Genomic DNA, 45,591 nt, shown 5'->3' on the forward strand with positions numbered 1-45,591 from the left:
CGCTGTTCCGCCTCTCGGTGGGGCTCATCGCCGACCACGACATCGAGCAGAACGCCGAGCTGCGCAAGCTGCTGAACACCATCGACACGCTCGTCATCGACGAGGTCTCGATGGTCAACGCCGACCTGATGGACGCCATCGACCGCTCGCTGCGCCAGGCCCGGCAGCGCAAGCACGAGCCGTTCGGCGGCGTGCAGGTCGTGCTGTTCGGCGACCCGTACCAGCTGCCGCCGGTGCCGGGCGACGCCGAAGAGCGCGAGTACTTCCGCGACAACTACCGCTCGATGTGGTTCTTCGACGCCAAGGTCTGGGCCGAGGCGAGTCTGCGCATCTACGAGCTGGCCTTCATCCACCGCCAGACCGAGGGCGACTTCAAAGAGATGCTCAACGCCGTGCGGCACGGTCGGGTCACGGCCGAGATCGCCGGTGCGCTGAACGGCGCCGGGGCCCGCCCCGTGCCGAGCGACGGCGGGGCCATCACCCTGGCCACGCGCAACGACACGGTCAACCGCATCAACAAGGTCGAGCTCGATCGCCTGTCGGGCAAGGTGATGACCGCCAAGGCCGAGGTCAGCGGCGAGTTCGGTGGGCGGGCCTACCCGGCCGACGAGGCCCTCGAGCTCAAGGTCGGGGCCCGGGTGATGTTCCTCCGCAACGACTCCGAGCAACGGTGGGTCAACGGCACCACGGGCGTCGTCACCCGGGTGCGCGACACCGTCTTCGTCGAGGTCGACGGCGAGGTGCACGAGGTGCAGCCCGTCGTGTGGGAGAAGCACAAGTACTCGTACTCGGCGACCACCAAGCAGCTCAAGAAAGACGTCGTGGCCGAGTTCACGCAGTTCCCGCTGCGTCTCGCCTGGGCCGTCACGATCCACAAGTCCCAGGGCAAGACCTACGACCGGGCCATCGTCGACCTCGGCTCGCGGGTGTTCAGCGCGGGGCAGACCTACGTCGCCCTCAGCCGCATCACCTCGCTCGAGGGGCTGTACCTCTCGCGCCCGCTGCGGCCGGCCGACATCATCGTCGACCTCGACGTGCGGCGCTTCATGAGCGAGGCGTCGCGCGTACCGGCCATCAAGGCAGCCGCCGACGCCGGCGTGGGCGACGGCACGGCGACCGCCGCCACGGGCTGACCGCCCGGTACGACCAGGCATCGGCCCGGTGGCTCGGCCTGTCGGCCCGATGGCTCGGCCCGTCGGCCCGTTGGCCCGTCGGCCTGTCCGCCCGTCCGCCCGTCGGCCCGTCGGCCCGTTGGCCTGTCGGCGATCGGCTAGGCCGCGGCCTTCGCGGCGGCGAGGTCGGTGAACAGCTCGGTGCTGAAACGGTACGCGGCGCAGACCTCGTCGAGCACGTGCTCGCGCTCGTCGGCCGACCAGGCCACGGCATCGAGCTGGCGACGGTAGGTCGTCTTGAACGACTTCGGCTCGGCGATCTCGGCGAAAAGGAAGAACCCGACGCCGTTCGTGTCGAACCCGAACCGGCGCTGCAGGATGCTGCGGATCAGGTGCCCGCCGGACAGGTCGCCGAGGCAGCGCGTGTAGTGGTGCGCGATGAAGCCGCCGGCCCAGGTCGACGCCTGCTCGATGCGGTCGACGTACGCACGGGTGGTCGGCAGCGGCGAGATGCGGGACCGCCAGCCGTCACCCAGCAGGAACGCCAGGTCGGCCTCGATGGCCGGCAACCGGGTCAGCCCCGGGGCGAGGAACGGAGCCACGACCGGGTCGCCCGACCACCGCACGGCGGCGTCCTCGAGGGCGGCGTAGACGAAGTAGTGCTGGGCGAGCAGCTGCACGTAGTCGTCCCGCGTGCCCCGGCCGATCAGCAGGTCGGTCATGAACGAGCAGCCGACGTCGGCGGGGACCCGCTCGGCCGTGCGCTCGCGCACCGCCTCGGAGAAGGGGATGACGACGGTCATGGTGCGCACCTCCTGGGTCACCTGGGTTAGGTGACCCTAACCCTAGCCAGGGAGGCGCGGTGCCGGTAGCCCCCGGGGCCGATCTCGGCAGACGTGCAGCCGGCCCGCAGCCCGTCGAGAGGTGCGGCGCACCGCGGCGCGGGTCAGCGGCGGCGGCGCTCGGCCCCCACGGCGGTGGCGAGCAGCAACAGGCCGCCGACCAGGTGCGTGATGTTGTCGCCGAGGTTGAACGCCAGGAAGTTGACGTCGGTGCCCTCGAGGAAGAAGCCGACGACGCCGAAGATGACGAAGATCAGGCCGATCCAGGTGTTGATGTAGCGGGCGCTGGCCCGCGAGGACGCCCCCGCGATGATCAGGGCAGCGCCGGCCAGCACCCAGACGACGACCAGCGCGGGGTTGAGGTTCCAGACGAACCAGAGCGAGGCGCCCTGCGTGGAGAAGAACGTGCCCATGTCCTCGACGAGGAACCCGATGGCGCCGAGCAGGAGGAACACCGTGCCGACGAACAGCCCGGCCCCGCGGTTGGGCGACTCGCGGATCGTCGGCTCGTAGGGGGCCGGGGTCGCGGTCGTCGTGGTGCCGTGGGTGCTGCTCATGGTGAAGGTGCCTCTCGTCAGGTGGGTCAGCGTCCAGTATGCCCGCCACCCGCGGCGGGCCGTCCGACCCGGACGGGCGGGGGGCTGGCAAGATCGACCCCATGACCCCGACGCCCCTCCGCCTGGTCGTGGCGATCAACCCCGGCGCCTCCGCCGGCGGCCGGAAGCACCTCGCCGACGGGGTGCTCGCCGGGCTCCGCGGTGCCGGCCACACGGTCGTGCCGCTCACCGAGTCGAGCTACGACGGCCTCGTGGCCGCCGCCCGTCGCGAGCTCGACCCGGACCACGGCGAACGACCCGACGCACTGATCGTCGTCGGCGGCGACGGCATGGTGAACCTCGGGGCCAACCTCGTCGCGGGCACCGACGTGCCGCTGGGACTGGTGCCGACGGGCACCGGCAACGACACGGCCCGGGCCTTCGGGCTGCCCCACGACGACGCCGAGGCCGCCACGCGCCTCCTGGTCCGGCTGCTCGAGGGCGAGCCCACCACGATCGACGCCGGACGCGTGCTGCAGGCCGACGGCCGGGCCACCTGGTTCGCGTGCATGGTCTCGGCCGGCTTCGACGCCGTCGTGAACGAGCGGGCCAACCGGCTGAGCTGGCCGAAGGGGCGCCGACGCTACGACGTCGCGCTCGCCATCGAGCTGGTGCGCCTGCCGCGCATCTCGTACCGCCTCGAGCTCGACGGGGTCGCCTCGACCGTCGAGGGCACCCTGATCTCGGTCGGCAACGGCCAGTCGCTCGGCGGCGGCATGAAGGTCACGCCCGACGCCGTGCTCGACGACGGACTGCTCGACGTGCTCGTGGTCGAGCGGCTGACGCGCTGGCAGTTCGTGCGGCTGTTCCCGAGCGTGTTCCGGGGAACCCACCTGAGCCACCCGAACGTGACGGTGCACCGCGTGCGTCGTGCGGTGATCGAGGCCGACGGGGTCGCCGCCTACGCCGACGGCGAGCGCGTCGGGCCGCTGCCCGTCACGGTCGAGGTCGTCCCCGGCGCCCTGCGCGTCTACGCCGCCATCGGTCGCTGACCGTCGGCACGAGCCGAGGAGGCGCGCTCGGCGGCGAGACGACCACACGCCCCGGGCGCCCACGGCCTCAGCCGCGGTGCAGCGTCTCGCGGGGGTACTCGCCGAACCGCTGCTGGTACGCGGCCGAGAACCGACCGAGGTGGGCGAAGGCCCAGTGCCGGGCCACGTCGGCGACGGTCGTGGCGTTCGGGGCGGCCGCCCGCAGCGCGTCGTGCACGCGCTCGAGGCGGATCTCGCGGAGGTAGGCCGTGGGCGTGGTGTCGAGGTGACGACTGAACGCCTGTTGCAGCCCCCGGGCGGTGAGCCCCGCCTCCCGGGCGATGTCCACGGCCGAGATCGGCAGGTGGGCGCTGGCGTGCATGTACTCCACGGCGAGGCGGAGGCTCGCGTTGCGCGGAGCCAGCAGCGCCGCGGGCATCTGGGTCGAGGTGTGGGCGAAGGTGTCGAGCAGGGCCACCGCGCCCATCCGGGCCATCTCGGTGCGCATCAGGTCGCTCGGTTCACGGGAGCCGAGGTAGGCGCGTCCGATCAGACGGACCGTGGCGTGCCAGGCCTGCACCGCGGCGGACGAGACGGGGGCGGCGTGGTCGAAGCGGAGCGTGCCGGGCATGATGCCGTGGCGCTCGGCCGCGACCTCGTCGACGACCGACTTCGAGAGGTGCAACAGGCTCTGGTTGACGTCCTCGGTCGTGAACTCGAACTCGCGCCCCTCGGGGAAGAGGATCGGTCGCCCGACGGCGCCGGCCACCTCGTCGCGACCGTTGTCGACGGTCGATCGTCCGTCGAGCAACCAGTGCACGACGTGCTCGTCTCCGGCGGCTGCCTGCCCGTCGACGCGGCCCATGAACATCGTGGACCGCAGGGTCATCGCGCCGTCGCCGACGATCGTGTGGCGGAACGCGAAGGGGGCCTCGGTCGGGGCGACGTGGAAGTCGCGACCGTTGTACCCGGCGCTCAGGATGTCGACGGCCTCGTCCAGGTCACGACCACGCGCGTCGAAGCGGATCTTGTCGTCCTGGGCAGCCATCTCAGCGAATTGTTGCACGCACTCCAAAGTTCGTACCAGTCGACCCGAGGGGGGTTGACAGCGACTGCCGCGCCGTCTAGTGAGCTCCCTTTCCTGCCGACACCCGCACCCGCACGCGCACTCGCACCCGCACTCGCACCCGCACCCGCCCCCGCACGCGGCGGCAACTCCTGACCGGTGCCGCGACGCACGCACCAGCATCCCTCGCTCCCGCGCGATCCGCTGCGGGAGGCAGGACTTCTCGACGAGGGGTCGACCCGGTCGCTCCCGTCGGCGACTTCAGCCTTGGCCAGGAGCCGCGGGGTCGAGGCGCACCTCAGACGTTCTCGGCACCCGGGGCAGGGGTGCCGGTCACCCGGGCGACGCGTCGGACCTTAGCCCGGGCTCGGGCGACGCATCCTCCCGAACGGCGTCGCCGAGCCGTCCTTCAACACCCGCGGACGACGGCTCGACCCGAGGCCCGCGTCGTCGACACGCTCGTGGACCATGACAACGATCGCCGAACTCGTCTCAGCGGCTGGAGGACTCCTCCACAAACACGACCTGGTCGCCCTGGGCGCCACCGACCGACACCTGACCGTCGCGGTCCGTTCACGCACGGTCAGCAGACCCCGGCGTGGGTGGTACTCCACCTGGGAGCGTGGAGATCCCCGATACGTCGCGGTCGCCGTGGGTGGTCGACTCACCGGCGCATCCGCGTTGCACCAGCTGGGAGCATGGACGTGGGCCCGTCCGCCGGTCACGGTGTCGGTACCCGTGACGGCCTCGCGGCTGCGACGGCGGCGTGGAGTCCGAGTCGTGTGGGACCCACTCGAACTCTCTGATCGGGGTTCGACCTGGGCCGTCGACCCTCGTGACGCCCTGGCTCGGGCAGTCGTCGAGACCCGATCGTTCGAGGATGCGGTCATCCTCGTCGACTGGGCCAGACGGGCCGGCATCGTCGACGGCGACGACGACGCAGCCGAGGTGCTGTCCCGGAGACGTGCCGACGCTGCCGGCCTCGTCGCGTGGAGCGATCCGGGCGCCGAGAGCATCCTCGAGAGCGCGGCGGGCACGAGGTTGCGACGGGCAGGGCATCACGTCACCCGCCAGGTGCCTGTTTCCGGCACCTCGAAGATCATCGACATGGTCGTCGACGGGGTCGTCGGCCTCGAGACCGATGGACGAGCGCACCACGAGACACGTTTCGACAAGGACCGACTCAAGGACGCCGACATCGCCCGCGACGGTCTGATCCCGTTCCGGGCGGGGACGGTGATGGTGAAAGACAGGTGGGGCGTGACGGTCAGCGCGATCAGGGCTCTGATACGGACGGCGGGCGGTCCGCGACCCGTCGCGGGTGTCGGGAACTCCTCACTGCCGCGAGTGCTCGGGCCGAGAGGACGCAGGGCGTGGCGGCTCGCTCGACCTCGGCGACACACGGGTCAGGAGTTGCCAGCTGCGGCAGGCTGACGAGACGAGACGAGGCGGGGCGAGGGGGCGAGGGGGCGAGGCGGCGACCGTGGGGATGGGACAGGTGGCCGCCGCACAGAGCTCGCGCCGGGACGGGGCTGGAGGGAACGGCGGCGCGACCGGGCAGGCTCGCGCCGGCGAGCGGACTCGCAGCGGGCGGGCCTACCGTCGGACGCATGACCCTCGACGACATCACACTGACCACGATCCGCGGCGAGTCCACCACGTTCGGCGCCTACGCCGACAAGGTCGTGATGGTCGTGAACGTGGCCTCACGCTGCGGCCTCGCCCCTCAGTACGAGAAGCTCGAGGCGCTGCAGAAGCAGTACGGCGAGCAGGGCTTCACGGTGCTGGGGTTCCCCAGCAACCAGTTCTTCCAGGAGCTCTCGAGCGGCGAGGCCATCGAGGAGTACTGCTCGGCGACCTGGGGCGTGACCTTCCCGATGATGGAGAAGGTCAAGGTCAACGGTCGCGGTGAGCACCCGCTCTACACCGAGCTCAAGAAGGCCACCGACGCCGACGGCAAGGCCGGCCGCGTCAAGTGGAACTTCGAGAAGTTCGTGATCACGCCCGGCGGCGCCGTGCACCGCTTCCGTCCGACGACCGAGCCCGACGCCCCCGAGGTCGTCGCGGTCATCGAGGAGGCGCTGGCCGGCTGACCGGGCGGCCGCGGTCGGTCAGCGGCCGGCCGCGTACCGGGCCTGGACGGCCGAGGCGGTCTGGGCCGAGTTGTTGTAGATCGTCGTGCCGTCGACCGAGCCGACGAAGAAGCCGTTCGTGGGAGCCGAGGGCAGGCCGCCGAGCGGGGCGTAGCCCACGCGCCAGTAACCGGCGGCCGTCTGCACGGTCTTGTTCGTGGTGTCGGTCACGACCGCGACACCGTCGACGTAGATGACCGTGCTCGTGCCCGAGAGGGTGGCGACCACGTGGTGCCAGGCGCCGTCGTTGTACGAGGCCGGGGTCGTCGTGGCCTTGGTCGTGCTCGAGGTGGGGCGCACGCCGAGGGCGATCTTGCCTGCCGTGGTCAGGTAGAGCGCACGGTCGGCGGTCGTGTTCGTGCCGGTCTGCGCGGCGGTGAACGCGGCCAGGGTCCCTCCGGCGGCGCTGGTCGTGCGGAACCAGGTCTCGATCGTGAACGCGCTCTGACCGGTGAGGTTGACCGCCGTCGTGACCTGGCCGGTGCCGTCGAGCTGCAGGTAGGGGCTCTGGTTGGTGGCGCACGAACCGGCGACGAACGTCGCCCCGCCGCTCAGGGTGCCCACACGGGCGAACGAGCTGCCGTCGGCCGTGGTCGTGCCCGACGTCTCGTTGTACGGGAAGCCGTACGAGGTCTGCGAGTTGTAGGTGTCCTGCAGGCAGTCGTAGTTCCCGGCACCGAAGCTCGACGTCGGGTTCGCCGTGGGCGCGGCGAACGCCGCGTGCGCGCCGCCCGAGACGACGAGGGTGAGTGCGAGACCGCCACCGATCGCTGCCAGGCCGATCGCGCCTCCTGCGGTCCGGAGGCGACGGAGGCGCCGCTCGCGTCGGCGCTGCACGCGGCGGCCGGCGGGGACGGTCACCCGCGGCGACGCGGGGCGTTCGTCACGGTCGTCACGCAGCAGGTACCGGTCGTTGCGGCTGAGCAGGACGACGAGGATCAGCAGTCCGCCGGTGACCAGCAGGTGGCCGTACTGGTGACCCGCGGCCCAGACGAAGGGCGTTCCGACGTAGGGAACGCGCAGGAAGCCGACGCCGATGACGGCGCTGCGGTCGATCGGCGTCGAGTCGACGCTCGGGTTGGCGTCGCCCTTGGTGACGATCTGCCCGGCCTGGCCGTTGTCGTGGTAACGGTGCAGCCGCAGGTGCCCGGCCTGGTCGGGGTCGTCGAAGAGGAGGACCTGACCGCGGTGCACGTCGGACGCCGCCACGGGCTTCGCGACGACGACGTCGCCGGGGTGGATGCGGGGCTCCATCGAGCCGGTCATCACGGTGGTCGGGCTCCAGCCGAGGGCGGCGGGGGCGGCCGCGTAGACCATCAGGCCGAGCAGCGAGTACAACACGACGCGTGACGCGGTGCCGAGGGCCAGGCGCGTCCAGTCGAGCCACGAACGAGAGGCGCCCAGGGGCACGGTGATCGAGGCCGCGGCTGCGGCGGCGGGCCGTAGCTTCAGGTCGATCGTGCTCATGGGTGCCTCTGCTCGGGGGATGCTGATGATGCGGTGTCGGGCCGCCTGGTGCGGTGGTGCGGTGGTGCGATGCTGCTGCGGTGTCGCCGTGACGCGGGGGTCAGCCGCGGGACGGGCCTCAGCTGTTCTGGGCCTCCCAGGTGAGGCCGAGGCTCGCGGTGCCGCCCTGGGTCGTGTTGGGGGCGGTGTTCGAGACGGTGTAGGTCACCTGGTAGGTGCGGGTCTCGGACGCGGTGCCGGTGGGGGCCCAGGTGCCGACGCCGTTGGAGTAGTTGGTGTAGCTGGTGCCGAAGGCGGCCAGCGTGCCGCTGTAGAGGCTCGAGCCCGACGAGAGCGGGGTGAAGCCGGTGCACGAGCCGAAGCCGCCGCCGGTGCCCTGCACGACGCTCAGCGTGATGTTGGACGCGAGGTTGTTGGTCGTGGCGGCGCCCGTGCCGTAGAGCTTGACGGCCGAGGCGAGCGAACCGGTGCTGGTGACGGCGATGCAGTTGCTGCCGGTCTGGCCGGGCTTGAGGTTGGTGGCCGTGAAGAGCGCGGTGTTGCTGTCGTCGTCGGTCAGGGCGACGGTGCCGGCGGTCCAGTTGCTGGTGGGGTTGACCGTGGTCGACGAGAAGGCCGAGTACGACGCCGTCGAGACGACGATGCCCGAGGCGACGAGGGCGGCGGGGATGGCGATCCAGGCGGCGATGCGGGCGATGCGGGGCGTGGGACGGGACATGGTGTGCTCCAGGGCGAGAGGGTGGAAGAGGGGGATGTCGGGGGCCACCCCGGCGAGGTGGTTCAGGGGCTTCGCCGGTGAGAAGCTCACCTCCCGAACCGTTCTGGTTTCGAGTGGTCGTTGTTCTCAAGTGGTACGACAATCAAATTACTTGGACCTTGAGAGGCACGCAAGGCGAACCATGTCCCCAGTGGTGGGGGTGTCACGATCGTCGAGATTCTTGTTGACTGAGCCGGTGCCATGGACGGCACCCCACACGCGTCACGGAGGACCCTCTTGCTCGTCTCCCCACCCCGGGCCGACCCCGGCCTCACCCCCGAGCCCGGCCTCGCACCGAGCCCCGGCCTCGCCCCCGACCCCGGCCTCGCCCCCGGCGACCTCGGCCGCCTGCTCGACTCGTTCCGCCTGCTGATGCTGAACCACTCGCGCGTGCTCGACCACCAGGGCGACCTCTTCGGCCTGGGCGACACCGACATCCGGTTCCTCTTCTACGTGTGGGCCACCGGCGACCTGGTCACCCCCAAGCGCGCGGCCGAGCACCTCGACCTGTCGTCGGGTGCGATGACCAACCTCGTCGACCGTCTCGTCGACGCCGGGCACCTCGACCGGCGGCGCAACCCCGACGACCGCCGCAGCGTCATCGTCAGCCGCACGCCGCGCGGCGTGGAGGTCACCACCGCCATCGCGAGCGCCTACGCCGCCGCGTTCGCCGAGGTCGTGCCGGCGTCGCGACACGGCGCCCTCGCCGACACGCTGCTCGACCTCGGCCGGGCGTTCGACCGGCACGGCGTCGGCGCCGTCGACGCACCTCACGCCGCCGCCTGACCGGCCTCGGCCGCGGCGCCGGGCGCCAGAACGGGCGAGTCCGTGACGGACGGGCGAGCGCGACGGCCCGTCGACGACGAACTCGCCCGCACTGGCCACAGGTCGCGGCCGCGGCCGCGGCCTACGGGATGAGGCGGCGCAGCCGTGCGGCGTCGGCCAGGTCGGCCCGGAAGCGGTCGAGCGTCGACAGCGTGTAGAGCCCGTCGATCTGCTGGTCGACCCAGAGCTGGTGGATGCGCTTGAGGTCGGCCTGGCGGCTCTTCCAGCCGATGCCGTCGATCACGGCCATGACGGTCTGTCGCGGCAGCCGGACGTCGGCCATCTCCTCGATCTCGCGCACGGCGTCGGTCAGCTTCGAGCCGGTCGAGTCGAACCCCTTCGCGGCGACCACGATCGCGGGCTCCTCCGCCGAGGGGATCACGAGGTCGCACGGCGCCGTGCGGTTCGCCCGACCGGTGAACCGCGTCCGCGTGCCGCAGGCGAGTCCGAGGTCGCGGGCGATGGCCTCGATCTCGTCCTCGAGCCTCCGCCCCGACACCCCGGCCCGGATCGCCGACGCCCGCGTGCCGGCCCGGGCCGACAGCAGGTCGCCGAAGTCGTACGTGCGGTGCCGCTGCGACGCGACGAGGCGCACGAGCTCGAACTCGTCGTCGAGGTGGGCGACCAGCTCGTCGGCCCGCCCCCGCGCGAGCGTCAGCCAGCTCGGGGTGTCGAAGGCGTGCCGCAGCGAGTTGCGCAGCTTCTCCTGCGACAGCCCGACGGCCAGGCCGAGGGCGGGCACCCACGCCGGGTGCTGCCGGGTCCATTCGGCCAGGTGGTCGCGGTCGACGACGGGCAGCTCGCCGAGGCTCGCCGCGGCCCGGCCGAGGTCGGTCGCCGCCGCCGAGGGGGCCGTCGGGTCGACGTGCGGGGTCATGCGGCCGAGCGACGCCACGTACTCGTCGAAGGTGGGGATCGTCACGGTCAGTCCCTCCCGACGAACACGTACTCGGTGGCCGCCGTGCGGGTCGCCGTGCGGTGCGTGCCGAAGCTGTAGGTGTGGTCGACCACGCGCACCTCGACGTGCGGCTTGACCGTGCGCATCAGCTGCTCGATGCGCTCGCGGCTCGGCACGGCGTTCGACGAGTACGACAGCACGAGCGCCCCCGCGTCGGAGAACTGCTCGAAGGTGCGCACGAGGGCGTCGTCGACCGTCCGCGGGTAGGCGAACGGCGTGAACAGCTTGGCGATCTTCTTGGTCTTGGTCTCGGTCATGATCGTCTGCCCCCGCCAGTACACGGCGAGCCCCTGCAGGAAGTGGTACCGCTTCATGTAGTCGGCGTCGTCCCGAGGAGGCGCGTAGGGCGGATCGAGGTACACCAGGTCGGCGGGCGGTCGCCTCAGGTCGGCCACGTCGCCCTCGACGGCCTCGTGCGCGAGGCCGTCGTCGAACACGGTCGCGCCGTAGGCCCGGACGGCCGCCCGGAACTGCTCGGCCATGGTCATCCGTAGGTCGCGGCGCCCGTCGTCGTACCGCGCGCCCGTGAAGGTGAAGACGCCCCGGGGCTGCTTGCGCGCCGCGGCGAGCACGAGGCCGGCGATCGCCAGGTCGCGCTCGGCGCCGTCGAGCCGGTCGACGTGCGACCAGGCCGAGTCGAGGAACGCCCGGTCGTCGGCCGAGAAGAACACGCCGTCGAAGGTGCGGCGCACGACGTCACGATCGTCGGCGGGCGGGCCGCAGATCTCGTCGACGAGGTCGTCCGACAGCGTCGTCGACCCGTTGACGACGGAGGCGCGGGCGATGACCGCGGGGAAGGCCAGGAAGTCGTTGCTCACGACCCGGCGACCCTCCGCCTTCATCAGGTACGAGACGATGCCCGACCCGCTGAAGGCGTCGATCGCGGTCGCGGGCCGCACCGCGCCTCCTTCGCCTTCGGGGGCGTCGGCCGACACGGGCGCGACGCTCGAGAAGACGTCGTGCAGCACGGGCAGCAGCGCGTACTTCGAGCCCATGTAGCGCAGGCGGGGGAAGGCCGCGACGCGGGCGGGCACGGCGGCAGCCACGGGAGCGGCTGCCTCGCTCGCGACGGAGGGCACGAGCTCGACGGTCACCGGGCAAGTCTGCCGCACCCTCGCCCCGAGGCCTCCGAATGCGGCATCACCGGTCCCTGGAGCAAGTCGTACCATTTCCGGTATGACGACGTCGATCGACGTCACGATCCTCAGGAGGTCGTCATGGCCATCACCGCGAGCGAAGCACGACGCGAGCTGTTCCCCCTGATCCAGAAGGTGAACGACGACCGCGCACCGGTCGAGATCACGTCCAAGGGTGGCCGCGCCGTGCTCATGTCGGGTGACGACTACGACGCGTGGCAAGAGACGGCATACCTCTTCCGATCGCCTGCGAACGCGCAGCGCCTCCTGGCGGCCGCAGCCGAGGCAGAGGGCGGGGCGACCTCGGAACACGAGCTGGACCGTCGGTGAGGCTCGTCTGGACCAGCTACGGCTGGGCCGACCACGTGCACCGGCAGACCGCCGATCGCGCACTCGTGAAGCGGATCAACCGGCTGATCGACGACGCGCTCCGCGACCCCACCTCGGGCATCGGCAAGCCCGAGCGACTCAAGTACGGCATCGCCGACACGTTCTCGCGACGCATCACCGACGAGCACCGGCTCGTCTACAAGGTCGACCGCGACGATCTCGTGATCTTGCAGGCCCGCTACCACTACGACGAGTAGGGCACCCGCTCAGCGGTCGGACGGGCTCCGGGTGCGGGAGTCGAGGTCGACGCGCTCGGCGTGCGGGACGCTGCCGGTGGTCGTGCCGGCGATCCGCAGGCTCTCTTGTCGCAGCTCGAGCTGGGCGACGACGAGCGCCGCGAGGTCGGCGAGGTTGGCGACCTGCTCGTCGCTGGCCGTGCCCGGCTCGCGACCGATCACCGAGAGGGTGCCGATCGTGTGGCCGTCGCGCCGGGTGAGGGGCACGCTGACGTAGAACCGCATGCCGAGCGGACCGGTGACCAGCGGGCTCGACGCCACACGACGGTCGGTGGCGGCATCTTCGATGACCAGCGGTTCGGACGAGTGGACGGCCCCGAGCGAGAGGTCGATGTGCCGGGCGATGTCGCCCACGGCCGGGTCGTAGTGGGTCGTGAACCACGTGCGGTCGTCGTCGATGACGGTCGCCAGGGCGATGGGCGCCGAGAACAGGCGGGCCGCCATGGCGGTGACGCGGTCGAGCGCCTCGTTGGGCAGGGTGTCGAGCACCTCGCTGTGGTCGAACGGCTCGGTGTCGCCCCCGCGCATCGAGCCGTCGCCGGTCGACAGGTCGCCCACGGCGTCGCGGTGCTCGGTCGTCTCGGTGATGACCACGTCGCGCATCATCGCGACGAGCTCGGCCCGCGTCGGCCGTTGCGCGGGATCGCGGCTGGTCATGGCGCGCAGGGCGTGCCGCCAGTGCTCGGGCAGGGGCTCGGGCAGCACCGGGTCGCGCGACAGCCGGGCGACGGCGGACTCGACGAGCGATCCCGGGAACTCGCGCCGGCGGGTGAAGCACTGCAGCAGCACGAGGCCGAGGCTGTAGACGTCGCTCGGGGGGCCGACCTCGCCACCCACGGCCTGCTCGGGGCTGAGGTACGCGGCGGTGCCGGTGGTGACCCCCTCGGCGGTGAGTCGTTCGACGTCCTCGGTGAGGGCGATGCCGAAGTCGGCGAGCTTGGCCCGGGCACGGGCGGCCTCGTGGTCGCCGTAGTCGACGAGCAGGATGTTCGACGGCTTGATGTCGCGGTGCACGACCGAGTGGCCGTGGATGTAGTCGAGCGCCTCGGCCATGTCGTAGCCGATCTCGGCGATGTGCCGCGCGGCGAGCGCTCCGTGCCGCAGACGGTCTTCGAGGTTGAGCCCGGCGATCAGCGGCATCACGAGGAATCGCTGGGGACCGTTCGGCCCCTGCTCGACCCCCGCGTCGAAGAGACCGACGAGGCCGTGGTGCTCGAGGCTCGACAGCACGCCGAGCTCGGCTTCTTGTCGGGCCGGGTCGACCATCGCACTGTGGAAGACCTTGATCGCGACGGTGCGGTTGAGGCTCTCGTCGACGGCCTTGTAGACGGTCGCCATGCCACCCCGGCCCACGACGGACTGCAGGCGGTAGCGCTCGGCGAGGACGCGATCGAGCGCGTCGTCCTGCTGTGGCGCGGCCATCGCCTCCCCCTTGTGACTGGTGTGGGGTCCATCCTGTCGCATGCGGGGCCCCGAGGTGACGATGGCGCGGGTGACGATCGCATCACGACGGGGTCACGAGCACGACCCGTCGCCACGGGACGAGCCCTGCGGACCTTGCGATGCCCTGGGAGAAGGGCGTCGTCGGGAAGGCATCGAGCGGGCCGCCGGTTGAGTTGCTCATGACAACCTACGGAATCATCGGAGCAGGCAACATCGGCAGCCAGGTCGCCCGGGCGCTCATCGCCCACGGGCACGACGTCGTGATCAGCAACTCGCGCGGGCCCGAGACCCTCGCCGACCTCGTGGCCGACCTCGGCCCGAAGGCCCGGGCCGCCACGGCGACCGAGGCCGGTACGGCAGGCGACGTGGTCGTCGTCACCGTCCCCCTCAAGAACGTCGACCAGGTGCCGGTCGAGCCCCTCGCCGGCAAGACCGTGATCGACACGAACAACTACTACTTCGAGCGCGACGGTCACATCACCGCGCTCGACGAGGGCACCGACACGACCGCCGAGATGCTGCAGCGCCACCTGCCGACCAGCACGGTCGTCAAGGGCTTCAACCACATCCCGGCCGCCGACATCACGACCGACACCGCCCCGGCCGGCACCCCCGACCGCCGCGCCCTGGCCACGTCGAGCGATTCGCCCGAGGCCGTCGCCCTGATGACCGACCTCTACGACGAGCTCGGCTTCGACACCGTCGACGTCAGCCCGCTGTCCGAGAGCTGGCGCGTCGAGCGCGACCGTCCGGCCTACGTCGTGCGCCAGACGAAGGACGAGCTCGTCGCCAACCTCGCGAAGGCGAACCGGGTGCCGCAGGCCTCCTGACCCGGCCGGGCGGTGACGCCGCCCGACGAACGCGACCCGCGCCTCCTGCAGGAGGCGCGGGTCGCGTCGTTCGTGCAGGTGCCGGTCAGAGCACCCAGCAGCGGTAGGCCGAACCGGTCACGGCGCGCTCGCTGGTCACGAGCGAGGTCGTGTAGGTCTGCGTGAACGTGTCGACCGCGGGCAGGTCGACGACCTTCCACCCGACCACCGCGCGGTTCTCGTTCAGCGCCTGCACCGCGCAGCCGACGTCCGTGCCGCCCGCGACGTTGATCGTGTACTGCACCTGGACGGCGTCGTCGCCCGCGACGGTGAAGCCGTAGTGGCTCACCTCGAGCTCGGCCGAGTCGCCGTCGAACGCGACGAGCACGACCCAGGCCGCCACCACGACGGCCACGACGGCACCCGCGACGAGGGCGACCAGTCGCGATCGACGGGTCCGGCCCGGCCGCCGGCCGTACCGACTGTCGAGCCGTGAGGCCGGATCGGCGCGCGCCGGGTCGAGGGTCTGCATGGCGTCAAGGGTAGGAGGCGCCGGCTCGGAACCGCATGGACGTCGCGTCCCTGCGGGGTCAGGCCGCGTCGGCCTCGAAGAGCATCGACAGGTCGATGGGTTCGGTGGGGGCGAGTTCGACGTACGTCAGGTCGTCGTTCACAGGAAGAGCCCGTTGCTGAGGAAGAGGGCGGCGACGAGGCTGGCGCTCGCCCCGACGGCCGCCGTGGCGATGACGAACAGCGTCGCCTGGCGTTCGGTCTCGCGGATCTCGGAGAAGGGGCTGCTGCCCGTGTCGGTGCGGCGACGCGACGGCGTGAGGAGTGTCATGGTGTGTCCGTTCTCGGCAGCCCTGTGCTGCCTGCCCGTGATGCTGGTCCTGAGGGGGCCACGACTGGGTCGCGGCCCGCACCGCCCGTGAAGTCGGTACACACGAATGAAACCATGGGGTAGTTAGTCCATCTAGCTACTCGACGAGGCTGTTCGCATTGCGGACAGCGCGTGGCTCCTGCAGCCCCTCGTTCAGCCCCTCGGTCGCCCCTCCCGGCCCGGAATCCAGCCGATTCGCACCGACCCTCCCCCAACGGGGGCCTGTCCTCCTTTGGGGGGACCGGCAGACTGTCCCGGGCCTCAGGACGAGGCCGACGGAGGCCGCGCCTCCTGCACTGCACGGATTGCGAACACACATGCCCCTGGTCGAGACCCCGACCCCCCGCCGACACGGCCGCCTGATCGCGGCGGTGGTCCGGGCCACCGCGCCTCTCTTCCACCTGCACCTCGCGCTCTACCGGCGCGAGGTGGCCCGGGCGCCCTACCCCCGCGACGCCCGCCGCATGACCGTGGACGGCCCCGACCCCGACCGCCTGCTCTTCGTCGGCAGCATCGCCGTCGAGGGGTTCGGCGTGCTCGCCCACGACCTGACCTGCGCCAGCCAGACCGCGCGCCTCGTCGGCTCGGCGCGGGGCCGTGGCGTCAGGTGGCGCGAGGTCTCGGCACCCGTGCTGACGGCCGCCGAGGCCGCCCGGGTCGAGCTGCCGGCCGGACGCGCCGACGCGGCCGTGGTGCTGCTCGGCATCTGCGACGTCCTGCTCGCCACGAGCGGCTCGTCGTGGGAGGCCTCGCTCCGTCGCCTCGCCGTCCGGGTGCGCGAGACGGCCGGCCCGGACTGCCGCATCGTCTACGTCGGCATCCCGCCGATGGCGGAGTTCCGACCGATCCCGCCGATCGCGAAGCGTCTGCTGACGCGGCAGATCGAGCGGCTCAACGCCCTGACGGCCCGGGTCGCCCTCACCACGCCCGGCGCCTCGTGGGTGCCGTTCCCCGAGTGGCGCTCGGAGGGGCTGTACCACCAGGAGCTGCTGTCGTGGGGCACCATGCACCGGCGGTGGGGGCAGGCGATCGCGCCGACCGTGGTGACGTCGCTGGTCGGCGCCGAAGCCGCCGACACGCCCTGCGAGAGCGGCGCCGGGCCCGGCGTCCCGGCCTAGACGCCCGAGTCCGCCAGGCTGCCGACGCGGGTCGTGCCGTAGGTGTACGCGTAGCAGACGACCGAGCGCTCGCCGTCGTCCCACCCCTTCTCGGTCGGGGCGAGCACGCCGTAGTCGGCGAGGGACTCGTCGTACGAGGCCCCGACGTAGTCGCCGAAGGCCGCGTCGCAGAGGGCGGCCGCCTCGTCGAGGACCTCGTAGCCGCCGGGGAACGCGCCGCCGTCCAGCTCGTCCACCAGGTAGGCCTCCTCGTCGTGGGCCTCGTCGCAGGAGGCCGTCTCGACGTCGCCCGTGCCCTCGCGGCCGAGGTCGCCCACGGTGAAGCAGGTGCCGACGTCGAGCCCGTCCACGCTCGTCACCCCCGAGAAGTCGAGGGGGTAGAGGTAGTCGCCGTAGACCGCGTCCGAGCCGAAGTACGTGGTGGGGTCCTCGTCGGCGTACGACGAGCCGTCGTCGTAGCCGTAGCCCGCCGACCCGCCGGCGAGCGACATCCCGCCGAGCAGGCCGGCCCCGCCGCCGACGATCAGGGCGACGACGGCCGCGCCGACGATCGCGAGGACCCACGGGGTCTTCGAGGGCTGCACCGGCAAGGTGGGGAGGAAGGCAGGAGGCGCGGCGTAGGGGTCCTGCGTCGGCCACGGCTGCCAGGGCGCCTGGGCCTGGGGCTGGGACGGCCAGCCGGACGACTGCTGCTCGGGCTGCGGCCAGCCCTGCGACTGCGGCTGCGGCCCGGGCTGCGGCTCGGGCTGCTGCCACCCCTGCGGTCGGGGCTGCTGGTCGGGCACGCCCGGCTCGATCGGTGTGCTCACGGTCGTTCCCCTTCGTCGACCGGGCCGTCGGATCACCGGGTCACGCCGGATCATATCCAGCGCCGGGCATCCCGCTCGACCCCCTGTCCGGGAAGACGACCGTGATCTGCTTGCCCGCCCTCTCGGCCTGACCTACACTCGATCCGTTCGAACACACGTTCGAACGTGCAGGAGGACGACATGAGCACCCAGACCACCCACGAGCCCGTCGCGCTGTGGTTCGAGCGCGACCTGCCGGCGCGGCTGGTCTGGTCCTGCCGACGGTGGCGGGTGAGCGACACCCCGACCGAGCTGCGGGTCGAGCCGGCGGTCACGCCGGCCTTCATCACGCACCCGCCCCGTCGCTTCGTCGGCTGGCGCTTCCAGGCCACCGACGACGACGGCACCACCCACATGTTCGAGGTCGTCCTCGGCGCCGACGGCGGCTGGGTGCTGGGGCGCGTCTACGACTGACCCGGGACGACGACGGGCGGCTGCGAGGATGACGTCATGACGGACCCCCTGCTCGAACGCATCGAGCGCTACATGGCCAGGTCACCGGTGAGCGAGTCGTCTCACCTCACCGCCTGGGCCCGGACGCTCGCCCTCGGCGAGCTGGTCCGCGTCCTGAGGACGGACGAGCCCACCGACGTCGGAGTGCAGACCCTCGAGTCGCAGCTGCGGCTCGCAGCGACGATCACACGGGACTGCGGCGGGGGCCTCGAGGTCGCGGCCTCGCACCACGATCGCCTCGCAGCCGATCTCACCGCCGTGCGACCGGATGCGGACCCGTACTCTCCCGTCCGCAACGCCGCCCGCGCCCATCGCATGGCGGCGGCCATCTGCCGTGGTGATCACTCGGACCTGCGCCGCTTCGCCTCCCACCCGAGGCACGGGGCCGACTACACCGCGGCGCTCCGGTTGCCGCCGGCCGAGTGACGGCCGGTCGTCGATCTGCCGGTAGGCGTCGGAGCGCATCGCTGCCCTGTCGAACGGCCTCGTTCAGGACGTCGGCGCCGCCGGCGCCCCGAGCTGCAGCGTCAGCTCCATGCACCGCAGCTGGGCCGGGGAGAACTCGTAGGGCATGCTCCTGATGACATCCGCGGCGCTCCTGGCCTGGGTGGCCACGGCCGGGTCGGGACCGTTCTCCGCGTCGGCGCCTGCGATCGGATGGAACTCGTCCCAGGTGTCGAAGATCGCGTCGTCCTCCTCGAGCTGACCGGACTCCTCGATGACGCGCATGAGCTCGGTCTCGAAGGCATGCCGCTCGGCGGCGACCTGCGCCACCCGGGGATCGTCGACGGCGACCGTGTCGTCGAGCGCCTCCTCGGCGGCGTCGACGCGGTCGGACTCGGCCCGCAGCTCGGGGTGGAGGGCCAGGACGAGGAAGCGGCTCGCCTGCAGGACGGCGCCGAGCGGACCGAAGATGCGCTCGGTGACCAGGAGGGTGTCCAGGTCGTCCTGACGCAGCGAGCCCCCGGGTGCGGCCTCGAGGCGGCCGGAGACGATGTCGTCGAGCAGTCCCAGGCGGCTGCCGAGGGTCCGCATGCGCTGCACCGAGGCACGCTTCCTCCGCAGCTCGGCCTCCTGCGCGGCAAGGGTGTCGTCCAGGCGCGCGAGGACGTCGGCGACCTCGTCCTCGTCGCCGGCACCACCCGGTGCGGTGTCGGTGAACGCGTCGCGGATGTCGTCGAGGGCGATCCCGGCGTCGGCCATGCGTCGGATCCAGAGCAGCCGGATGATCTCCGCGTAGCCGTAGCGGCGGCGGCCGTCGCCGCCTCGCTCACGCTCCGGGAGCAGGCCGACCTGGTGGTAGTGCCGGATCGCCCGCGGAGTGGTGCCGACGAACGCCGCGGCGTCGCCGATCAGGACCTGACGGGGCGGGGTCGGGAACGGATGCATGGCGGACCTCTCGAGGCGGGACGGGGCAGGCGGTACGTCGAGCAGACCACATGACGTAGCGGCAGGTGCAACCCGGTCGAGGCTGAGTCGGGACCGCTTCGAGCCTCTTCCGGAGCCGCTCCCGTCTCACGGTCTCAGCGTCCCGTCCTGGCAAGGGCCGCGTTGAGCTCGAGCACGTTCACGGTGGGCTCGCCCAGGTAGCCGAGGTCGCGGCCCTGGGTGTGCTCCTCCACGAGCGCCTCGACGTCCGCGACCGGCAGGTCACGTGCCGCGGCGACCCGCTCGACCTGGATGCGCGCGTACTCGGGGCTGATGTGCGGGTCGAGCCCGGACGCGGAGGCGGTGAGCGCGTCGACGGGGACGTCCTCCGGGGCGACTCCGTCGCTCTCGGCGATCGCCGCCCGCCGCTCCTCGACGGCCGCGATGAGGTCCTCGTTCTCGGGCCCGTAGTTGCTGCCGCTCGAGGCGGAGGCGTCGTAGCCGTCACCGGCAGCCGAGGGCCGCGACTGGAACCACTCGGGCAGGGCGACACCGTCGGCGTCGGTGAAGGACTGCCCGATGAGTGACGAGCCGACGGTCTCACCGTCGACGTGGACGGCGGAACCGTCCGCCTTGCCGCCCAGGACGAGCTGGCCGACCCCGGTGACGACGGCCGTGTAGGCCACGCCGAGGACGACGGTGAAGACGAGCATCGCGCGGAGGGCGACACCGTACTGGCGGAGCAGGGTGCGGGTGTTCATGGTCTCTCTCTCGTTCGTCGTCTGCGTCGGTTCAGAAGCCGGGGAGCAGGCTGACGATCAGGTCGATGATCTTGATGCCGACGAACGGGGCGACGACGCCGCCGAGTCCGTAGACGAGGAGGTTGCGCGACAGGATCGACGACGCCGACGCCGCCCGGTACTTCACGCCCCGCAGGGCGAGCGGGATGAGCACGACGATCACGAGGGCGTTGAAGACGATCGCCGAGAGGATCGCCGAGGCCGGCGAGGACAGCTGCATGACGTTCAGCAGCCCGAGCCCGGGGAACACCCCGGCGAACATGGCCGGGATGATCGCGAAGTACTTCGCGATGTCGTTGGCGATCGAGAACGTCGTGAGGGCGCCGCGGGTGATGAGCAGCTGCTTGCCGATGCGGACGATGTCGATCAGCTTCGTCGGGTCGCTGTCGAGGTCGACCATGTTGCCGGCCTCCTTCGCGGCCGAGGTGCCCGTGTTCATCGCGACGCCGACGTCGGCCTGGGCCAGCGCGGGGGCGTCGTTGGTGCCGTCGCCGGTCATCGCGACGAGCGCGCCTCCTTCTTGCTCCCGGCGGATGAGGGCGAGCTTGTCCTCCGGGGTGGCCTCGGCGAGGTAGTCGTCGACGCCGGCCTCGGCCGCGATCGCCTTGGCGGTGAGGGGGTTGTCGCCGGTGATCATGACCGTGCGGATGCCCATGCTGCGCAGTTCGGCGAAGCGTTCGCGCAGGCCGGTCTTGACGACGTCCTTGAGGTACACGACGCCGAGGACGCGAGCCTCCGAGGCCGTGGTCTTGATCGCGACGACCAAGGGGGTCCCTCCGGCGTTCGAGATCTCGTCGATGCGGGTCTGCAGTTCGTCGTGCTCGGTGCTGGCGAGACGACGGTCCTCCTCGACCCAGGCGATGACGGAGTTGCCGGCACCCTTGCGGATCTGCGTGCCGTCGGGCAGGTCGAGACCCGACATGCGGGTCTGGGCGGTGAAGGGCACGATCTCACCCGGCTGACCGTCGGCGTCGTGCCACCCCGTCGTCAGGGCGAGGTCGACGATCGACTTGCCCTCGGGGGTCGGGTCGCTGAGCGACGACCGGGCGGCGGCGTCGACGAGTTCGGCCCGGGCGATGCCGTCGAGCGGCGTGAACTCGGCCGCCTGCCGGTTGCCGTAGGTGATGGTGCCGGTCTTGTCGAGCAGCAGCGTGGTGACGTCACCGGCGGCCTCGACCGCGCGGCCCGACATGGCGAGCACGTTGCGCTGCACCAGGCGATCCATGCCCGCGATGCCGATGGCGCTGAGCAGCGCCCCGATCGTCGTGGGGATGAGGCAGACCAGCAGGGCGATGAGCACGGGGATGCTCACCGACGCGTCGCTGTAGGCCGCGATGGGGTTCAACGTCAGGGTCACGACGACGAACACGATCGACAGGCTCGCGAGCAGGATGTTCAGCGCGATCTCGTTCGGGGTCTTCTGGCGGGAGGCGCCCTCGACGAGGCGGATCATGCGGTCGACGAAGGTCTCGCCGGGCTTGCTCGTGATGCGCACGACCACCCGGTCGGACAGCACGCGGGTGCCGCCGGTGACCGCGCTGCGGTCGCCGCCCGACTCGCGGATCACCGGGGCGGACTCGCCCGTGATGGCCGACTCGTCGACGCTCGCGATGCCCCAGACGATGTCTCCGTCGCCGGGGATCAGCTCGCCGGCGGTCACGACGACCGTGTCGCCGAGCGTGAGGTCGGCCGAGGACACCGACTCCGAGGAGGCGCGCTCGGCACCGGCATCGGACGTCGCGTCGTACGAGACCACGCGCTGGGCGGTGGTGCTGGTGCGGGTCGCCTTCAGGGTCTCGGCCTGTGCCTTGCCGCGACCCTCGGCGACGCACTCGGCGAGGTTCGCGAAGACGACCGTCAGCCAGAGCCAGACCGCGATCGCCCAGGTGAACGAGCCGGGGACGGGCGAGCCGCCCGAGGTCTCGGGACCGGTGAAGAGGCCGGCGATCGCGAGGATCGTCGTGTAGGCGGCACCGACCTCGACGATGAACATGACGGGGTTGTGCCACATCTCGCGCGGGTCGAGTTTGCGGAGCGCGCCGGGCAGGGCCGCGACCAGCTGGGCGACGCCGAACGCGCCTCCTCGGTTCGTCGGGGCGTGCTCGCCCTCGTGGTCGTGGTCGGTGGTGGGTGTGTCGGTGACGACGGACATGGTTACTGCAGCCCTTCAGCGAGCGGTCCCAGTGCGAGGACGGGGAAGTAGGTCAGCGCGGTGATGATCACCGAGACGCCGGTGAGCAGGCCCACGAACTGCGGGCGGTGGGTGGGCAGGGTCCCGGCGGTGGCGGGGACCTTGTCCTGAGCGGCGAAGGAGCCGGCGAGGGCGAGCACGAGCACGATCGGGAGGAAACGGCCGAGCAGCATCGCGACGCCGAGGGTGGTGTTGAACCACGGGGTGTTCGCCGTCAGTCCCGCGAAGGCGGAGCCGTTGTTGTTCGCGGCGGAGGTGAAGGCGTAGAGAACTTCGCTGAAGCCGTGGAGGCCCGGGTTCCAGATCGACGTGCCCTCGACGTCGGCACGCACCGCGGGGATCGCGAAGCTCAGCGCCGTGAAGGCGAGCACGATGGTCGGCGTGACCAGGATGTAGAGGCTGGCGAGCTTGATCTCGCGCGGCCCGATCTTCTTGCCGAGGTACTCCGGGGTGCGGCCGACGAGCAGGCCGGCGATGAACACCGTGATCACGGCGAGGACGAGCATGCCGTAGAGACCCGAGCCCACACCGCCGGGGGCGATCTCGCCGAGCATCATGTTGATCATCGGCATCATGCCGCCCAGGGCGGTGTACGAGTCGTGCATCGAGTTCACCGCACCCGTCGACGTCAGGGTCGAGGTGGAACCGAACAGGGTCGATCCCCAGATGCCGAACCGCGCCTCCTTGCCTTCCATCGCGCCTCCGGCGAGCTGGGTGGCGGTGCCGGCACCGCGGAGCTCGAACCAGGTCATGGCGGTCAGCGAGACGGCGAAGATCGTCGTCATGACGGCGGCGATCGCGACGCCCTGCTTGGTCGAGCCGACCATGCGGCCGAAGGTGCGCGGCAGGGAGAACGGGATGACGAGCATCATGAGGATCTCGAACAGGCTCGTCCACGGCGTGGGGTTCTCGAAGGGGTGGGAGCTGTTGGCGTTGAAGAAACCGCCACCGTTGGTGCCGAGCATCTTGATCGCCTCCTGCGAGGCGACGGGCCCGCCGGGGATCGTCGCGGTCCCTCCGGTGAGGGTCGTGACGTCGGTGAACCCGGCGACGTTCTGGACGACCCCACCCGCGACGAGCACGAGGGCCGCGACGACGGCCAGGGGGAGCAGCAGGCGGACGAGCGTGCGGGTCAGGTCGACCCAGAAGTTGCCCAGCGTGCCGCTCTTCGCGCGGGCGAGCCCGCGGATGACGGCCACGGCGACCACGATCCCGACGGCCGCGGAGACGAAGTTCTGGACGGCGAGTCCGCCGAGCTGCACCGCGTACCCGAGGGTCACGTCGGGCGAGTACGACTGCCAGTTGGTGTTCGTGACGAAGGAGGCCGCGGTGTTGAACGACAGGCCCTCGGGGACCGCGGGGAAGCCGAGCGAGTAGGGCAGGAACGCCTGGAGGCGTTGGATCGCGTAGACGAACAGCACGCCGACGACGGAGAAGCTGAGGACCCCACGCAGGTAGGCGGGCCAGGTCTGTTCCGCCGCGGAGTCGACGCCGATGAGGCGGTAGAAGCCACGCTCGACGCGGGCGTCCTTCGCCGTCGTGAAGATCCGCGCCATGTAGTCACCCAGGGGGCGGTACACGACGACGAGGACGACGACGACCGTGAGGATCTGGAGGATGCCGAACAGCGCGTCCATCAGAAGCGCTCGGGCTTCACGAGGGCGTACACGAGGTACGCCAGGGCGGCCACGGCGAGGACGGCGGCCCCGATGCTGAAGACGATCACAGCTTCTCGACCCCCTTCGCGACGAGGGACACCACTGCGAACACAGCGATGACGGCGAGCACGTACACGATGTCGAGCACTACGACTCCAAGGAGGACGATCGACGGGCCGGACGGCCCGGTGCCCGTCGTGGGCACAGCGAGTCAGTAGACACCTCGCCGCAGCGCCGATCGCGGGCCCTTACGACTTCCCTACGCCGATCGGCGTCTTCCTCACGGACACCACACGCCCACCGGGGCCGAAGGGCTGCTCGGCCGCCGGACGGGTCGATCCTGCGATGCCCTCGGATCGGTACGGATGCGATTCGATGCGTCGTCGGTGATCAGCAGCGAGAAGAACGGTGGTTCACGACTCGTCACGGAAGTCGGTGATCGACCGCTCGACGAGGCGTGCTTCGTCGAAGACGACGTCACAGCCGTCACTCTGGGGTGACTGGGCCTCGAACCCGACCTCCAGCGGCTTGTCGCTGTGGGGAAGGGAGAACGCACGGATCAGCGTCCACCGTTCGCCGTCCACGGACGCGTGGAAGGCGAAGACCTTCCCCTTGCGAGAGACACGCAGGTGCACGTGGTCACCGGCGACGGTGAAGGCGTTGGCGTCGTCGGACACGAGGTTGTTGACGACACTGACGATCATGCCCTCCCCGCGTGGCGAGAACTCGAAGCAGAGCTTCGCCCACATCTCACGGTCGTGGCGCAGGAAGAGCACACCGGCATCGAACGTGCCGGCGAAGCGGACGCGGACGCGTGCGCTGAGCTGGAAGTCGCCGGCGGGAGCATCGGTGAGGAGCGTTGCAGCGTTGTGCAGCGTCGATGACGTGACCTGGCCGCCGTCGTCACCGCCCGGGTCGGTGAAGATGTCGGTGCCCGGGATGCTGGACACGCTGATGCTGCCTGAGGCAGCGTCCACCGACCACCCGTCGCCGGGGAACGGTCGGAACGGAGACTCGATGCTCGGGATCTGGATCGTCATGCGCTCACGCTAACGACGGTCGAGCACGCGCCTTCAGCCGACGCGGGCAACCACCTCTGCGCTGGCACGGAAGACGCACTCGGTCGAGCACCGCTCAGACCGGTCAGGGCACTCGGCCAGGTCGTGCTCGGCACGAGCAAGGCGCGACCGGAGTCGGTCGAGGCGGGCCTGTTTCTCCTCGATCTGACGCATCTGCTCGGCCAGGAGCGGCCGCAGCGCCTCTCGGACATCGGTGCAGGACATCGACTCCATGGTGCTGAGGTGCGCGCCGATCTGATCGAGAGGCAGGCCGAGTTCCTTGCTCGCCTCGATCAGGTCGAGCCGGTTGAGCACGTCCGGGGTGTAATCCCGGTACCCGTTCTGAGCTCTGGCAGGGGTCAACAGCCCGATGGACTCGTAGTACCGGAGCGCTGTCGCGGAGACGCCGCTGCGCTTGCTGACCTCGGAGATTCGCACACCGCGACCCTAGAGCCGCCGCTGCCGCTTGACCTTCGAGCGGCTCGAACCTCTACCGTCACTGACGTGCCTTCCTCCTCGACACCGGTCCAGCCGTGAACGCGGTCGTTTCCTGGCTCGAACGCCGGCAGATCGGCCTCTACCTGGTGGCGATCGCGGCTGCCGGCGTGATCGGCCTCACCGTGCCGGGAGCGCACCACCTCGAGAGAGCGATCGAGCCCCTCCTCGGGCTGCTGTTGTTCGCGACGTTCCTCGGCGTGCCGTTCGCCGCGATCGGGCAGTCCCTCCGAGACGGACGGTTCCTCGCCGCGGTCGGAGTGCTGAACTTCGTCGTCGTCCCGCTCGTCGTGTTCGGGCTGTCGCGGTTCGTCGCGGACGAGCCGGCCCTGCTGTTCGGGGTGCTGCTGGTGCTGCTGACCCCGTGCATCGACTACGTGATCGTGTTCGCCGGCCTCGCCGGCGGTGCGTCGGAACGACTCCTCGCCGCAGCGCCGCTGCTCATGCTGGCGCAGATCCTCCTCCTGCCGCTCTACCTGCTGCTGTTCATCGGCCCCGAGGGTGTGGCCGTGGTCGAGGTCGGGCCCTTCGCCCGAGCGTTCCTGCTGCTCATCGTCGTCCCTCTCGCCGCGGCCGGACTCGTGCAGGCCCTCGGCCGGCGACACCGCGCCGGTGCCCTGGTGGAGCGCACGATGCTGGGCCTCATGGTCCCGTTGATGATGGCGACGCTGTTCACGGTCGTGGCCTCGCAGGCCGGGGCCGTCGGAGAGTCCCTGGCGCAGCTTCTCGTGCTGGTGCCGCTCTACGCCGGATTCCTCGTCGTCATGGCGGCACTCGGCCTCGGCGTCGGCCGCGTCGCCCGGTTGGACGTTCCGGCCACGCGGGCTCTGATGTTCAGCGGAGCCACGCGCAACTCGCTCGTGGTCCTGCCGCTGGCGCTGGCCTTGCCGGCGTCGCTCTCGCTCGCGCCGGTCGTCGTCGTGACCCAGACCCTCGTCGAACTCGTCGGCATGATCGTCTTCGTCCGGGTCGTCCCACGCCTAGTCCGGGGTCAGCCGGTGGAGTAGCCGGCTTCGAGGTCCCGGGTCATCCCAGATCCAGGCAGAACGCCATGACCGCTTGCTGGACCGGCAGGAGGGATGCCTTGAAGGCGTGGCCGACGAAGGCGGGGTGCGCGATGGCGTCGGCACTCACCTCGACGCCGCGGAGGAACGGTGGACACGGGTTCAGCCGTGCGCCCGTCGGCGCCGTGTCGAGCAGAGCCGAGGTGATGCGGTACGGCGCGAGGAGTTCCTCGTGCTCGCCCGGGCCGTCCGTGAGGATCACGTCGGCGGATCGGATCGCCGTCTCGAGGTCGTCGGTCCATCGGGCGCCGGGACTCCGGAGCCCCGCGGGGCAACACTGGACGAGATCGAGCTGCAGTGCACGGGCCGCCTCCTGCCAGGCGCCCGCGATGTTGCCGTCGGCCCCGACGAACAGGAAGCGCAGGGACCCCAGCTCGCTCTGCTGCCGGAGGGACCAGAGGTCGGAGAGCACCTCGCACGGGTGGTTCCGGTCGGTCATCGCATTGACGACCGGGACCGTGTCGACTGCAGCCAGCCCCTCCAGGACGGCGAGATCCCGGTGTCGGGCGACGATGACGTCGGCCCAGGCGCCGAGGTACTCGGCGACGTCCTCGAGGGCCTCGGACTTGTCGAGCGTCGTGTCCGGGAGCACGACCGGCTGGAGGCCCATCAGGGCGGCACCGCGTTCGAACGTCACCCGGGTGCGCAGGCTGGCCGGGGGGAAGAACATGACGGCGCAGCCCGCTGTCACCGGGCCGCGTCCGTCGCGGTAGGCGTCGGCGAGCGCGAACACCAGGTCGATGTCGGAGGGGCCCAGGTCGTCGAGTCTGATCAGGGAAGGCACCCTGCCACCGTAGAAGACGAGCGGGACCGCCCGGGCAGGCCGCTCACGAGTGCCGGGAGCTACCGCTGGTCGGCCCGCTGGGTATCCCCTGCCGGGCGGACGCGGGTTGCGAACCAACGGTTCGGTCGCTGACTTCGGTCATGCCACGGGAAGCCACGCAGGAGGCGATCGAGCGGACGGAGGCGGACGGGTTCAGGCCGGTGCTCGGCCCGGGGAGCATCACCACGATGATCCACGTCGTTCACCGAGTCGGCAGGCCTGAGCGCTCTCGCGTCAGCCTCGGCGAACCACCCGCGTTCTTCGAACATGACGACCTCCGTCGGTTGCGAGAAGCATCCCAGTGGGATGGGTCGCGGTCAACGACGCTCATCGAGACGCTGACGCAGGCAGTAGGTTCGCCACGTGGTGGAAGACTTTCGACGAGCGACGAGTGACCGTCACGCCGCCGGAACTTCCTCCCACGCGACGTAGCACCCTGGTGTTCGCCCCCAGGGCTCGTCGTCCTCGCGGCGGCACGAACCACGTCTCTCTTGGCTCTGGTCCATCAGGACGATGAATACAGCACGCCTGCGCGCTCTCGCGGCCTGAACTGGTCGGCGAAATCGCGTTCGTTCGGGCCCCAGACCTCGGTCCACAGCCAGTAGCGGCCGCTCTCAGAGCGGGAAGAGTTCACACGCGATCATCTCGCGACTGATCGACCGGCACATCAGCCCGAAGTAGTCATCGCGCGCGCAGCAGCGGAGCCGCAGAAGACCATCGTCTAGCGGGGCTGGTGGCCGATCGGTGAATGTGCTCGTTCGCACGGCCCCGTAGCCTTTCGTCCCATGGGGCCTGAGGCGAACGGACATGACGAGGACAGAGACGACGCCTCGGCCCGAACAGGCGCGGTCCCTCGAGGACGGCGGCGGCGCCGCATCGTCCTTTCGGCCGCCGTGGTCGCCCTCGCATCGCTCGCCGTCGCCGCGTTGCTCTTCACGGGAACGCTCTGGCCCACCCGCACGGCGGCCCTCAGGTACCCGGTGCAGGGCGTCGACGTATCCGCCTACCAGGGCACGATCGACTGGGGCGTCCTGGCGGAGGAGGACATCGACTTCGCGTGGATCAAGGCGACGGAAGGCTCGAGCTACCGAGATCCCCGGTTCGAGGACAACTGGGCCGACGCACACGACACCGACCTATTCGTCGGCGCCTACCACTTCCTCAGTGTCGACAGCCCGGGAACGGACCAAGCAGCCAACGTCATCGCCACCGTCTCCCGGAACAGGGGCGACCTGCCCGTCGTGGTCGACGTCGAGTGCTACGCCGAGTACTGCGATGCCCCTCCCTCGGCAGCCACGGTCCGGGCGGTGCTGGACCCGCTCCTCCTCGCGATCGAACAGCATTACGGCCGACCCGCTGTGCTCTACGCGACCCGCGACTGGTACGAGCGATACCTCGCCGGGAGCTACCCCGCCAACCCCATCTGGTTCCGCTCGGTCGCCACCTCCCCGCGTCTCACCGATGACCGCGACTGGACTCTCTGGCAGTGGTCCGCGCGCGAGCAGCTCGACGGGTACGACGGCGACGAAGAGTTCATCGACATGAACGCCTTTCGAGGCAACCGAGAAGATCTGGAGTCGTTGCTGCTGCCTTGATGCCCCGCCGTCGCGGCCGCGCTGATGCCCGCAGCAGCATCCCCTACCGAGACAGCGCCGGGGCCTGCGACGCATGAGGTCCCTTGCACTCACGGCGACAGCGGCCGTGATCGCGAGAGACCGTGACGCTACTGGGTGTCGACGTGCCCGATCGGGTCGCCGGCTCGGCGGAGAGCGTCCCGGGCCGCGGGCCAGGCGCCCCCGTCGACGCGGAGAGCGGTGCGGAGGTAGGCGGTGCTCATGCGCTGGATGACGGCGACCCGTTCGGGGTTCTCGTCGGTGGTCTCGGCCACTTCGTAGCCGACGATCCCTCCCAGGGCATGTTCTCCGCCGTGCAGGGTGAGGAGGTCGGTGGCGCCGGGGCTGTGCGTGTAGGCGTCGGTGAACCAGTCCGGTCCGCGGCTGGACATCGTGGATTGGTCGTGGTCGCCGGCGACGACGAGGGTCGGGGTGGTGAGCTCACGGAACGACGGGCGCATGAAGGGGAAGTTCGCCTGCGCGAAGGGGTGCAGGTCGTCGCCGCCGAGACCGGTGGCGGCGAAGAGGATGCCCGCGGTGACGCGGCTGTCGGACATGTCGTCTCCGACGTGGCCCTCCTCGTCGACGATGCGTGCACCGAGGAGTGTCTGCGCTGTCTGGCCGCCCCAGGAGTGACCTGTCGCGGCGATCCGGTCGCGGTCGACGCGGCCGGCGAGACCCGGGACGGCCCCTTCGACGGTGTCGAGCTGGTCGAGGACGCGGGTCAGGTCGGCGATGCGTTCGGTCCAGATCGTCGGGAAGACCGGGTGGTCGAACCCGAACCCGTTCCGCCTCGAGTCGAGGTGCGTGGGCTGGACGACGACGAAGCCGCGCGAGGCCCAGAACGCGGCCAGGGGCGCGTACCCGTCGAGGTTCCAGCCGTTGCCGTGCGAGAACACGACGACCGGCAGGTCACCTCCCGTGGCGGGTGCCGACACGCGGACCTCGAGCGGGACGGCGCGCCCCGGGGCCGACAAGGTGACCGGCGCGACGGAGACGACCGGGCCGCCGCCGCCGCCGATCTCGTCCAGTGCGGTGACGAGTGATGAGGACATGGAGGGTGCCTTTCGTCGGGAGTCACGCTCTGCGATACTGCTTATCGGAGCGCTGCTCCGCAACATTACGGAACGTTGCTCCGTTAATCAAGCACCGGTTCGACCCGATCGAGGAGGCGCCATGCCCGACACGCAGGACGGTGACGCCCCAGCCGCGCAGCCACGGCCGGTGGGCCGACCCCGCCGGAGCCAGCAGGCTCTCCTGGACGCGGCTGCGGCGGTGTTCGTGGAGTCCGGCGTCGACGCTCCCGTCCGCGAGATCGCGACGAAGGCCGGCGTGGGGGTCGGCACCGTCTACCGGCACTTCCCGACCCGGCCTGAGCTGGTCGTCGCGGTCTACCGACACCAGGTCGAGGCCTGCGCCGAGGCCGGGCCGCGACTGCTCGCCGAGAGCGCGACCCCGGAAGGAGCCCTGCGCGCATGGGTAGCGCTGTTCGTGGACTTCCTCGTGACGAAGCACGGCCTCGCCACCGCCCTCCACGGTGACGCCGCTGGCTCCCACGCACTCCACGCGTACTTCGTGGGCCGCCTCGTACCGGTCTGCGGGTCACTCCTCGACGCTGCCCGCGCCGATCTCGGCCCCACGGACGACGAAGCGGCCCTGGATGGGTACAACCTCCTCAAAGGCGTCGGCAACCTCTGCATCGGCGCCGCGAGCGACTCTGACTACGACGCCGATCGGCTCGTCCAAGCCCTGATATCCGGCGCACTCACCCCAGAGTCATCACGGCTCGAAGGCCCCCGGTAACCCATCCCCTAGTGCGACGCCCGGCCGTGGCGACAGACCCACATTTCGCAACCTGCCCTGGAACGAAACTGAATAGGCTGTGAGACTCGACGACATGCGTTGCCTATCGAAGAGGTAAGTGGTTTGCCCCAAGAAACTTCCGACCGTCTCAGCCGTTATGCGGTGGCATCCGTCGCTGTAGGTGTCCTGGCGCTGGTCTTGCTCTGGGCGTTTGGTGCGCCAACCCTTGTGACCGCATTTGGTGCCGGGCTGGGACACCTGGCATTGCAGGACATCAAGCGCACGAGATCCCGCGGCATCGCCCTGGCCTCGGTGGGCCTGACACTTGCGTACGGCCTGACGCTCAGCTCGATCATCCGGTTCATTCCATCGGCGATCAATGGGCTCAACTAGGCAGCCCCTCCTTCGCAGCGAGTTCAACAATCGCGCCCCTTCCAGGATTCACGGCACCGACCCGACAGGCACTCAACACCCCCGCGACGGATGAGCTCACGGCGGGTAGTGGCGATCGTCACCTCTACCCGACGCAGCCTCTGGCAGAAGATCCAGTCCGATGATCGATCCCCTATCCGGCGTGTATCAGTAAGCGTCGCCGATGCCCGGTGATTTCTCCGCGCCCTCGATGACAGCGAGCAGCAGTGCGTTGAGCTGTGCGCTCCGCGACGCGTCCAGCCCGAACATGCTGAGGTCGTTCGTCGCCAGGGCCACCTGCTGCACCGCGTCGAGCACGGCCTGGCCGGCTGGCGTGCTCGCGGCGGGGTTCCTCCGGCCGCGGGCGCGGATGCCCACCCGGCGGACGAGACCGCGACGCTCCATCCCGTCGAGCACGTCCGACATGCTCTGCGGGCGAACGAAGACGGCCCGAGCGATCTCCGCCGACGTGAGCTCAGCACCGTCCGCCAGGCACGACAGCACGCCGAACTGCACGAGGCTCACGTCGTGCTCCGCCATCCCCGCGGTGATCTGGGAGCCGATGATGCGGGCGACCTTCACCGCGTTCCAGCCCAGCACGGACTCGAGCCCGCGACCTCCGTCGTCACTCATGCGTGCCTCCTCGTCGCTCACCTCGATAAAACAGGAACCTGTTTTTGAGGCTATGGTGCAGGAACCTGCTTCAGGGACCTCCTTGCAGTGTGCACCACCCACCCGCGCGAGACCGAACCGACATGACAGGACAGCCACCATGACAACACCCGCACTCCCCGACGACCGAGGCCGCTGGGGCGCCGACGACGAACTCGGCACGCTGAACCTGATCGACGACGCCGCCAGGGCCCGCGCCGCTGAGGAGGTGCGGATCGGCCGGAGCGTGTCGCTCGCGTACCCGGTCGAACCCGCCTCGATGCTCGGCGGACCGTTCGCTCCCCCAGCACCGCCGTCGCCCCCCGTTCAGCAGGCGCTGCTCTACACGGGCACGCCGCCCATGGGGATGTCCGAGGTCCTCGTCGTGACACCGCATCACCCGGCGCTGACGCACATCGACGCTTTCGCCCACATGCCCGTCAACGGCACCGTGTACCCGGGCCGGCCACTCGAGGAGACCGTCACGGCCGGAGGCGTCGCTCACGGTTCCACGACCGCCTTCGCCGCCGGGGTCACGACGCGAGGAATCCTGCTCGACCTGGCACCGGAGGGACGGCTGCCGTCCGCGCACCCCATCACCTCGGCGGACCTCGACGCTGCCGAGGCGCGAGCGGGGGTCGAGGTGCTGCCCGGCGACGCCGTGGTGGTCCGCAGCGGCTGGGGCTTCAGCTGGGACGCCGAGACCCAGGCGCCGGGCATGACCGTCGATGCGGTCACGTGGATGAAACACCGTGGCGTCTCGCTCTACGCCGGCGACATCAGCGACTCCTTCCCGCCGAGCGACCCGGAGATGCCCATGCCGATGCACATGGTCGGGCTGGCCCGCCTGGGCATGCCCCTGATCGACAGCGTCGCCACCGACGACCTCGCCGCGACCTGCGCCGAAGTCGGCCGAAACGCCTTCCTGCTCAGCATCGCCCCACCCCGCCTCCACGGCCTCACCGGCGTGCCCGTGAACCCCCAAGCCATCTTCTAGACCGACACCACGGCCGGGCGCGCCGCAATGACCGATCGGCTATCGGGCAGCGCTCCCGTCGAGAGCTACTGCGGAGGAGGCGGCGGAAAAACATCGGTGAAGGCGTAGAGCACGATGACCGTCGAGATGATCAGCATGCCGATCCCGCCGACGATCATCAGCCCTGGCGACTGGGTCTGCGGGCCGATCCGGCGCCCCTGATCCTTGTAGGCCCTGCGAGCGGCATCGGAGATGTGCTGGTGGAACACGATGAAGCAGACCCCGAAGATCGCGAACAGGGGCGCAAAGACCACGGCGGCGCCCTGCAGCTCTGTCATCGCCTCATCCTGTCCGCGAGAACGGCCACAGGTCCACATAGGTGCGGCCGCAGGACGGGTGCGCGTCCCCGTCTCAGGCGCCGGCGCCGCCGTCGACGGGCACGATGGCACCTGTCACCGCCGAGGCGCGATCACTGAGGAAGAACCCCGCGACCTCGGCGACTTCGAGAGCGGTTGCCATGCGGCCGATGGGGCTGGCTGCGTTGTTCGCCTCGATGATCCCTGGGCTTTTCCTCTCCCATTCGTCCATCATCTCGGTCGCCGTTCCACCGGGCATCAGGCCGTTCACCCGAATTCCTTCGGCAGCCCAGGTGACCGCCGCGGTCTCCGTGATGCTGTTCAGTGCCCGCTTCATTGCCCCGTACGCCGGCAACGGCGGCACAGCACGTCGACTGCCGATGCTCGAGGTGTTCACGATCGCGCCGCCGCCTGACTTCCGCATGAGAGTTGCTTCGGCGACCATCGCGACCCAGTGTGCGCGGAAGTTGACGGCGAATTGCTCGTCGATGTCGGCGTCAGACGTGGTGTCGAGCGGACCGGTCTCTTGCTGGTTCACGCCGCCGTTGTTGAATGCCCCGTCGAGGCGTCCGTGGAGCTCCTCGACGCGATCGATGGCCGCGCGGACGCTGGCTCGATCTGCGAGGTCCATCACGACGGTGTCAGCCGTGCCACCCTGGGTGCGGATCTCGTGGACGAGGGCGTCGAGCGCCCCGATGCTGCGGGCTGCCAGCACGACAGATGCTCCCTCTCTCGCGAAGAGACGGCCCGCTGCGGCGCCGATACCGCGGCTGGCTCCGGTGATGAAGATGACCTTCCCGGTCAGCAGGCCGACCGGCATGTTCTCGTTGTTGTTCGTCATGTGATGAGCGTCTTCGCCCCGGGAACTCGCATCCAGGCACAAACGGTACGAGGGTCCGCGGCCTGACCGGGCGGAGAATGGCGGCATGGACAAAGGTGAGCTCGCAGCTTTTCTCCGGAGTCGCCGCGAGCGTCTCCACCCCGAAGACGTCGGCCTCTCGTCTGGGTCTCGGCGAAGGACTCCAGGTCTTCGGCGAGAGGAGGTCGCCGTCCTCGCTCACCTCTCGGCCGAGTACTACGCCCGACTCGAACAGGGCCGCGCGCCTCGGCCCTCAGACGTCGTACTCGCAGGCATCGCGGGCGCACTGCGTCTCACCCCCGAAGAGTCCGATCACCTGCACCGGCTGGCCGGCACCGCCCCCACTCCGACGGGACTGCACAGTCGCGATGTACGGCCGAGCATCCTTACCCTGCTCGAACGACTCCCCCACACCGCCGGAATCGTCCTCTCGGCCACCTTCGAAGTGCTCGCCTGGAACGACCTGGCGGCAGCTCTCATGGAGGACTTCTCCCTGCTCGTTCCCCGCGATCGCAACCTCGCGAGGAAGACCTTCCTCAACGGTGGGCAGCAGTCAGAGGCGATCTACGGGATCTCCGACGAGGCCGCATTCCGGGAAGGTGTCGTGACCCAACTCCGTAGCGCCCAGGCTGTCTACCCATCTGACCCGAGCGTCCGCGATCTCATCGACGACCTCCGTTCCGGCAGCGCCGAGTTCGAACAGCTCTGGGAGCGACACGACGTCCAGACACCACCGCCCCTGCAGAAGACCTTCCGCCACACACCGGCCGGGCCGATCACCGTCAACTGCGACTCCCTAGCCATCACCGAGCGGGACCAACACCTCGTGCTCTACACCGCACCAGCGGGCTCCCGAGACGCTGAGAACCTCGCCCTATTGGAAGTGATCGGCTCCGAACCCCTCATCGGACCGCGGGGCACCTGAACGGCCCATCCAAGCTTTGGCTCCGAGAGATCGACCAACATCGCGGCCGAGTCTCGGTGGCCGATCCCCTAACGGGCGCATTGCCAGAGGTGACCTTGAGTTGTGGCACGCTTGCCGGCGTGAGCGAAGTTGTGCCCTCAGAAGTGGATGATGGGTTCTATGGCCCGAGACATCGGCGTCCGGACAGCACTCGCCACCGTTCGGGCCCCTGGACGCGCGCCTGGCATCTCTCGGTCTACGCCGGGGCCGCTCTAGTAGCGCTGGTCGTCGCTTTAATTCTCGCCTCAGCCGTCCACGACTCGACTCAGGCGCATGTGGCAGGCACGTTCACCGAGGAGAGCTGCGAAGGCGATGGCCGGCACGGCTGCCAAAGCGTCGGCACGTGGACGAGCGACGACGGTGAATTGACCTACCGCAGCGTCGGACTCGACGGGGCAGTGGGAAGGAACGGCACCTCGCGTTCTTACGCGATACCGGATGCCATCCTCGGCGGCACCGACACCGTCCACGACAGCGCCAGCAGCCCCCTCATCGGAATCCTCGTCGCCACCACCCTGCTCGTCGTGCTCGCTCTCGGAGTCCTGCGTGCAGCCGAGAAATGGGGCGACTTAGCGCGTCTGAAAAATTCGTGGAGACGCCGCAAAGGGTCCAGGCCCTGACTCGGACCGAGGAGACAATCGACAGACGCCTCGCCTCCCGAGAGATGCCCGCGACGACGAACGAGCTTGCCCGGTCGCCGATCCCTATCGGGCGGTTTCATCCACGTCGTTAAAGAGGGATCTGGGATTTCTACTCAGGAAGAACGTCGCGAGGCCGAGCAGACCTGACGCTCCGGCGAGCACACCGGTGAAAATCACGGCCCCGTCACCGTCCGCCAATACAAAGCACAACGTCGCCAAGACCAGGCTTAGAACCGACACAACGACCCCGAGCCATCTCAACCCGCCGACACTTCTCATGTGCTCACGCTAGTTACGGGAGCTTGCCCCGGTGACAGATCGGCTAGCGGGCACACGACGGCCCCGTGCCCGCTTGGCGAAGCCATCAAGACTGCGCGAACCAAGCGACCATGCGAACCAGCCCCACAACAGCGATAGAAACCGTGAGCACAGCGAAGCGGAGGCGACGCTGTTTCGACATTGCCTTGCCACCACTGAAACGTGCGGCCGTGACTACGTTCATCCCAACGGCGACGACGACGCACACAAGCCCGAGCGCAAAGAGAAGCTCTGCGGGTGCCATGGCACTCATCTTGCTCTACCACCTCGCGTGCCCGTCCTCGTTCCACCTGCTCATAGCTCACCTCATCGGCGCAAAGCCCGGCAGGCGATCGTCTATCGGTCACGGGGTGGAGACGCTTGCTATGACTTTTCCGCTTCCAAGACGAACTGGCCATCCAGGCTCACCTCGGCGACGCGCATGGTCCTTGCCCCAGCCCCGACCCGTTCGTCGAAACCACCGCGGTCGGCTGCTACGACACTGAGGTGTCGGGTGCGTCGGCGCAGGGCTCAGCGAGCGTGGCATGTAAGAGCCCGGAGGCCTCGATCGGCCACTGATCACCGGCCAGGATGCCGAACACGAACGCAGCCGCGACGAGCGCCGCACGATTGGGTACCCGGAACTTCGCTTGCAGCTTGGCGACGTGGTACGCGACCGTGGCTGGTGCAAGGTAAAGCCGCCGACCGATGGAGTCGTAGCCCTGGCCACGCGACAGCTCGACCAGGATCTGAGCCTGGGTGGGGGTCACGCAGTGCGCGCAGCGGGACTTGTGTGCCACGTGGCCCCTTCCGACCGGTCTGTCGGTCACTATACCGATCGCTAGTCCTCAGCAGAACAAGCCGTTTCGCCTTGCGACCTGAGTGCCCGCTGGTCTTTCATGAGCGTCATTGCAGCACCTGGCGAAGGAGGAATGATGGCCACGAAGACCACCTGGACGGGCGCCGTTGCCGCAGTCGTCTGCCTCGCCGGCCTGACTGCGTGCGTCGGCACAACATCGTCAACTGATCCAGTGTTTAGCGACCCGGCACCGACTAGTACGACGTCGTCTCCTGAAAGCGGCGGCACGCTCGTCGACCCCTTGACACGGCTCGAGGACCCCGACTCGGACGACTTCATCGCCACGACGGTCTCGCCGTCGCTACACGAACACGGCATCGGCGGGGCCACCTTCAAGATCGCCCGGCCCGACCCGTCCTTGACGCAACTGCGTTTCTACGTCGCCTGCTCAGCCGGTGATTTCACGGTCACTCTCGGCACGTTCTACTCGGGCGACTGCACACCTGACTTCACCAGCAGCGGAAGCATCCCGCTGCCATCGGGGGAAGACCCTCTGAGCGTCCGCCTGGACGTCTCGGCAGGGACCGACTACTGGATCACCGCCATCCCGGTGCCGTGACCAGCCGACGCGAGTCGGACCAGACAACAAAGGGGTACTCATGAAGAAAAGCCTTGCCACCGTCGCCGTCACGGCCCTGCTCGTCCTGGCGGGTGGCACAAGCGCGATGGCAGCCGAGGGGCCCACCGCGGGTGCCCAGAATGCACCGACAACGACCAATGGGACAGACTCCACTGACGGCACCGACTCTCTCTGCTCGGGAAGCCGGGTTGTCTACAAGTCATCAAGCTCGGCCGGGTCCTTCACCCAGGCGTCCGGGGCGAACAGCTCTGTCACGGGTGGCCCGGGCGTGACCCTCGCCATCAGCACCTCCACCACGTTCACTGTCTCGGGCAGCATCACCGCCACCACGGGAGTCACCGTGAGCAACGTCGTCGCCAGTGTCAAGGCTGATGTGGGCGTGACCATCGGTGCCAGCAAGAGCGGCACGACAACGAATTCGGGGTCATGGACCGTGCCGTCCAGCTACGGATCGGGACGCCTCGCGATCGGTTCGATGAAGTACAGCGGAACGACCACGAAATACATCGAGAACTCCAGCTGCACCCTTGTGAAGCAGGGCTCCTCCGCGACCTTCAACGCCCCGCAGCAGGAGTGGCACTTCCAAACATCGCGAGTGTCCTAAGGCCGAACGGATCACCACTGGACACCACCGATCCCCGTCGACCAGTCAAGTCGGCGGGGATCGGTCTCCCGAGAGTCGCCGCGACACCCGCCTCACCGGGGCCCATTCGCCACCGGGCAAAACCGCAGCTCGAACCGGTAACCGATCCGATCGTCTATCGGGACAGGATCAATCGCCCGATGGACGCGTTGGCGAATGAGCGGGCCATACGGTCGACCTCGTGCCAACACGTACCGTGACCCTCGGAGGGCCCCTCCTCATCGCCCTCTACGCCTGCGTCATGGTCGTGTCCCTGGGCTGGTTGGAGCCACGAGCAGCTGTCCCGGGCCTCACAAGAACTGAGCTAGCGCAGGGACTCGATGACTTCGGCAGCGATCTCACCGCACTGACCTGGTCACTCGTGGTCGTGGGACTGGTTGGGGTAGGGCTCTCAGTAGCAGCCAGCACCATGGGCCGTCGGGCTCGGCTCCAGCTGAGCACGATCGCTGCCCTGCACCTGGGCTTGCTGATCCTAGGAGCCCCCGTCTCGTTCTTCGCCGCCTTCCCGCTCGGCATGGACGTCGCTGACACCTTCGGGGTCTCCGGTGGACTCCGCACCCCCTGGCACTCGGTGTTGCTCTGGGTCAGCGGTACCAGCCTGTTCGCGCTGCTCGCGCTACTGCTCTCCTCGCTCAGAACGGAACAGCCGGCCACCCAGTCACAAGAGCCAGGCACTGCGAGGCGAGCTACGACAATTCATCACCGCTGACCGATCGTCTAACGGGCACCTTCTTGTGAGGCTCTACGGGGCTGTCGGCGAAATTGACGAGCCGTCTAGTCTCGGGCCATGAGCACCGCCGAGCCGCTGGCGCCGCCGCGAATCTCAGCCAGGGTCGACGCGGGAGCGATCATGGTCCTGATCGTCGGCTTCGCAGCGACCTTGGTCGTCATCGTCGTCGCAGTTCTCTGGCGCGACATCATGGGCGACGTCTTCCTGTGGGCTAGGCCAATTCTGGTAGGCGTGCAGTTGTCGCTGTGGCTCCTGGCGTCCGCACTTTCTGGGCGCCGCATGCTACGTGGCCACCGCGCACTTGTTCCGGCGCTCTGGCTGACTGGCGCTGCTGCTGCGGCCTTCCACGCGAGCATGTTCCTGCTCACAGCCAGCCTCCCCTGCCCGTCTCTCTGTTAGGGGCCTGAGCCGGAGGGACGATCCGTGGGACGGGCCCCTCGGGCCTCGACCGCTGACCGATCCCCTATCGGAACATCGTGGTCAGGGCGGACGTCGCAGGGAAATCAGCCGCGAACTGTGCACTGTCGGGTGGTTGTCGCCTGCTCGTCGGGGCCCTGACATGGACCCGTTCAAGCGCCCTTCATACTGTGGACAACATGAGCGAGACACGAATACTCGAACTACGAACTCAACGAGGGTGGACCCAGGAGCGCCTTGCAGAAATCAGCGGGGTGACCGTTCGCACCGTTCAACGACTCGAGGCGGGGAACGACGTCAGCCTCGACACGCTCTCCCGGCTGGGCACGGCATTGGGCGTGCCGGTGCGAGACCTCTTCATGGAAGCCCCAAAGAGCGAGTACGGAAAAGCCATGTCCGCACTGAGCGAGACCGAGGCGAGAAGCTTCTCGGATGCGGCGCGAATCGCCTGGCGCCACATCGCCTTCGCCGTGGCACTGTTCGTCACGTCACCCATCCCCGTGGTGCTGCTGATCGCCGGGGCAGACGCAGGCGTCATCCCGACAAGTGTGGAAGTCGCCATAGCTATCGGCCTAGGTGCTCTTTCCTTGGTCGCCGCAGCCGGGGCAGCCCACCTCGTTCGGGCGTCGAACACGTTCTCGCCATTTCCGCTGATCCGCCAGAAGCGCCTGAGCTCCAGTTTCGGAGCCCAGCAGTGGGCAGAAAGCCTCGAAGAGACCCACCGACGCCAGCGGGGCACCTCTCTAGCCCTGGCCGTGGGACTCTGGCTGATATCACCACTCCCGGTCATCGTCGCAGCGCTCCTCGAACCGTCGCAGTGGCAAGGGCTCTGGATAGCAGGCGGCGCAACCTTCCTCCTCCTCGTCGTCGCCGCAGGGACGTTCGCCGTTCTGCAGGCGGCATGGTCCCGTTACGCCGCAGAGAAGCTGACCGCATCCGCGGCCTAGGGACCTGCCCTCTGGACGATCCCCTAACGGGCGATAAATACGTCCGGCGGCTCAGCGGCTCGGCCAAGACTCGCCACTGAGCCCAGGAAGTTCGAGGGCGTTTCGTCGTCGACAAAGGAGACGGGGAACACGTCGGAGATGGGTAGCGATCCGCTGACACCTGTGTCCGTGCGAAACCACACGGTCGGGACCTGCCGCTCACCGTCCTCGACCGCGCGAAGCGCCTCAGCCACCAAGGATGGCCACTTGGTTTCCTGGTCTGCCGATACCGCCAAACTCTGGCCCGCGATCATCAGCACCCTCACCCCTCCATAGTGCTCGTGGCGCCGTCGCGTAGCCGATAGATTCCAGCCATGCGTAGACACCGACGCCGTCTCGACGCCTCTGGGGCAACCCAGTTGGGGCTCGTCGCTTTGTCCTCCTTGTGTTTGTGGTTGCTCTTCCGGGCCGACCACTTCTCGAGCATGGCGCCAGCGCCCACAGTCTTGGTCGCTGTGGTGGTTGCTGCCGTGGCATCAGGATTGGTCCTCTGGGCATGGGGCCAAGACGGCGGCCGAGCGAACTACGTCGCGGTCCGCCGCTGGGTGGCCGGCGGAGCCATCCCAGAGTCGATGTCACCGGCCCAATTACGAACCTCTCTGCACAGCCTTGAAGATCGGCTTCAGGGAAGATGGGCCTACCTCGTTGCACTCGTCCTATGGAGCATTGGATCAATCGACCGCATCAGAGATGCCGACGGGATTCCACACGTCGCCTTGGTGGTTCTGCCTGTCGTGTTCTGGGGCGGGATGACAACCCACGCGATGATCAAAGCGCGGCGGGACCTGCCCCGCATCTCCAAGCTGATTGCGCAGACCACCACAACAGGCGTTCTGAGTACGCCGTCAAGGGCCGCCAGCTAGCCTGCGACCCCGCCACGCGGTCGGTTACGGATCGTCTATCGGGACGCTGCCCCCAGATCGTGTTCGGCCCTATGGAACGTCTTCTTCAAAGGCCAGGAGGGACCAGGGCTCCAGGCCGCGGGTCTCCAAGACCGCTTCAGGGAGCGCCCGGGGCGTGCCAAACTCGCGGGCTGCGTAGTCCAGCAGGTTCTTGCCGAAGACGATGACATCCGTCTGGACGACGGAGAAGACCGGGGCCCCTGGGCCGAACGGCGCGGCCGGCAGATAACGGTGGCCGTACAGAGGTACGAGCTGCGGCCATGTGGTGACCTGTTGCTTCACGACCTCGAAGCGCGCTTCGACGGAGTCGGGGCGTTCACCCCACGACGCCGGCCAGAAGACGTTGTTCTCGACATCGAACAAGACGCCCTCGAAAGGCGCTCGGATCGCATCTCGGACACGCTTGTCTGCCCTCGCCCGCCAGTCGTACCAGCCATCAGCCACGGGAAGCGCGAGGGCGAGGAGTTCGCGGTGATCGGGGGCAAAACGGACGCCGTATCGGCGTTCAGCACGACGCAACTCAGCCTCGGAAAGCCCTGCCTCGAGGGCGACACGTCGTTCTCGAAGGAGCTCGACGACCTCGGCAGCAGACACGTCGTCAGCATAGATGCGACCTGTTCGACAGATGATCCCCTATCGGGCGGCCGTCGAAAATGCAGAACATCTGAATTGAACGTAATTGCGTTCTGTGCGGGCAGGATGAGGCTAGCTGTAGGCGCGGAAGTGGAGACGTTGGGGCCGGAATGGCAGCCTCGGCCCCGAGATCGGCCCTGAGAAGTAGTCACCGTGTTCGTCGAGCAAGGTGACGCCTCGCCACGTGCGTCTGATGCTGCCGCCGTAGAGCACGACCTGTTCCATCAGGTCCTTCGCTGCCGCCATGCCGTCATCGTCAGTGCGTCCGGCGCCGAAGGTCCACCAGTGAAGCTGCGAGCCCTCGACCACAACATTGCCGTCATGCCGCACGTGAACGTAGAAGGGCAAAGCGGAACCCCGGTCAGGAACCACCCGCACCTCCAGGTCGAACTCAGCGACGGGAGCGTGGACCGTCACCCGGCCGTGAGTGCCGACGACTGCCTCGATCCAGCCTGGCAGGCCCTCTGAGGCGGTCTTGTCGATGGTCATCCTCAGCTGCCGTCGTTCGAGCAGACTGAATGCCCGGCCGACACCGGCTACGTTCCACTCGAGCTCTAGTCTTCGGCCGCCGGCGAATTCGACGACGATCCATTGCTCACCGATGAATGACAGTCCGGGGACTTCCAGAAACGGCAGGCGATCCGTGTCGGGATCGAGCAGGGTCGCGGAGACGTGGTCCGTCCCGAACGTCCTCCTGGCTGCGTCGGTCAGCCGCCCGAATGTGGCTTCGTGATGGGGCGGGATCGGCACGACCTCAGTATGCCGATTCCCGATAGAGACGGCGAGGGCGCTTGACCGAAACTCCAAGTAGAGAGCAAGACCCTACGTCTGCTCAGCTCCCGGTGACCGATCCCCTCTTGGGCGGTCACGTCCGTGTAAGGGTGGGGCTGCCGCGGAAAGGAATGATCATGGCCAGGACGACATGGGCAGAAGCACCGCACACCTTGCGGCGCGCCGTCGAGGATGCACTCGGCGCCGAGGTCACGGAGGCCGTCAGTCAAACCGGCGGCTTCTCCTCCGGGAGTGCTGATCGCCTAGTCCTTGCCGACGGCCGCCGTGTCTTCGCAAAGTCCGTCGAACGTGCCCGCAACGTCGGCACCTACGAGCTGCATCGGCGGGAAGCAGCAATCGTCCGGGACCTTCCCACGTCGGTGTCCGCACCCCGCCTTGTCGGGACCCTCGAGCAAGACGACTGGATCGTCGTGGCTTACGAGGACATCGACGGCCGCCAGCCAGGGGTGGACGACACCACGCTCGTCCTCGATGCGCTCGGAACGCTGCCCTGCATCGAGACGCCCTCGCAGTTGCCCCGACTCTCGGACGAGCTGACATCGGACGCTGCGAGCTGGAACCGTTTGACCACGTCGGGAGCAGTGACCGAACTCGATCCTTGGGTCGGTGCGCACATCGACCGGCTCCGCCACGTCGCCGCACAACTTCCCAGGGCAGCCGAGGGAGATCACCTCGTGCACCTGGACTGCCGTGCCGACAACCTCCTCATCGACGAGAAGTCACGGGTGTGGCTGGTCGACTGGCCCTGGGCCAGTGTCGGAGCATCCTGGTTCGACTCGGTCACCTACCTCCTCGATGTCCTGGTCAACGACGGGGACGCAGACGTCGAAAAGCATCTTGATCACCCTTCTCTCCGAGGTGTGCCGGCAGAGGCTGTCGATGCGGTCCTTGCTGGACTTGCTGGCTCATGGGTCGAGCAACTCCAGGTACCGGCACCCGAGGACATGCCGAACCTAAGGGACTTTCAGCGGCAGGAAGCCGATGCAGCTCTCCTATGGTTGAGGCGCCGCTGGGCTTGAGACGCGCCCGCAGCGCGATCCCCTTTCGGGCGGCGCCTCGGCCGTGTTTAGCTGCGGACATGCGCGATAAGAAGGGCCGCACGGCGAGCGTGCTGCGATCCGTGGGCGGGATGACACTGCTGCTCGTCATCGTCACTGGCTGCGCACCCGTGCCGGGAGGCACCGCCGCAGGCTCCTGCGCCGTCAAGGAGATCGTCCTCGGCAACTCAGACCTGAGACCTGGCGGCGAGATCCAGCTCAGCGTGGACTGGATGACCGCCAGATGCGAAGACACCGGCGGAACGAACCGGCCCGCCGAGGACATCGACGTCACGATCACCCCGATGGAGAGTTCTGAGTCCCGCCATCTCGGGACGATCCAAAGTGCGGCCGGTTCGCACTTCACTGCCGCTGGCACGTTTCCACTTCCCGACGACATCCCCGCCGGAGATGGAATTCTCACCGTGACATCCACCACCGAAGAAGGGGCGGTAGCCGAGCTGCCGATCACCCTGGCGGCCGAGTAGAGAAACTAGTCCCTGTGACCGATCCCCTATCGAGACAACGACACTCTGCGGAAGCCGAGGCGCTCCTTCTCCCTCTACGAAGATGCGCGAACACCTCCCTGCAGCATTAGGCAGCGCTGCCACAACACCTGGAGACCAAGGACATGCGCATAGATGACGGGCGGCCTGTCCGGGTCGATCTTGGCCCTCGCCCCCGCTTCATTTGGTGGGGGCAGGACGTCGACGACGAGACACGTGATGCCATCGCGACCCAGGGCACCCTCGTCGAGACCTTTCCCACCGAAGACGCGGCACGTCGCCATGCGGAGCAGCAGTCCTGGCCGAGCGGCCCGCCGGAGGCCCTCAGCATCGTCGACGTGCGTGGGGTCAAGGACTACCTCGATCGCAAGGTCAACACGCTCGACGAGGAGGCAGCCCTCACATGCTTGAACTTGGCCGACGATGTCCGCCACTCACTGGACCTCCCCCGGTCGCGATCCAGAGCCGCCCAAGCCGTCTACGACAAATTGGTCGAACGACAGTTCCCGTACCTCACCGATGACAGCCGCTCGGACGCGCTGAACAGATGGAACTCGCAGGAACTCGGCCAGCTCCAGCAAATGCTGCGTTCGTCGCTGCGCTGTTTGGAAACAGGCCTCGCTGAGCCCTGGTAAGCCATCGTCTATCGGGCGTCCGGATCGTGCTTGAGGATCCGGGCATTGAGGTAGATCGTGATGAGTGCGCCGCCCAGCGTGAAGTACATGCCGGTGTGGGAGCGATCAACCACCAGCAACGTCACTGCCGCGATAGCCACGAGTGACGCGGCAATCAAGAAGAACAACGCTAGGGATCGCTTCGAGCTTTGACCGCCGTCGGTATCCATCCTTCTACGCTCTCTCGCCAGAGGGCCAGCGTCAAGAAACCGCCCGCGTTGTCGCGGCCTCCTGATGGCTATCGCCCCCGTTGTCGAGGCCGTTTCCGCTCGGCGTCACACGGAATCAACTGCCCTCGGGCTAGCTGCCGGTAGGGACGCAGGGCCTGCTGCCTGGCCGCGGATGAAGAAGAAGGCAACGATGCCGACCACAATCGTCGAGATGTTCCCCGTATCTGCCACGGCCGAGACGGGGCTGCTGGCTGGCCACGACGCTTGGAGGAACACCCCAAGGTCGAATGTTGTGTGCAGGAGGATCGGCCAGATCAAGTTGCCGGTGACTCGGAGCGCCAGGTAGAAGCAGATCCCCGTCCCGAAGGCCAAGACGATTTGGAGCCCGGTGGCTAGGGGCGTTTGACCGACGACGAGATTGCCTCCGTGCAGCAGCGCGAAGATCCCTGCCGAGAGCGCTGCCACTGCACCCTCCGGGTAGCTCGCGCGTCTGAGGAGATCGACGATGAGGCCACGGCAGAGCACCTCCTCCGTGAAGCCGACGAGAACACAGGTGAGCACCCACATAGCCAGGACGTCCGTCCCGATCGCCGCG

Annotated in this window: 55 protein-coding genes; 24 read left to right on the plus strand and 31 right to left on the minus strand. The window is 69.0% G+C overall.

The window, feature by feature from the left end; genetic code table 11:
* The coding region (locus ASE87_RS14840; RefSeq protein ID WP_200925490.1) for an ATP-dependent RecD-like DNA helicase at positions 1 to 1,133 on the plus strand (1,133 nt) is incomplete at its 5' end.
* 137 nt (positions 1,134 to 1,270) lie between these two features.
* Here the strand turns inward: ASE87_RS14840 and ASE87_RS14845 are convergent.
* Together ASE87_RS14845 and ASE87_RS14850 are read right to left on the minus strand one after the other, a co-directional pair.
* Positions 1,271 to 1,915 (minus strand): heme oxygenase (biliverdin-producing), encoded by a 645-nt coding sequence (locus tag ASE87_RS14845; protein ID WP_056230109.1) that lies wholly within the window; start codon positions 1,913 to 1,915, stop codon positions 1,271 to 1,273.
* A gap of 143 nt (positions 1,916 to 2,058) precedes the next feature.
* Positions 2,059 to 2,511 (minus strand): DUF4383 domain-containing protein, encoded by a 453-nt coding sequence (locus tag ASE87_RS14850; protein WP_082060070.1) that lies wholly within the window; start codon positions 2,509 to 2,511, stop codon positions 2,059 to 2,061.
* Positions 2,512 to 2,612: 101 nt separating this feature from the next.
* Here ASE87_RS14850 and ASE87_RS14855 point away from each other — a divergent pair, with 101 nt between their 5' ends.
* Positions 2,613 to 3,542 (plus strand): diacylglycerol kinase family protein, encoded by a 930-nt coding sequence (locus ASE87_RS14855; protein ID WP_056229947.1) that lies wholly within the window; start codon positions 2,613 to 2,615, stop codon positions 3,540 to 3,542.
* Positions 3,543 to 3,609: 67 nt separating this feature from the next.
* Here the strand turns inward: ASE87_RS14855 and ASE87_RS14860 are convergent, their stop codons facing one another.
* A complete protein-coding gene (locus tag ASE87_RS14860; protein ID WP_056229950.1) occupies positions 3,610 to 4,569 on the minus strand; it encodes a helix-turn-helix transcriptional regulator in 960 nt (319 codons plus the stop codon).
* Positions 4,570 to 6,197: 1,628 nt separating this feature from the next.
* On the opposite strand from ASE87_RS14860, the gene ASE87_RS14870 reads away from it, so the two are divergent.
* Positions 6,198 to 6,680, plus strand: coding sequence for a glutathione peroxidase (locus ASE87_RS14870; RefSeq protein WP_056049801.1), 483 nt, complete (start codon positions 6,198 to 6,200; stop codon positions 6,678 to 6,680).
* 18 nt (positions 6,681 to 6,698) lie between these two features.
* On the opposite strand, the gene ASE87_RS14875 is transcribed toward ASE87_RS14870, so the two are convergent.
* Together ASE87_RS14875 and ASE87_RS14880 are read right to left on the minus strand one after the other, a co-directional pair.
* A complete protein-coding gene (locus ASE87_RS14875; protein WP_056229955.1) occupies positions 6,699 to 8,186 on the minus strand; it encodes a signal peptidase I in 1,488 nt (495 codons plus the stop codon).
* A 118-nt stretch (positions 8,187 to 8,304) separates the two neighbouring features.
* Positions 8,305 to 8,994 (minus strand): hypothetical protein, encoded by a 690-nt coding sequence (locus ASE87_RS14880; RefSeq protein WP_235472360.1) that lies wholly within the window; start codon positions 8,992 to 8,994, stop codon positions 8,305 to 8,307.
* Positions 8,995 to 9,180: 186 nt separating this feature from the next.
* On the opposite strand from ASE87_RS14880, the gene ASE87_RS14885 reads away from it, so the two are divergent.
* Entirely contained in the window at positions 9,181 to 9,729 is a 549-nt protein-coding gene (locus ASE87_RS14885) for a MarR family winged helix-turn-helix transcriptional regulator (RefSeq protein WP_056229958.1), read from the plus strand.
* Between the two features lie 121 nt (positions 9,730 to 9,850).
* Here ASE87_RS14885 and ASE87_RS14890 read toward each other — a convergent pair whose 3' ends face one another.
* Positions 9,851 to 10,690 carry a hypothetical protein gene (locus tag ASE87_RS14890; RefSeq protein ID WP_231567108.1) on the minus strand — a complete coding sequence of 280 codons (840 nt, stop codon included), beginning with the start codon at positions 10,688 to 10,690 and terminating at the stop codon, positions 9,851 to 9,853.
* Between the two features lie 2 nt (positions 10,691 to 10,692).
* On the minus strand, positions 10,693 to 11,820 hold the full coding sequence (locus tag ASE87_RS14895; RefSeq protein ID WP_235472362.1) for a DNA adenine methylase: 1,128 nt from the start codon (positions 11,818 to 11,820) through the stop codon (positions 10,693 to 10,695).
* A gap of 123 nt (positions 11,821 to 11,943) precedes the next feature.
* Here ASE87_RS14895 and ASE87_RS14900 point away from each other — a divergent pair, with 123 nt between their 5' ends.
* Both ASE87_RS14900 and ASE87_RS14905 read left to right on the plus strand, forming a co-directional pair.
* On the plus strand, positions 11,944 to 12,192 hold the full coding sequence (locus tag ASE87_RS14900) for a type II toxin-antitoxin system Phd/YefM family antitoxin (RefSeq protein ID WP_056229964.1): 249 nt from the start codon (positions 11,944 to 11,946) through the stop codon (positions 12,190 to 12,192).
* Entirely contained in the window at positions 12,189 to 12,449 is a 261-nt protein-coding gene (locus ASE87_RS14905; RefSeq protein WP_056229967.1) for a Txe/YoeB family addiction module toxin, read from the plus strand. The genes ASE87_RS14900 and ASE87_RS14905 overlap by 4 nt, the downstream gene beginning before the upstream one ends.
* A gap of 9 nt (positions 12,450 to 12,458) precedes the next feature.
* Here ASE87_RS14905 and ASE87_RS15900 read toward each other — a convergent pair whose 3' ends face one another.
* Positions 12,459 to 13,910 (minus strand): GAF domain-containing serine/threonine-protein kinase, encoded by a 1,452-nt coding sequence (locus ASE87_RS15900; protein ID WP_043595563.1) that lies wholly within the window; start codon positions 13,908 to 13,910, stop codon positions 12,459 to 12,461.
* Positions 13,911 to 14,110: 200 nt separating this feature from the next.
* Between ASE87_RS15900 and ASE87_RS14915 the strand changes: the two genes are divergently transcribed.
* On the plus strand, positions 14,111 to 14,761 hold the full coding sequence (locus ASE87_RS14915) for an NADPH-dependent F420 reductase (protein WP_056230111.1): 651 nt from the start codon (positions 14,111 to 14,113) through the stop codon (positions 14,759 to 14,761).
* A gap of 85 nt (positions 14,762 to 14,846) precedes the next feature.
* Here the strand turns inward: ASE87_RS14915 and ASE87_RS14920 are convergent, their stop codons facing one another.
* Both ASE87_RS14920 and ASE87_RS16225 read right to left on the minus strand, forming a co-directional pair.
* Positions 14,847 to 15,272, minus strand: a complete 426-nt coding sequence (locus tag ASE87_RS14920; RefSeq protein WP_056229971.1) for a DUF4307 domain-containing protein — start codon at positions 15,270 to 15,272, stop codon at positions 14,847 to 14,849.
* A 138-nt stretch (positions 15,273 to 15,410) separates the two neighbouring features.
* A complete protein-coding gene (locus ASE87_RS16225) occupies positions 15,411 to 15,581 on the minus strand; it encodes a hypothetical protein (protein ID WP_157489933.1) in 171 nt (56 codons plus the stop codon).
* Between the two features lie 356 nt (positions 15,582 to 15,937).
* Here ASE87_RS16225 and ASE87_RS14925 point away from each other — a divergent pair, with 356 nt between their 5' ends.
* Positions 15,938 to 16,738, plus strand: a complete 801-nt coding sequence (locus tag ASE87_RS14925; RefSeq protein WP_056229975.1) for a GDSL-type esterase/lipase family protein — start codon at positions 15,938 to 15,940, stop codon at positions 16,736 to 16,738.
* On the opposite strand, the gene ASE87_RS14930 is transcribed toward ASE87_RS14925, so the two are convergent.
* On the minus strand, positions 16,735 to 17,547 hold the full coding sequence (locus ASE87_RS14930; RefSeq protein ID WP_056229977.1) for a septum formation family protein: 813 nt from the start codon (positions 17,545 to 17,547) through the stop codon (positions 16,735 to 16,737). The genes ASE87_RS14925 and ASE87_RS14930 overlap by 4 nt on opposite strands.
* Positions 17,548 to 17,727: 180 nt before the next feature.
* On the opposite strand from ASE87_RS14930, the gene ASE87_RS14935 reads away from it, so the two are divergent.
* Entirely contained in the window at positions 17,728 to 18,000 is a 273-nt protein-coding gene (locus ASE87_RS14935) for a hypothetical protein (RefSeq protein ID WP_043595633.1), read from the plus strand.
* A gap of 36 nt (positions 18,001 to 18,036) precedes the next feature.
* Positions 18,037 to 18,465, plus strand: coding sequence for a hypothetical protein (locus ASE87_RS14940; protein ID WP_043595565.1), 429 nt, complete (start codon positions 18,037 to 18,039; stop codon positions 18,463 to 18,465).
* A 63-nt stretch (positions 18,466 to 18,528) separates the two neighbouring features.
* Here the strand turns inward: ASE87_RS14940 and ASE87_RS14945 are convergent, their stop codons facing one another.
* The 8 genes from ASE87_RS14945 to ASE87_RS14970 form a co-directional block, all read right to left on the minus strand.
* On the minus strand, positions 18,529 to 19,428 hold the full coding sequence (locus ASE87_RS14945) for a MerR family transcriptional regulator (RefSeq protein ID WP_056229980.1): 900 nt from the start codon (positions 19,426 to 19,428) through the stop codon (positions 18,529 to 18,531).
* 134 nt (positions 19,429 to 19,562) lie between these two features.
* Complete coding sequence (gene kdpC, locus ASE87_RS14950; RefSeq protein WP_056229984.1) at positions 19,563 to 20,168, minus strand: potassium-transporting ATPase subunit KdpC; 606 nt, start codon at positions 20,166 to 20,168, stop codon at positions 19,563 to 19,565.
* A 31-nt stretch (positions 20,169 to 20,199) separates the two neighbouring features.
* Entirely contained in the window at positions 20,200 to 22,359 is a 2,160-nt protein-coding gene (gene kdpB / locus ASE87_RS14955; protein WP_056229988.1) for a potassium-transporting ATPase subunit KdpB, read from the minus strand.
* A gap of 2 nt (positions 22,360 to 22,361) precedes the next feature.
* Complete coding sequence (kdpA, locus tag ASE87_RS14960) at positions 22,362 to 24,035, minus strand: potassium-transporting ATPase subunit KdpA (protein ID WP_056229990.1); 1,674 nt, start codon at positions 24,033 to 24,035, stop codon at positions 22,362 to 22,364.
* The gene (gene kdpF, locus ASE87_RS16230; protein WP_071257733.1) at positions 24,035 to 24,124 is read right to left on the minus strand and encodes a K(+)-transporting ATPase subunit F; all 90 of its coding nucleotides are present in this window, start codon (positions 24,122 to 24,124) and stop codon (positions 24,035 to 24,037) included. The genes kdpA and kdpF overlap by 1 nt, the downstream gene beginning before the upstream one ends.
* Positions 24,121 to 24,261 carry a hypothetical protein gene (locus tag ASE87_RS16235; protein ID WP_156155567.1) on the minus strand — a complete coding sequence of 47 codons (141 nt, stop codon included), beginning with the start codon at positions 24,259 to 24,261 and terminating at the stop codon, positions 24,121 to 24,123. Before ASE87_RS16235 ends, kdpF begins: the two co-directional genes overlap by 4 nt.
* Before the next feature lie 208 nt (positions 24,262 to 24,469).
* Entirely contained in the window at positions 24,470 to 25,096 is a 627-nt protein-coding gene (locus tag ASE87_RS14965) for a DUF1349 domain-containing protein (RefSeq protein WP_043595571.1), read from the minus strand.
* 33 nt (positions 25,097 to 25,129) lie between these two features.
* Complete coding sequence (locus tag ASE87_RS14970; RefSeq protein WP_056229992.1) at positions 25,130 to 25,552, minus strand: MerR family transcriptional regulator; 423 nt, start codon at positions 25,550 to 25,552, stop codon at positions 25,130 to 25,132.
* Between the two features lie 95 nt (positions 25,553 to 25,647).
* Between ASE87_RS14970 and ASE87_RS14975 the strand changes: the two genes are divergently transcribed.
* Complete coding sequence (locus ASE87_RS14975) at positions 25,648 to 26,616, plus strand: arsenic resistance protein (protein ID WP_056229996.1); 969 nt, start codon at positions 25,648 to 25,650, stop codon at positions 26,614 to 26,616.
* A gap of 19 nt (positions 26,617 to 26,635) precedes the next feature.
* Here ASE87_RS14975 and ASE87_RS14980 read toward each other — a convergent pair whose 3' ends face one another.
* Positions 26,636 to 27,457: an ornithine carbamoyltransferase gene (locus ASE87_RS14980; RefSeq protein WP_056229999.1), complete on the minus strand. Its 822-nt coding sequence runs from the start codon at positions 27,455 to 27,457 to the stop codon at positions 26,636 to 26,638.
* Between the two features lie 932 nt (positions 27,458 to 28,389).
* On the opposite strand from ASE87_RS14980, the gene ASE87_RS14985 reads away from it, so the two are divergent.
* Entirely contained in the window at positions 28,390 to 29,091 is a 702-nt protein-coding gene (locus tag ASE87_RS14985) for a GH25 family lysozyme (RefSeq protein WP_235472364.1), read from the plus strand.
* 128 nt (positions 29,092 to 29,219) lie between these two features.
* Here ASE87_RS14985 and ASE87_RS14990 read toward each other — a convergent pair whose 3' ends face one another.
* Entirely contained in the window at positions 29,220 to 30,164 is a 945-nt protein-coding gene (locus ASE87_RS14990; protein ID WP_056230002.1) for an alpha/beta fold hydrolase, read from the minus strand.
* Between the two features lie 121 nt (positions 30,165 to 30,285).
* Here ASE87_RS14990 and ASE87_RS14995 point away from each other — a divergent pair, with 121 nt between their 5' ends.
* Together ASE87_RS14995 and ASE87_RS15000 are read left to right on the plus strand one after the other, a co-directional pair.
* The gene (locus ASE87_RS14995) at positions 30,286 to 30,912 is read left to right on the plus strand and encodes a TetR/AcrR family transcriptional regulator (protein ID WP_056230005.1); all 627 of its coding nucleotides are present in this window, start codon (positions 30,286 to 30,288) and stop codon (positions 30,910 to 30,912) included.
* A 99-nt stretch (positions 30,913 to 31,011) separates the two neighbouring features.
* A complete protein-coding gene (locus ASE87_RS15000; protein WP_137847188.1) occupies positions 31,012 to 31,305 on the plus strand; it encodes a DUF4190 domain-containing protein in 294 nt (97 codons plus the stop codon).
* Between the two features lie 186 nt (positions 31,306 to 31,491).
* Here the strand turns inward: ASE87_RS15000 and ASE87_RS15005 are convergent, their stop codons facing one another.
* Positions 31,492 to 31,956, minus strand: a complete 465-nt coding sequence (locus ASE87_RS15005) for a MarR family winged helix-turn-helix transcriptional regulator (RefSeq protein ID WP_056230010.1) — start codon at positions 31,954 to 31,956, stop codon at positions 31,492 to 31,494.
* A 139-nt stretch (positions 31,957 to 32,095) separates the two neighbouring features.
* Between ASE87_RS15005 and ASE87_RS15010 the strand changes: the two genes are divergently transcribed.
* Positions 32,096 to 32,971, plus strand: a complete 876-nt coding sequence (locus ASE87_RS15010; RefSeq protein ID WP_056230013.1) for a cyclase family protein — start codon at positions 32,096 to 32,098, stop codon at positions 32,969 to 32,971.
* A gap of 65 nt (positions 32,972 to 33,036) precedes the next feature.
* Here the strand turns inward: ASE87_RS15010 and ASE87_RS15015 are convergent, their stop codons facing one another.
* Positions 33,037 to 33,288 (minus strand): hypothetical protein, encoded by a 252-nt coding sequence (locus ASE87_RS15015; RefSeq protein ID WP_056230015.1) that lies wholly within the window; start codon positions 33,286 to 33,288, stop codon positions 33,037 to 33,039.
* A gap of 73 nt (positions 33,289 to 33,361) precedes the next feature.
* A complete protein-coding gene (locus tag ASE87_RS15020) occupies positions 33,362 to 34,147 on the minus strand; it encodes an SDR family NAD(P)-dependent oxidoreductase (protein ID WP_056230018.1) in 786 nt (261 codons plus the stop codon).
* A gap of 85 nt (positions 34,148 to 34,232) precedes the next feature.
* On the opposite strand from ASE87_RS15020, the gene ASE87_RS15025 reads away from it, so the two are divergent.
* Both ASE87_RS15025 and ASE87_RS16240 read left to right on the plus strand, forming a co-directional pair.
* The gene (locus ASE87_RS15025; RefSeq protein WP_056230021.1) at positions 34,233 to 35,090 is read left to right on the plus strand and encodes a helix-turn-helix transcriptional regulator; all 858 of its coding nucleotides are present in this window, start codon (positions 34,233 to 34,235) and stop codon (positions 35,088 to 35,090) included.
* Positions 35,091 to 35,209: 119 nt separating this feature from the next.
* On the plus strand, positions 35,210 to 35,749 hold the full coding sequence (locus ASE87_RS16240) for a hypothetical protein (RefSeq protein WP_137847186.1): 540 nt from the start codon (positions 35,210 to 35,212) through the stop codon (positions 35,747 to 35,749).
* 385 nt (positions 35,750 to 36,134) lie between these two features.
* Here the strand turns inward: ASE87_RS16240 and ASE87_RS16425 are convergent, their stop codons facing one another.
* Together ASE87_RS16425 and ASE87_RS15035 are read right to left on the minus strand one after the other, a co-directional pair.
* Positions 36,135 to 36,332, minus strand: a complete 198-nt coding sequence (locus ASE87_RS16425; protein WP_162235900.1) for a hypothetical protein — start codon at positions 36,330 to 36,332, stop codon at positions 36,135 to 36,137.
* A gap of 229 nt (positions 36,333 to 36,561) precedes the next feature.
* Positions 36,562 to 36,867: a LuxR C-terminal-related transcriptional regulator gene (locus ASE87_RS15035; RefSeq protein ID WP_162235901.1), complete on the minus strand. Its 306-nt coding sequence runs from the start codon at positions 36,865 to 36,867 to the stop codon at positions 36,562 to 36,564.
* 135 nt (positions 36,868 to 37,002) lie between these two features.
* Between ASE87_RS15035 and ASE87_RS15040 the strand changes: the two genes are divergently transcribed.
* The 4 genes from ASE87_RS15040 (at position 37,003) to ASE87_RS15060 (ending at position 40,243) form a co-directional block, all read left to right on the plus strand.
* Positions 37,003 to 37,485: a hypothetical protein gene (locus ASE87_RS15040; RefSeq protein ID WP_137847185.1), complete on the plus strand. Its 483-nt coding sequence runs from the start codon at positions 37,003 to 37,005 to the stop codon at positions 37,483 to 37,485.
* A 40-nt stretch (positions 37,486 to 37,525) separates the two neighbouring features.
* The gene (locus ASE87_RS16245; RefSeq protein ID WP_137847184.1) at positions 37,526 to 38,110 is read left to right on the plus strand and encodes a hypothetical protein; all 585 of its coding nucleotides are present in this window, start codon (positions 37,526 to 37,528) and stop codon (positions 38,108 to 38,110) included.
* A gap of 826 nt (positions 38,111 to 38,936) precedes the next feature.
* Positions 38,937 to 39,278: a hypothetical protein gene (locus tag ASE87_RS15055; RefSeq protein ID WP_056230038.1), complete on the plus strand. Its 342-nt coding sequence runs from the start codon at positions 38,937 to 38,939 to the stop codon at positions 39,276 to 39,278.
* 197 nt (positions 39,279 to 39,475) lie between these two features.
* Positions 39,476 to 40,243 carry a helix-turn-helix domain-containing protein gene (locus ASE87_RS15060; RefSeq protein WP_082452708.1) on the plus strand — a complete coding sequence of 256 codons (768 nt, stop codon included), beginning with the start codon at positions 39,476 to 39,478 and terminating at the stop codon, positions 40,241 to 40,243.
* Positions 40,244 to 40,266: 23 nt separating this feature from the next.
* Here the strand turns inward: ASE87_RS15060 and ASE87_RS15065 are convergent, their stop codons facing one another.
* From ASE87_RS15065 to ASE87_RS15075, 3 genes are all read right to left on the minus strand, one after another.
* On the minus strand, positions 40,267 to 40,542 hold the full coding sequence (locus tag ASE87_RS15065; protein WP_137847183.1) for a hypothetical protein: 276 nt from the start codon (positions 40,540 to 40,542) through the stop codon (positions 40,267 to 40,269).
* Between the two features lie 672 nt (positions 40,543 to 41,214).
* The gene (locus ASE87_RS15070) at positions 41,215 to 41,778 is read right to left on the minus strand and encodes an SMI1/KNR4 family protein (RefSeq protein WP_137847182.1); all 564 of its coding nucleotides are present in this window, start codon (positions 41,776 to 41,778) and stop codon (positions 41,215 to 41,217) included.
* A 111-nt stretch (positions 41,779 to 41,889) separates the two neighbouring features.
* Positions 41,890 to 42,567, minus strand: a complete 678-nt coding sequence (locus ASE87_RS15075) for a hypothetical protein (protein ID WP_056230047.1) — start codon at positions 42,565 to 42,567, stop codon at positions 41,890 to 41,892.
* 92 nt (positions 42,568 to 42,659) lie between these two features.
* Here ASE87_RS15075 and ASE87_RS15080 point away from each other — a divergent pair, with 92 nt between their 5' ends.
* From ASE87_RS15080 to ASE87_RS15090, 3 genes are all read left to right on the plus strand, one after another.
* Positions 42,660 to 43,628 (plus strand): phosphotransferase, encoded by a 969-nt coding sequence (locus ASE87_RS15080; RefSeq protein WP_157489934.1) that lies wholly within the window; start codon positions 42,660 to 42,662, stop codon positions 43,626 to 43,628.
* Between the two features lie 59 nt (positions 43,629 to 43,687).
* Positions 43,688 to 44,134 carry a hypothetical protein gene (locus ASE87_RS15085; protein WP_137847180.1) on the plus strand — a complete coding sequence of 149 codons (447 nt, stop codon included), beginning with the start codon at positions 43,688 to 43,690 and terminating at the stop codon, positions 44,132 to 44,134.
* Between the two features lie 143 nt (positions 44,135 to 44,277).
* Complete coding sequence (locus ASE87_RS15090) at positions 44,278 to 44,787, plus strand: hypothetical protein (RefSeq protein WP_056230055.1); 510 nt, start codon at positions 44,278 to 44,280, stop codon at positions 44,785 to 44,787.
* Between the two features lie 8 nt (positions 44,788 to 44,795).
* Here the strand turns inward: ASE87_RS15090 and ASE87_RS15095 are convergent, their stop codons facing one another.
* Together ASE87_RS15095 and ASE87_RS15100 are read right to left on the minus strand one after the other, a co-directional pair.
* On the minus strand, positions 44,796 to 44,996 hold the full coding sequence (locus tag ASE87_RS15095; protein WP_056230059.1) for a hypothetical protein: 201 nt from the start codon (positions 44,994 to 44,996) through the stop codon (positions 44,796 to 44,798).
* A 105-nt stretch (positions 44,997 to 45,101) separates the two neighbouring features.
* A partial coding sequence (locus ASE87_RS15100; RefSeq protein WP_157489935.1) for a CPBP family intramembrane glutamic endopeptidase occupies positions 45,102 to 45,591 on the minus strand: 490 nt, incomplete at its 5' end.

Source organism: Frigoribacterium sp. Leaf44, from assembly GCF_001421865.1.
In the GTDB taxonomy this organism is placed as follows: domain Bacteria; phylum Actinomycetota; class Actinomycetes; order Actinomycetales; family Microbacteriaceae; genus Frigoribacterium.

What these genes read in the sequence shown, in the direction of transcription:
- ASE87_RS14995 (WP_056230005.1), top strand. Translation starts at nt 30,286, where the DNA reads ATGCCCGACACGCAGGACGGTGACGCCCCAGCCGCGCAGCCACGGCCG.
- ASE87_RS15055 (WP_056230038.1), top strand. Translation starts at nt 38,937, where the DNA reads ATGAGCACCGCCGAGCCGCTGGCGCCGCCGCGAATCTCAGCCAGGGTC.
- ASE87_RS14920 (WP_056229971.1), bottom strand. Translation starts at nt 15,272, where the DNA reads ATGCAGACCCTCGACCCGGCGCGCGCCGATCCGGCCTCACGGCTCGAC.
- ASE87_RS14990 (WP_056230002.1), bottom strand. Translation starts at nt 30,164, where the DNA reads ATGTCCTCATCACTCGTCACCGCACTGGACGAGATCGGCGGCGGCGGC.
- ASE87_RS15090 (WP_056230055.1), top strand. Translation starts at nt 44,278, where the DNA reads ATGCGCATAGATGACGGGCGGCCTGTCCGGGTCGATCTTGGCCCTCGC.
- kdpC (WP_056229984.1), bottom strand. Translation starts at nt 20,168, where the DNA reads ATGAACACCCGCACCCTGCTCCGCCAGTACGGTGTCGCCCTCCGCGCG.
- ASE87_RS15025 (WP_056230021.1), top strand. Translation starts at nt 34,233, where the DNA reads ATGGACAAAGGTGAGCTCGCAGCTTTTCTCCGGAGTCGCCGCGAGCGT.
- ASE87_RS14915 (WP_056230111.1), top strand. Translation starts at nt 14,111, where the DNA reads ATGACAACCTACGGAATCATCGGAGCAGGCAACATCGGCAGCCAGGTC.
- ASE87_RS16425 (WP_162235900.1), bottom strand. Translation starts at nt 36,332, where the DNA reads ATGGCACCCGCAGAGCTTCTCTTTGCGCTCGGGCTTGTGTGCGTCGTC.
- ASE87_RS14845 (WP_056230109.1), bottom strand. Translation starts at nt 1,915, where the DNA reads ATGACCGTCGTCATCCCCTTCTCCGAGGCGGTGCGCGAGCGCACGGCC.
- ASE87_RS14925 (WP_056229975.1), top strand. Translation starts at nt 15,938, where the DNA reads ATGCCCCTGGTCGAGACCCCGACCCCCCGCCGACACGGCCGCCTGATC.
- ASE87_RS14870 (WP_056049801.1), top strand. Translation starts at nt 6,198, where the DNA reads ATGACCCTCGACGACATCACACTGACCACGATCCGCGGCGAGTCCACC.
- ASE87_RS14860 (WP_056229950.1), bottom strand. Translation starts at nt 4,569, where the DNA reads ATGGCTGCCCAGGACGACAAGATCCGCTTCGACGCGCGTGGTCGTGAC.
- ASE87_RS14855 (WP_056229947.1), top strand. Translation starts at nt 2,613, where the DNA reads ATGACCCCGACGCCCCTCCGCCTGGTCGTGGCGATCAACCCCGGCGCC.
- kdpA (WP_056229990.1), bottom strand. Translation starts at nt 24,035, where the DNA reads ATGGACGCGCTGTTCGGCATCCTCCAGATCCTCACGGTCGTCGTCGTC.
- ASE87_RS15900 (WP_043595563.1), bottom strand. Translation starts at nt 13,910, where the DNA reads ATGGCCGCGCCACAGCAGGACGACGCGCTCGATCGCGTCCTCGCCGAG.
- ASE87_RS14945 (WP_056229980.1), bottom strand. Translation starts at nt 19,428, where the DNA reads ATGCATCCGTTCCCGACCCCGCCCCGTCAGGTCCTGATCGGCGACGCC.
- ASE87_RS15015 (WP_056230015.1), bottom strand. Translation starts at nt 33,288, where the DNA reads ATGACAGAGCTGCAGGGCGCCGCCGTGGTCTTTGCGCCCCTGTTCGCG.
- ASE87_RS14965 (WP_043595571.1), bottom strand. Translation starts at nt 25,096, where the DNA reads ATGACGATCCAGATCCCGAGCATCGAGTCTCCGTTCCGACCGTTCCCC.
- ASE87_RS14940 (WP_043595565.1), top strand. Translation starts at nt 18,037, where the DNA reads ATGACGGACCCCCTGCTCGAACGCATCGAGCGCTACATGGCCAGGTCA.
- ASE87_RS16245 (WP_137847184.1), top strand. Translation starts at nt 37,526, where the DNA reads ATGAAGAAAAGCCTTGCCACCGTCGCCGTCACGGCCCTGCTCGTCCTG.
- ASE87_RS15060 (WP_082452708.1), top strand. Translation starts at nt 39,476, where the DNA reads ATGAGCGAGACACGAATACTCGAACTACGAACTCAACGAGGGTGGACC.
- ASE87_RS14935 (WP_043595633.1), top strand. Translation starts at nt 17,728, where the DNA reads ATGAGCACCCAGACCACCCACGAGCCCGTCGCGCTGTGGTTCGAGCGC.
- ASE87_RS14850 (WP_082060070.1), bottom strand. Translation starts at nt 2,511, where the DNA reads ATGAGCAGCACCCACGGCACCACGACGACCGCGACCCCGGCCCCCTAC.
- ASE87_RS15040 (WP_137847185.1), top strand. Translation starts at nt 37,003, where the DNA reads ATGGCCACGAAGACCACCTGGACGGGCGCCGTTGCCGCAGTCGTCTGC.
- kdpB (WP_056229988.1), bottom strand. Translation starts at nt 22,359, where the DNA reads ATGTCCGTCGTCACCGACACACCCACCACCGACCACGACCACGAGGGC.
- ASE87_RS16225 (WP_157489933.1), bottom strand. Translation starts at nt 15,581, where the DNA reads ATGACACTCCTCACGCCGTCGCGTCGCCGCACCGACACGGGCAGCAGC.
- ASE87_RS15020 (WP_056230018.1), bottom strand. Translation starts at nt 34,147, where the DNA reads ATGACGAACAACAACGAGAACATGCCGGTCGGCCTGCTGACCGGGAAG.
- ASE87_RS15005 (WP_056230010.1), bottom strand. Translation starts at nt 31,956, where the DNA reads ATGAGTGACGACGGAGGTCGCGGGCTCGAGTCCGTGCTGGGCTGGAAC.
- ASE87_RS14900 (WP_056229964.1), top strand. Translation starts at nt 11,944, where the DNA reads ATGGCCATCACCGCGAGCGAAGCACGACGCGAGCTGTTCCCCCTGATC.
- ASE87_RS14875 (WP_056229955.1), bottom strand. Translation starts at nt 8,186, where the DNA reads ATGAGCACGATCGACCTGAAGCTACGGCCCGCCGCCGCAGCCGCGGCC.
- ASE87_RS15085 (WP_137847180.1), top strand. Translation starts at nt 43,688, where the DNA reads ATGCGCGATAAGAAGGGCCGCACGGCGAGCGTGCTGCGATCCGTGGGC.
- ASE87_RS15010 (WP_056230013.1), top strand. Translation starts at nt 32,096, where the DNA reads ATGACAACACCCGCACTCCCCGACGACCGAGGCCGCTGGGGCGCCGAC.
- ASE87_RS15095 (WP_056230059.1), bottom strand. Translation starts at nt 44,996, where the DNA reads ATGGATACCGACGGCGGTCAAAGCTCGAAGCGATCCCTAGCGTTGTTC.